Origin of the sequence: Tunturibacter gelidoferens (assembly GCF_040358255.1) — a bacterium.
Lineage (GTDB): Bacteria > Acidobacteriota > Terriglobia > Terriglobales > Acidobacteriaceae > Edaphobacter > Edaphobacter gelidiferens.
This window is the reverse complement of sequence record NZ_CP132938.1, coordinates 3,689,906-3,747,576: the sequence shown is the minus strand read 5'-3', so window position 1 is coordinate 3,747,576 and position 57,671 is coordinate 3,689,906. Positions and strand designations below refer to the sequence as shown.

General features: G+C 58.8%; 44 protein-coding genes (2 of these 44 running past the window's edge). 25 read left to right on the top strand and 19 right to left on the bottom strand.

Going from position 1 to position 57,671, the window contains the following annotated elements; translation table 11 throughout:
• Positions 1–383: the start of an amidohydrolase gene (locus tag RBB81_RS16370; RefSeq protein WP_353071393.1), read on the bottom strand. The gene continues 1,411 nt to the left of window position 1, outside the view; only the first 383 of its 1,794 coding nucleotides appear in the window; its start codon is at positions 381–383; its stop codon lies beyond the left edge, outside the window.
• Between the two features lie 423 nt (positions 384–806).
• Here RBB81_RS16370 and RBB81_RS16365 point away from each other — a divergent pair, with 423 nt between their 5' ends.
• Positions 807–1,016 carry a DUF1059 domain-containing protein gene (locus tag RBB81_RS16365; protein ID WP_179583834.1) on the top strand — a complete coding sequence of 70 codons (210 nt, stop codon included), beginning with the start codon at positions 807–809 and terminating at the stop codon, positions 1,014–1,016.
• Between the two features lie 465 nt (positions 1,017–1,481).
• Here the strand turns inward: RBB81_RS16365 and RBB81_RS16360 are convergent, their stop codons facing one another.
• From RBB81_RS16360 to RBB81_RS16350, 3 genes are read right to left on the bottom strand one after another with little or no spacing between them, the layout of a single operon-like run.
• Positions 1,482–2,645 (bottom strand): alpha/beta hydrolase, encoded by a 1,164-nt coding sequence (locus RBB81_RS16360; protein ID WP_353071392.1) that lies wholly within the window; start codon positions 2,643–2,645, stop codon positions 1,482–1,484.
• A 29-nt stretch (positions 2,646–2,674) separates the two neighbouring features.
• Positions 2,675–4,084, bottom strand: a complete 1,410-nt coding sequence (locus tag RBB81_RS16355) for a M20/M25/M40 family metallo-hydrolase (protein ID WP_353071391.1) — start codon at positions 4,082–4,084, stop codon at positions 2,675–2,677.
• On the bottom strand, positions 4,084–5,142 hold the full coding sequence (locus RBB81_RS16350) for a tRNA pseudouridine synthase A (protein WP_353071390.1): 1,059 nt from the start codon (positions 5,140–5,142) through the stop codon (positions 4,084–4,086). Before RBB81_RS16350 ends, RBB81_RS16355 begins: the two co-directional genes overlap by 1 nt.
• A gap of 427 nt (positions 5,143–5,569) precedes the next feature.
• Here RBB81_RS16350 and RBB81_RS16345 point away from each other — a divergent pair, with 427 nt between their 5' ends.
• Entirely contained in the window at positions 5,570–7,696 is a 2,127-nt protein-coding gene (locus RBB81_RS16345) for a TolC family protein (RefSeq protein ID WP_353071389.1), read from the top strand.
• A gap of 308 nt (positions 7,697–8,004) precedes the next feature.
• On the top strand, positions 8,005–10,194 hold the full coding sequence (locus tag RBB81_RS16340; protein WP_353071388.1) for a thioredoxin domain-containing protein: 2,190 nt from the start codon (positions 8,005–8,007) through the stop codon (positions 10,192–10,194).
• Positions 10,195–10,316: 122 nt separating this feature from the next.
• Here the strand turns inward: RBB81_RS16340 and RBB81_RS16335 are convergent, their stop codons facing one another.
• A complete protein-coding gene (locus RBB81_RS16335) occupies positions 10,317–11,249 on the bottom strand; it encodes a mechanosensitive ion channel family protein (RefSeq protein WP_179583828.1) in 933 nt (310 codons plus the stop codon).
• Positions 11,250–11,360: 111 nt separating this feature from the next.
• On the opposite strand from RBB81_RS16335, the gene RBB81_RS16330 reads away from it, so the two are divergent.
• Entirely contained in the window at positions 11,361–11,720 is a 360-nt protein-coding gene (locus RBB81_RS16330; protein ID WP_179583826.1) for a hypothetical protein, read from the top strand.
• Positions 11,721–11,893: 173 nt separating this feature from the next.
• Here the strand turns inward: RBB81_RS16330 and RBB81_RS16325 are convergent, their stop codons facing one another.
• Positions 11,894–13,582 carry a S8 family peptidase gene (locus tag RBB81_RS16325; protein ID WP_353071387.1) on the bottom strand — a complete coding sequence of 563 codons (1,689 nt, stop codon included), beginning with the start codon at positions 13,580–13,582 and terminating at the stop codon, positions 11,894–11,896.
• Between the two features lie 216 nt (positions 13,583–13,798).
• Here RBB81_RS16325 and RBB81_RS16320 point away from each other — a divergent pair, with 216 nt between their 5' ends.
• The 4 genes from RBB81_RS16320 (at position 13,799) to RBB81_RS16305 (ending at position 22,481) form a co-directional block, all read left to right on the top strand.
• Positions 13,799–16,105, top strand: coding sequence for a sodium-translocating pyrophosphatase (locus tag RBB81_RS16320; protein WP_353071386.1), 2,307 nt, complete (start codon positions 13,799–13,801; stop codon positions 16,103–16,105).
• A gap of 175 nt (positions 16,106–16,280) precedes the next feature.
• A complete protein-coding gene (locus tag RBB81_RS16315) occupies positions 16,281–18,467 on the top strand; it encodes an alpha-ketoacid dehydrogenase subunit alpha/beta (protein ID WP_353071385.1) in 2,187 nt (728 codons plus the stop codon).
• A 241-nt stretch (positions 18,468–18,708) separates the two neighbouring features.
• Positions 18,709–20,940 (top strand): DUF1800 domain-containing protein, encoded by a 2,232-nt coding sequence (locus RBB81_RS16310; RefSeq protein ID WP_353071384.1) that lies wholly within the window; start codon positions 18,709–18,711, stop codon positions 20,938–20,940.
• A 218-nt stretch (positions 20,941–21,158) separates the two neighbouring features.
• Positions 21,159–22,481, top strand: a complete 1,323-nt coding sequence (locus RBB81_RS16305; protein ID WP_353071383.1) for a DUF1501 domain-containing protein — start codon at positions 21,159–21,161, stop codon at positions 22,479–22,481.
• 293 nt (positions 22,482–22,774) lie between these two features.
• Here RBB81_RS16305 and RBB81_RS16300 read toward each other — a convergent pair whose 3' ends face one another.
• Entirely contained in the window at positions 22,775–23,173 is a 399-nt protein-coding gene (locus tag RBB81_RS16300) for a DoxX family protein (protein ID WP_179583818.1), read from the bottom strand.
• A 53-nt stretch (positions 23,174–23,226) separates the two neighbouring features.
• Entirely contained in the window at positions 23,227–24,159 is a 933-nt protein-coding gene (locus tag RBB81_RS16295; RefSeq protein ID WP_353071382.1) for an alpha/beta hydrolase, read from the bottom strand.
• Between the two features lie 96 nt (positions 24,160–24,255).
• On the opposite strand from RBB81_RS16295, the gene RBB81_RS16290 reads away from it, so the two are divergent.
• The 4 genes from RBB81_RS16290 to carB all read left to right on the top strand — a co-directional run bounded on the left by RBB81_RS16290 (position 24,256) and on the right by carB (position 29,938).
• A complete protein-coding gene (locus RBB81_RS16290; protein ID WP_353071381.1) occupies positions 24,256–24,567 on the top strand; it encodes a Rieske (2Fe-2S) protein in 312 nt (103 codons plus the stop codon).
• Between the two features lie 396 nt (positions 24,568–24,963).
• Complete coding sequence (gene carA / locus RBB81_RS16285; protein WP_183788129.1) at positions 24,964–26,106, top strand: glutamine-hydrolyzing carbamoyl-phosphate synthase small subunit; 1,143 nt, start codon at positions 24,964–24,966, stop codon at positions 26,104–26,106.
• Entirely contained in the window at positions 26,107–26,640 is a 534-nt protein-coding gene (locus tag RBB81_RS16280) for a hypothetical protein (protein ID WP_353071380.1), read from the top strand.
• Complete coding sequence (carB, locus tag RBB81_RS16275; RefSeq protein ID WP_353071379.1) at positions 26,624–29,938, top strand: carbamoyl-phosphate synthase large subunit; 3,315 nt, start codon at positions 26,624–26,626, stop codon at positions 29,936–29,938. The genes RBB81_RS16280 and carB overlap by 17 nt, the downstream gene beginning before the upstream one ends.
• 15 nt (positions 29,939–29,953) lie before the next feature.
• On the opposite strand, the gene RBB81_RS16270 is transcribed toward carB, so the two are convergent.
• Positions 29,954–30,439, bottom strand: coding sequence for a hypothetical protein (locus RBB81_RS16270; protein WP_179583784.1), 486 nt, complete (start codon positions 30,437–30,439; stop codon positions 29,954–29,956).
• A gap of 116 nt (positions 30,440–30,555) precedes the next feature.
• Here RBB81_RS16270 and RBB81_RS16265 point away from each other — a divergent pair, with 116 nt between their 5' ends.
• Positions 30,556–31,614, top strand: coding sequence for a dihydrodipicolinate synthase family protein (locus tag RBB81_RS16265; protein WP_353071378.1), 1,059 nt, complete (start codon positions 30,556–30,558; stop codon positions 31,612–31,614).
• A gap of 3 nt (positions 31,615–31,617) precedes the next feature.
• On the opposite strand, the gene RBB81_RS16260 is transcribed toward RBB81_RS16265, so the two are convergent.
• The 6 genes from RBB81_RS16260 to RBB81_RS16235 all read right to left on the bottom strand — a co-directional run bounded on the left by RBB81_RS16260 (position 31,618) and on the right by RBB81_RS16235 (position 37,072).
• Positions 31,618–32,628, bottom strand: a complete 1,011-nt coding sequence (locus tag RBB81_RS16260; RefSeq protein ID WP_257025632.1) for a tetratricopeptide repeat protein — start codon at positions 32,626–32,628, stop codon at positions 31,618–31,620.
• Between the two features lie 119 nt (positions 32,629–32,747).
• Complete coding sequence (locus tag RBB81_RS16255) at positions 32,748–33,506, bottom strand: OmpA family protein (RefSeq protein WP_183792082.1); 759 nt, start codon at positions 33,504–33,506, stop codon at positions 32,748–32,750.
• 86 nt (positions 33,507–33,592) lie between these two features.
• Positions 33,593–34,963 (bottom strand): DPP IV N-terminal domain-containing protein, encoded by a 1,371-nt coding sequence (locus RBB81_RS16250; protein ID WP_179583780.1) that lies wholly within the window; start codon positions 34,961–34,963, stop codon positions 33,593–33,595.
• Between the two features lie 96 nt (positions 34,964–35,059).
• Complete coding sequence (locus RBB81_RS16245; RefSeq protein ID WP_179583778.1) at positions 35,060–35,932, bottom strand: TonB family protein; 873 nt, start codon at positions 35,930–35,932, stop codon at positions 35,060–35,062.
• Positions 35,871–36,284: an ExbD/TolR family protein gene (locus tag RBB81_RS16240; protein WP_179583776.1), complete on the bottom strand. Its 414-nt coding sequence runs from the start codon at positions 36,282–36,284 to the stop codon at positions 35,871–35,873. The genes RBB81_RS16245 and RBB81_RS16240 overlap by 62 nt, the downstream gene beginning before the upstream one ends.
• A 2-nt stretch (positions 36,285–36,286) precedes the next feature.
• Positions 36,287–37,072, bottom strand: coding sequence for a MotA/TolQ/ExbB proton channel family protein (locus tag RBB81_RS16235; protein ID WP_183788134.1), 786 nt, complete (start codon positions 37,070–37,072; stop codon positions 36,287–36,289).
• A 166-nt stretch (positions 37,073–37,238) separates the two neighbouring features.
• Between RBB81_RS16235 and recN the strand changes: the two genes are divergently transcribed.
• From recN to RBB81_RS16195, 8 genes are all read left to right on the top strand, one after another.
• Positions 37,239–38,933 carry a DNA repair protein RecN gene (gene recN, locus RBB81_RS16230; RefSeq protein ID WP_353073945.1) on the top strand — a complete coding sequence of 565 codons (1,695 nt, stop codon included), beginning with the start codon at positions 37,239–37,241 and terminating at the stop codon, positions 38,931–38,933.
• A 379-nt stretch (positions 38,934–39,312) separates the two neighbouring features.
• Positions 39,313–40,326 carry a 4-hydroxy-3-methylbut-2-enyl diphosphate reductase gene (locus tag RBB81_RS16225; protein ID WP_179583774.1) on the top strand — a complete coding sequence of 338 codons (1,014 nt, stop codon included), beginning with the start codon at positions 39,313–39,315 and terminating at the stop codon, positions 40,324–40,326.
• A gap of 48 nt (positions 40,327–40,374) precedes the next feature.
• Positions 40,375–42,399, top strand: coding sequence for a squalene--hopene cyclase (shc, locus tag RBB81_RS16220; RefSeq protein ID WP_353071377.1), 2,025 nt, complete (start codon positions 40,375–40,377; stop codon positions 42,397–42,399).
• Positions 42,400–42,453: 54 nt separating this feature from the next.
• Positions 42,454–43,590 (top strand): adenosyl-hopene transferase HpnH, encoded by a 1,137-nt coding sequence (gene hpnH, locus RBB81_RS16215; protein WP_353071376.1) that lies wholly within the window; start codon positions 42,454–42,456, stop codon positions 43,588–43,590.
• A 2-nt stretch (positions 43,591–43,592) separates the two neighbouring features.
• Positions 43,593–44,042: a hypothetical protein gene (locus RBB81_RS16210; protein ID WP_353071375.1), complete on the top strand. Its 450-nt coding sequence runs from the start codon at positions 43,593–43,595 to the stop codon at positions 44,040–44,042.
• An 84-nt stretch (positions 44,043–44,126) separates the two neighbouring features.
• Positions 44,127–45,137, top strand: coding sequence for a hopanoid-associated sugar epimerase (gene hpnA, locus RBB81_RS16205; protein ID WP_353071374.1), 1,011 nt, complete (start codon positions 44,127–44,129; stop codon positions 45,135–45,137).
• Positions 45,134–45,883: a nucleoside phosphorylase gene (locus tag RBB81_RS16200; RefSeq protein WP_353071373.1), complete on the top strand. Its 750-nt coding sequence runs from the start codon at positions 45,134–45,136 to the stop codon at positions 45,881–45,883. Before hpnA ends, RBB81_RS16200 begins: the two co-directional genes overlap by 4 nt.
• A 14-nt stretch (positions 45,884–45,897) precedes the next feature.
• Positions 45,898–46,974, top strand: a complete 1,077-nt coding sequence (locus RBB81_RS16195) for a zinc-dependent dehydrogenase (RefSeq protein ID WP_353071372.1) — start codon at positions 45,898–45,900, stop codon at positions 46,972–46,974.
• Here RBB81_RS16195 and RBB81_RS16190 read toward each other — a convergent pair.
• Together RBB81_RS16190 and RBB81_RS16185 are read right to left on the bottom strand one after the other, a co-directional pair.
• Complete coding sequence (locus RBB81_RS16190) at positions 46,971–48,416, bottom strand: sigma-54-dependent transcriptional regulator (RefSeq protein WP_353071371.1); 1,446 nt, start codon at positions 48,414–48,416, stop codon at positions 46,971–46,973. The genes RBB81_RS16195 and RBB81_RS16190 overlap by 4 nt on opposite strands.
• Complete coding sequence (locus RBB81_RS16185) at positions 48,409–51,384, bottom strand: GAF domain-containing sensor histidine kinase (protein ID WP_353071370.1); 2,976 nt, start codon at positions 51,382–51,384, stop codon at positions 48,409–48,411. Before RBB81_RS16185 ends, RBB81_RS16190 begins: the two co-directional genes overlap by 8 nt.
• A gap of 331 nt (positions 51,385–51,715) precedes the next feature.
• Here RBB81_RS16185 and RBB81_RS16180 point away from each other — a divergent pair, with 331 nt between their 5' ends.
• Positions 51,716–52,648: an alpha/beta fold hydrolase gene (locus RBB81_RS16180; protein ID WP_353071369.1), complete on the top strand. Its 933-nt coding sequence runs from the start codon at positions 51,716–51,718 to the stop codon at positions 52,646–52,648.
• Positions 52,649–52,652: 4 nt separating this feature from the next.
• Here RBB81_RS16180 and RBB81_RS16175 read toward each other — a convergent pair whose 3' ends face one another.
• On the bottom strand, positions 52,653–53,336 hold the full coding sequence (locus RBB81_RS16175; RefSeq protein ID WP_353071368.1) for an alpha/beta hydrolase: 684 nt from the start codon (positions 53,334–53,336) through the stop codon (positions 52,653–52,655).
• A gap of 65 nt (positions 53,337–53,401) precedes the next feature.
• On the opposite strand from RBB81_RS16175, the gene RBB81_RS16170 reads away from it, so the two are divergent.
• Positions 53,402–54,436 carry a M20/M25/M40 family metallo-hydrolase gene (locus tag RBB81_RS16170; protein WP_353071367.1) on the top strand — a complete coding sequence of 345 codons (1,035 nt, stop codon included), beginning with the start codon at positions 53,402–53,404 and terminating at the stop codon, positions 54,434–54,436.
• Positions 54,437–54,455: 19 nt separating this feature from the next.
• Positions 54,456–55,157, top strand: coding sequence for an HNH endonuclease (locus tag RBB81_RS16165; protein WP_353071366.1), 702 nt, complete (start codon positions 54,456–54,458; stop codon positions 55,155–55,157).
• A gap of 23 nt (positions 55,158–55,180) precedes the next feature.
• On the opposite strand, the gene RBB81_RS16160 is transcribed toward RBB81_RS16165, so the two are convergent.
• On the bottom strand, positions 55,181–55,555 hold the full coding sequence (locus RBB81_RS16160; protein ID WP_353071365.1) for a hypothetical protein: 375 nt from the start codon (positions 55,553–55,555) through the stop codon (positions 55,181–55,183).
• A gap of 73 nt (positions 55,556–55,628) precedes the next feature.
• Between RBB81_RS16160 and dnaE the strand changes: the two genes are divergently transcribed.
• Positions 55,629–57,671: the 5' portion of a DNA polymerase III subunit alpha gene (gene dnaE / locus RBB81_RS16155; protein WP_353071364.1), read on the top strand. It continues 1,494 nt past the right edge of the window; the window shows 2,043 of its 3,537 coding nt (coding positions 1–2,043); it begins with the start codon at positions 55,629–55,631; the stop codon falls past the right edge of the window.

The following is a 57,671-nucleotide window of genomic DNA, read 5'->3' as shown; positions in this document are numbered from 1 at the left end:
GCGGCGTAGGTGCGGATGCGTTGCTGCATCTCGGCCAGGGATTTGACTCCGTCGAGGTTGATGGAGAGTTGCTGGCGGCCTGCAGGGCCCATATGGGTGTGGGCGTCGTTGAACCCGGGCATTGCGAAGGCGTGGTGGAGGTCGATGATGCGGGTCCGCGGGGCTTTGAGTTTGAGGATCTCGGCGTCGGTGCCGGCGGCCAGGATCTTTCCGTTGGCGATGGCCAAGGCCTGGACCCTTGCAGGGGTGGGGGAGGGGTCGTTGGGGCGGAGGTGGGTGCCGGTGAGGATGTTTCCGTGGAGATAGATGGTGTCAGGCGGGGTCTTCTGGGCCTGAGTGAGGGTGGTGAGCAGAAGAATCGCAGTGAGAGTGAAGGGTTTCACGAGTGGAGTGTATCGCGGAGCGCGATGGAGCGGCGGCGGAAAGTGTTGAAGGACGCAGGCGCTTTGATTCCAGCTGTCCTCCCCCCTCCCCCGGTAGGGTATCTTGCAGGGAAGTTGCTTTGATTCAGGGGTTTACAGACAGTAGGTGTCGCTAAAATATGGAAGATAAATAAGTTACGTACAAAATACTTGTTTTGTGCGGGTTGAGGGGGATACCTCGTCCAAAACTGCAAGTTTTGACCCCGCGGTCTCGGTGAGCGCTCCGGATTTGCTGGTTAGTTTAATTATAGCGGGCGGGGGATAACTAATACGCCACGTGAAAGTCCGCGGTTGGCGCGGGTTTGGTGCGATCAGGGGCTTGACAGATTCAACAACCCCTCAACTCCGAGAGTGCATCCGTAGAAGTGGGAATGGAGGTAACGCATGAAGACGATGACGTGCAAATCGCTAGGTGGACCCTGTGAACAGAAGCTGTCGGCCGGATCATGGGACGAAATGGTCCAGACCATGACGAAACATGTGATGGAAAAGCATCCTGAGACCGCAAAGGCAATGGAAAAGATGCATAACGAAGACCCAAAGAGATGGGGCAGAGAGACGAAGCCTAAGTGGGAGGCGACACCGGAGACATAGCGCTCAGAAAGTCGAGATGACGATTCACCTGGGCACGATGGTGCCGTTCGTCTGCCTGGGTCGAGTTCACGTTTGAGGGGAACCCGTGATGGGGGCCTGATGGGAGCTGCGGTTCGGGTTCTAAGCGCTTGAATTTTTGAGCTGGGGCTTCAGAGTTTCCGGTTTGGGTTGACGGTGGAGTTTCCGAGTGCTACGAGTTGCGACTCGCGCTAACCAGAAGGCCCACATCTCAGAATAAAGATGTGGGCCTTCGGATAGCTGCTCGTGAGTGGGACTTAGTAGTTTGGGTAGTAGCCGTACGGCGGGGGATAGGGGTAGCCGTAGGGTTAGCTTAATTTGGGCATAGGTCAACATAGATTTGTGTTGGGGTATTTATCGACTGAAGGTTCAGCGGGATTAGTCGTCTAGTCAGTGGGTTTTCCACAGGATCGAAGGTGGCGATTCTCGACGGATGATTCTTGCCTCTTATTTTGTGACGGGATATCCCTGCCACAGATACTCCAAGGCTTCGGGCAGGGTTTGTTGCTTCACGGCGTGGTCGACGTGGCCGGCGTCTTTGGCGAAGACAAATTGATAGTGATAGTCCTTGGCCGCGAGTACCTTGGCCATGCGCTCGTTTGCGAGAACCCAGTCGTGCATGTCGTCGCGCATGAAGTTGGGGTTGAAGAGGTCGCGGTCGCCTACCTCCATCCAGATTCTGATGGGTTTGGCTGGAGTGGCCGGGATGAGGTGTTCGTGGAACTCCCATGCTCCGTGAGGGGTTTCCGGGTTGTAGGGCCATTGCTGATTGATGTAGGTGCCGGAGTAGGTGAGGACGCGGTGGTAGAGCTCCGGGTGATACCAGGCCATGATGAGAGCGCATGAGCCTCCGGAGCTGCCGCCCATGGTGGCGCGTCCGTCAGGGTCTTTGGTGAGTTTGACGTGATATTGCTTCTCGACGAGAGGGAGGACTTCGGTTTCAACGAACTCGGCGTAGTGGCCAGACATGGTGTCGTATTCGAGGCCGCGTTCGCTGCCTTGGGCGTCGCCGCTGCCGTTGCCGATGGAGATGGCGATCATGATGGGAACACGGTGGTTTGCGATGAGGTAATCAAGAGCCCTGAAGAGGTCGTAGTCGGGGCCGTCGGCGCTGATGATAAACGGTGCGGCGGTGCCGGGTACGTACTGTTGCGGGACGTAGACGGCCACGTGTCGGGTGTAGGGCGCGGGGTGGCTGGTGGTGACGACGAGTTTTGCCGGGTCCTTGGGATCGGGGGTGCCGAAGGTGTCCTGCTCTCGTGCGATCCCTGGATAGAGTTTGCTGTCGGAGGAGTTCATGGCGAACTTGTAGATGTTTCCCAGGGGGACGGCCGAGTGGAGAGACATTTCGGGGGCGATGGGGTGGGTGGGGCCGAGTATAAAGTTGCCGTCCTGTTGCGGCGAGGGGATGGCGCCGTCGGGTAGCTCTTTTGCTGCGACGTAACCGGCGGTGTGGGGGTCGCGCGTGGGCGGGGTTGGGCGCGGTGCAGGAGTGGGTGTTGTCGGAGTCTGGGCGATGGCCGCGATGATGTTGAGTGTCAGGGAGAGTGCGAGTGCCGTTGTTGGAGCGACGATACGACGGCTGGAGTGGCTTTGAAGTAGAGTCTTCACGTTGATGCTCCTGAAGAGATATTGGTGAGTCAATGTGTGGGATTGGCGGTGGTTTGGAGGGTGTCGAGGAGGGTGAGGAGGATGCGGCGGAGGGCGGTTTCGCGGGCGGTGGGGTCGTACCACTCCTGCAGGGTGTGTATGCCGCCGCCGATGCCGCCGCTGCCGAGGGCGAGGGCGGGGATGTCGCGGGAGAGAGGGATGTTGGCGTCGGTGGAGCCGAGGCGGAGTTCGGTGCGGAGGGAGAGGTGGCGGTCGACGGCGCGGAGGGTGTGGAGGAGGGGGGAGTCGTCGGGGAGGGTGGCGGCGGGTCGGTTTCCAATGGTCTCGATGTGGAGTTTTAGTGGTGTGTAGATGGTGGATTGTGTGGTGACGATGTCGTCGAAGATCTGGTGGACGCGGGTGGCGGTGGAGATGAGTTGGGTGGAGTCGGTGGAGCGGAGGTCGAGGAGGGCGGAGGCGGATTCGGGGATGGAGTTGATGGAGGTGCCGCCGGAGATGTGACCGACGTTGAAGGTGGTGAGGGGGTCGGTGGGAAGCTCGAGGGTGGCGATCTCGGTGAGGGCTTTGCTTAGGAGGAGGATGGGGTTGGGGGTTCCGGCGTCGGCCCAGGAGTGGCCGCCGGGGCCGTTGATGGTGACGCGGAAGCGCAGGCTGCCGAGGGCTCGGTTGATGGCGGCAGCGGTGCCTCCGCCTTCGAGGATGAGGGCTGAGGCGATGCGGGTTCGGTAGGGGCCGCGCTCGAAGAGATGACGCATGCCGCGGAGGTCGCCTTCTCCTTCTTCGCCTACGTTGGCGGCGAAGAGGATGGGGATGGGTGGGGTGATGTTGGCGAAGCGCAGGGCAGCGGCGATGGCGAGGAGTGCGGTGAGGCCGGCGGCGTTGTCGCAGATGCCGGGTGCGTGGATGCGGGGGGAGTCTTTTTCTTCGGTGGGGTGGATGGGGGTGTCTGCGGGGAAGACGGTGTCGAGATGGGCGGAGAGGAGGATGCAGGGAGGGGCTTTTCTGAGTTGGCTGCTGTCTGGTGAGGCAATGGCAGGTTGAGCGAGATGCGGGGGGTCTCGACGGATACCGCAGGGTGAATCGGTCCGCTGCAACTGAGGACTTTGGCTGAAATCCACTGCGCGGCGGACGGTGAGACTGTCCGCCGCTTCGGTCGAGATGTTATTTGAGGGAGTGGAGGCTGGTTCGGGTTGGAGTTCGGCGAGGGCGTTGCCGGCGTCGTCGAGATGGATGTTGGTGAGGCCGAGTTCTTGAAAGCGATTGAGGAACCAGGCGGCGCGGGCTGATTCGCCGAAGGGTGGAGCGGGGATGCGGACGAGCTCGAGCTGCCACTGGCGGAGTTGAGGTTGGTGGAGGTGTAGCCAGTGAAAGGCGCGGTGGACTGCGGTGAGGGTGGCGAGGCGAGAGATGCGGCGCTGGGCGGAGGCGGTGGCGGGCATCAGTGCTTGACCTCGGCTTCTGCGTGGGTGATCTCGTCTTCTGCATATGAGACCTCGACGAGGAAGAGGCCGCGGGCGGGGGCAGTGGGGCCGGCGGCGGAGCGGTTGCGGGCGGCGAGGATTTTGGGGATGTCGTCGGGGTGGAGACGGTTGACGGCTATCTCTACGAAGGTGCCTACGAGGTTGCGGACCATGTGGTGGAGGAAGCCGGAGCCGGTAATGCGGTAGATGAGGAGGTCTTCGTGTTGATGCCAGGCGGAGTGGAAGATGGTGCGGGTGTTGTCGGTGGGGATTATTTTCTTTGGGGTGGCGGGGTCTTGGTCGGGTGCCGGATCGGTGGCTATGCCGGCAGAATGCGGTGGTCTCTCCACTGCGCTGCTCACGATGAGGCTGTGAGCTGCTTCGGTCGAGATGACGCTTTTTTGGGAGGTGACGCTGTTCTGATTGGTTGGAGTGACGATGTCTTCACTGGTCGAGATGTCGCTTCTGTTTGAAAGGTCCGGAGAGAGTGTTGAGGGGAATTCTGTGGAGTCGGGGGCGGTGGTTCGGGTGGTGAGGTCGGGATCGACGGCGGCGAAGGAGGTAAAGTCGTGGGGGCCGAGGATGTGGGCGGCGGCTTGCTGCAGGGGGGCGAGTTCGAGAGGGAGGCGGCAGGCCCAGACGTAGGGGGCGAGCATGGGGGAGCAGATTAGGTCTTTGTCGTCGCACCCGGGGAGGATTCGGTACTCGTAGGTTTTGCGGCGGGCGCTGTGGCGGGCGTGGAAGTCTTCGGGGACGGGTGTGACGGAGAGGACGCGGATGCTGGGTGGGAGGGCGCGGTTGAGGGCGCGATGGAGGTTTGCGGCGGGGATGGGGACCGAGAGCGAGAAGGTGGCGACCTGGGCGAGAGCGTGAACGCCGGTGTCGGTGCGGCCGGAGCCCTGGGGGAGGACGGTTTCACCTGTGACGCGATGGATGGCTTGGGCGAGCGCGCCCTGTACGGTGGGGAGAGAGGGTTGGATCTGCCAGCCGTTGTAGGGGGTTCCGTCGTAGGTCAGGATTGTCTTCCAGTGAGGCATGGGCTGCTTTGGACGGTATCACGGTTGCGTGGGAGAGGTTGGGAAAGTCTTGGGTAAGGGCAAGGGGTTGATATACTTACCGCATCGTATCCGGGAATGAACTTTTACTGAAGATGTTGGGAACGAAGCGAGCGATGAGTGCGTATCTGTGCTCAGCCTGGACGTTGCCTTTGAAGAAGGCGATGTTGGGGTTAGCAGGATTTTCCTAGTGTCATCGTGTGTCTGTGGCTGTCTTTTAAGAGTCGTTGGGAAGGTGCTGCGCGTCTGAGTAAGAATTGCAAAATCTGGTTGTGAGGCTGGCCCTCGCGTGGTCGTGCGGGGTTGGGAGAGCTTTGAGTCCGGCGTGTCCGGTGAAGGTGTCCATGCCGGTGTTGGGCGTTGCCGGTAAAGCGTCGAGAGGCTTCAGGAAAGAGTTGGAGAGCGAATCGTGAGATTAAAGGATATGCAGGGGGCGGCGAGCATTTCACTGCTGCTGATGAGTCTGTGCACACAGCCGGGATTGGCGCAGCAGCAGACGCAGTCGAGTCCGACCACACCAGCGGCGCCGCAGCAGGTGGTGAATGATACGACGGGAACACCTGGGTTGCCGCAGGCTCCGCAGCCGAAGGCGACCGAGCCGTTGTTTATGCGCCCTACCAGCCGGGACTACACGAAGCCGAAGAGCCATATCTGGAATCCTATTGCTCCATATACGGCGATCCAGGTTCCTACTTTCCAGATGGGGAACACGACGCTGGGCAGTTTGCTGAGGGACGGGAAGATCTATCTGAGCCTGGCGGATGCGGTGACGCTGACGCTGCAGAATAACTACGATATTGCGATCGCTCGGGTCAATCTGGATATTGCGGATACGGATCTGCTGCGGGCGAGGGCGGGATCTGCGCTTCGCGGCGTGTCGACCGGCCTGTTGACGAATACCATTGGCGGAACTACGACGACGATTACTACGGGCGGCGGACCAGGTGCGACCTCTCAGGGTGTGGGCGGCGGCGGTACGGGTGTGGGCGGAATCGTTGTGAGCACCAACGGCGGCGGACCGGTACCGGAGAATCTGGATCCGGTGCTGACGGGACAGCTGGAGTATGAGGCTTCGACGGCGCCGCAGTTGAATACGCTGTTCAGCGGCGGGTTGAATGTGTTGACTACGGATACGGCGACCTACAACTTCAATTATGCTCAGGGATTTCTGACCGGCACGCAGTTGACGGTGGGCTTCAACAATACTCGCGTGACGACGGACAATCCTTTTAGCAACTTCAGCCCTTCGTTGACGACGAGCTTTCGCGCTACGGCGACGCAGCATCTGTTGCAGGGGTTCGGCTGGGGCGTGAATGGACGTTTTATTCTGCAGGCCAAGAATGACCGACGGATCACAGACTCGGCATTTCGGCAGCAGGTGCTGTATACGATCAACCAGGTGGAGAACATCTACTGGGCACTGGTGAGTGCGTACGAAGACGAGCAGGCGAAGGAACGTCAGCTGACGCAGTCGTCGCAGCTGACCTCGGACAACCGGAAGCAGCTGGAGATTGGCACACTGGCGCCGCTCGATGTGGTGAACTCGGATAGCGCGGTGGCGAGTGACAAACAAGCGCTGGTGGCTTCGAAGACGAATCTCGAGTACCAGCAGTTGTTGATGAAGCAGGCGATTGTGCGAAACCTGAACGATCCGCAACTGTCGCAGGCGCCTGTGATTCCGACCGACCGGGTGGCCCTGGACAGATTGCCGGAAGAGGACGTGCAGGTTGAGGACCTGGTGAAGGTGGCGTACGCCAACAACCCGCAGATTGAGCAGGCGGTGTTGAACATGAAGAACAACGAGATCACGATCAAGGCGTTCAAGAACGGATTGCTGCCGACTGTGGATGCGTATGCCTTCTACGGTGGAAGTGCGCTGGGTGGTGCTCAGAATCCGAGTGCGATCGATTTCAATACTAATAAGCCTTATCCGCCGGGAACGTTTCCTTCGGTCGGGTACGGGACTGTCTTTCAGAACACGTTCAACAACAACGCTCCAGATAAAGGTGTTGGCGTGAACATGACGATTCCGATACGGAACCGAACGGCACAGGCTGACCAGGCGCGGTCGCAGATGGAGTATCGGCAGTCGCAGATGCGGTTGCAGCAGCTCTACACGTTGATTCGCATCCAGGTGACGAACCAGCAGTACGCGTTGACCAACGACCGGGCGCAGGTGCAGGCGGCTCAGGCGGCGAGAGACTTTGCTGCGCAGAGCCTGGACGCTGAGCAGAAGAAGTACAGGCTGGGAGCATCGACCACTGCGAATGTATTGCAGCAGGGGAGGAACCTGGCGACGGGGGAGAATAATCTGATCTCGGCGACGGCGGCGTATGCGAGAGACCGGGCGCAGCTGTTCCAGCTTCTGGCGAACACTCTGGACCGATATGGAATCAGTATTGAAGCTACAGCGCAGGCAGTTGGAGGAGGCGCGGGAATGCAGACGCCTGTGATTCCGGGGTTGACGGCTCCTAAAGCTCCTGAGGCGCCGAAGCCGATCGATGTGAACCCGGCTGCTCCGCCACCGCAACAGTAAATTGGCAGGTAGAAGAGAGGGCTCGGGCTGCGGCTCGGGCCCTTTGTTAAGTCTTGTTGAGATACAAAGGCAGAGACTAAATACGGATCTCTCCACTGCGCTGTTCACGGTGAGGCTGTGAACAGCTTCGGTTGAGATGACAAGTTTTGGGGTGGTGACGAGATTTTGTCGAAGGCCAGATTTTATTTTTTTATTGAACCGGATTGCAAAGGCGGTTGCAATGATGGCGGTAAGAGAAAACTAAAGAGTGGTGCGGTGAACGTGGCGTTAAAGGTCGGGAAGAGGCGTTTGAACTAGACTGGAAGTCTATGAGCAGCGATCCGGCGGCGAGTCAGGAAGTGGCGGGAAGTCACGGGCAGGCTAGTGAACATTTGAACTCTTTGGCGAAGGCGGCTTCGGCTTATCTGCGGTCTGCGATGCATCAGCCGGTGGAGTGGCAGGAGTGGGGCGAGGCGGCGTTTGAGAAGGCGAAGGTGGAGGATAAACCGATACTGCTGGATATCGGCGCGGTGTGGTGCCACTGGTGTCATGTGATGGATCGGGAGTCGTATGAGAGTGCGGCGACGGCGAAGATCATCAACGATCACTTTGTTGCGGTGAAGGTGGACCGGGATGAGCGGCCGGATGTGGATACGCGATACCAGGCGGCGGTGTCTGCGATCAGTGGGCAGGGTGGCTGGCCGCTGACTGCGTTTTTGACTCCGGAGGGAAAGCCTTACTTTGGGGGGACTTATTTTCCACCGGCGGATCAGCATGGACGGCCTGGATTTCAGCGGGTACTGCTGACGATGGCGGAGGCGTTTCAGAGTCGGCGCGATGAGGTGAATGAGTCGGCCGGAAGCGTGATGGCGGCGATTGAGCATAACGAATCGTTTATGGGGAGAGCAGGGAATCCCGGGCCGGAGCTGGTGGCGAAGCTGGTGTCGTCGGTGCTGAAGCAGTTTGATGCGAGGTCGGGTGGGTTTGGGTCGCAGCCGAAGTTTCCTCACTCGGGGGCGATCGATCTGCTGCTGGATGTGGCGTCGAGGGTGTCGGCTGGTGGGATGGAGGATGTGAGCGAGTCGGCGAAGACTGCGGCGATGGTGACGCTGCAGAAGATGTCGAAGGGCGGGATCTATGATCATCTGGCTGGGGGATTTCATCGCTACTCGGTGGATGAGCGATGGGTGGTGCCGCACTTCGAGAAGATGTCGTATGACAATAGCGAGCTGCTGAAGAACTATGTGCATGCGTTCCAGACGTTTGTGGAGCCTGAGGCGGCGCGGGTGGCTCGGGAGATGATTCGATGGATCGATGAGTGGTTGAGCGACCGGGAGCGCGGTGGGTTCTATGCTTCGCAGGATGCGGACTTTTCGCTGGAGGATGACGGCGACTACTTTACGTGGACGCGGGATGAGGCCACGGAGGTGCTGACGGCGGAAGAGCTTGCGGTGGCGAGTGCTTACTATGACATCGGCGAGATCGGCGATATGCACCACAACCCGGCGAAGAATGTTTTGCATGTGCGGGGGACGCTGGAGGGAGTGGCGAAGGCGAATGGGATCACCTTCGAAGTGGCGAAGGAGCGATTGGCTGCGGCGAAGGAGAAGTTGTATGCGGCTCGGTTGAAGCGGCCTACTCCTTATGTGGATAAGACGATCTATGTGGGTTGGAATGGGATGATGATCTCGGCCTACGTGGAGGCGGGTCGGGTGCTGGATATGCCGGAGGTGCGGGCGTTTGCTCTGAAGTCTCTGGACCGGGTGCTGGCGGAGGCCTGGGACGCTAAAGCTGGGCTGGCTCATGTCGTCGCGTATGGAGAGCAGGGTGGGAGTGGCGCGCGGGTGGCTGGGGTGCTCGAGGACTATGTATTTTTAGGGCATGCGGCGCTGGATGCGTGGGAGCTGACGGGGGAGATGCGGTACTACACGGCTGCCGAGGCGATTATGGAGAGTGCGCTGGTGAAGTTCTATGACCCGGTGGGGTGCGCGTTCTTCGATACCGAGAGTGTTGGCGAGGGCGAGACCAGGCTGGGAGCGCTGGTGACGCGGCGAAAGCCGCTGCAGGACTCGCCTACGCCTGCGGGGAACTCTGTTGGAGCTGCGTTGCTGCTGCGGTTGGAGGCGCTGAATGGGCGGGAGGACTATGCGGTAAAGGCTCTGGAGACGCTGGAGACCTTTGCGGGGGTAGTCGAGCACTTTGGGCTTTATGCGGCGAGCTATGGGCTGGCGTTGCAGAGGATGGTGTTGCGGGCGGTGGAAATTTGTGTGATTGGGGACGATGCCGCGGCGAGGAGGCTTGAGGCAGTGGCGCTGGCTCGGTATGCGGTGAATAAGAGCGTGATCCGGTTGCGGAGGGATCAGCTGGGGGCGCTGCCTCCGGCGCTGGCGGAGACGTTGCCGCATCTGCCGGGGCTTGGGGGGGAGGGGAGTTTTGCTGTGGTTTGTAGTGGCAAGGGATGTCTGCCGCCGGTGTCGGGTGTGGATGAGTTGATTGAGGCTATGAATAAGGCTTTGTGAGGTGGGCTCGTTTTCTGCTGGGCTTATGTTGTCCTGCCGGACGGGCCCGCTGCGCGCGGGGAGGTCACTTCGTGACTTGTATACCCTGGGTCCATTGGCCTCCCGTTGGTCGGTTGGGTTTGCTAGCTGCCTATGAGTGGCTGCTGGGCGGGTGGGGCGGTTGGGTTGGGGGCGCGGAGGATGAGCATGTTGGCGGGATCGTTGCCGAGGGGGATGCCGTCTTTTTCGAAGGCGAGGATGATGCGGCGACGCAGTTCGCGGAGGACGCGGTCACGCTGGTTGACCCGGACGCGGATCTGGATGGGGTAAGTGACGGCGCGACCGTCGATCTTGTCGACGCCGAGGACGACGGGGTCAGCGACTGTGATGTCCTTGAAGGCGGCGTCTTCGCGGATGTCACCGGCGATCTTTGTGAGCAGGGCGATGACTTTGTCGGGGTTGGCGCTGGCATCGACGCTGACGTTGAGGGCAGCGACGGCGTAGTCGCGGGAGAGGTTGGAGACGGTGGCGATCTGGCTGTTGGGGATGATGTAGAGGGTGCCGTCGCTGTCGCGCAGGCTGGTGCGGCGAAGGGAGAGGTCTTCGACGGTGCCTTTGAGACCGGCGAGGACGACGATCTCGCCGACGTTGTACTGGTCTTCGACGAGGATGAAGATGCCGTTGATCATGTCCTTGAAGATGGACTGTGCGCCGAGGCCGATGCCTACGCCGACGATTCCGGCGGAGGCGAGGATGGGCTGGTAGGGGATGTCGAAGATGTTGAGGATCTGCAGGAAGGCTATGAAGCCGAGCACACCGATGGAGGTGGCGCGAAGGATGGAGGCCATGGTGCGGAGCTGGGCGGCGCGGTGGAAGTTGCCAACCTGATGGTCGGCACGGGAGCGCATCTTTTTGACGAAGAAGAGAACGATGCGCTGGAGGATGAAGATGACCAGGAGGACGACGAAGATCTTGGGTAGTTTGTTCTGCAGGAATAGCAGGATGTCACTGTGCCATTTGTCTTCGATGGTCTGAAGGATGGGTTCGTCTTGCGGGGCCATGGCCAGAAGGAGCATGATTACAGCGTCTCGCTTTCGGGAAAGAGTGCTGTGAACAGAATGCGTCAGCTGTTTGTAAGATGCAATTCAGACTGGAAATAAGCGGCGGCGGGATGGACGGAGGATGCCATGAGAGTGCTGCGACTGGGAGTGATTGGGGCTGTGTTGATGGTGGGCGTATCTGGACGGGTGAGTGGGGGACAACTACAGCAGATTCAGCAGGGGCAGCATTTTCCCGGGCAGGTGCGTGAACCGGACGATGTAAACCCTAATATTGACCAGCATCGGCTGGAGCAGCAGGAGAGCATACGGAGCACCGAGCGACAGAAGCGGTTGGTGGCGGATACGGATAAGCTACTGGCCCTGGCTACGGATCTGAAGCAGCAGGTAGACAAGACGAACAAGAATATTCTGTCAGTGGATGTGATCAAGAAGGCAGATGAGATTGAGAAGCTGGCTCATAGCGTAAAGGAACGGATGAAGGGTTAGCCTTAGACAGTAGATGTGAAAACATTTATCGCGATGCCCACTATGCTTTATGGCTACCCCGTACGGCAGATTCCTCCCCCGTATGTTCTGGGTGCGGAATGACAGACGAAAAAGGAAGATCAAGCTCTAGACCAATGCGCATTCTGCTCTAGTCGCAATGACCGCTGCTGCGGCTACGGGGTGAGCTGGGAGATAGCTGCGGCTGCGTTGACTAGAGGGATGGAGACGCCGGGGAGGGTGACGGCTGAGTTGCGCATTGCGGCGACTACAGCTGCGGCGCTCCAGTCCGGGTGAGCGGCTCGGACAAGGGCGGCGACTCCGGCGGCGAGCGGGGCGGAGGCGCTGGTGCCCATGGCCTGAACGTAGGTGGTGTGGCCGAGGTTGAAGCATCCGTAGCTGTGGGCGGAGTCGGCGGGGAGGCCGTCGATAGTGTTGGGAAGACCGGAGCTGCAGGCGCCTTCGATCCATCCGCTGACGCCGGTGTCGGGGCCGTCGGGGTAGCTGCCGCCGGGGGCGGCGAGGGCGTTGAGCGGAGCTCCATAGTTGGTGTAGTAGGCGAGGGAGACGGGGCCGGGGGTGCAGGTGGCGCCTGGGGTGGTGTTCTGGGCGCAGGCGGGGTTGGTGGAGGCGGCGATGGCGAGGACGCTGCGGGACTGAGCGGGGAGCTCGACGTAACGGGGGTTGGAGAGGTCGATGCCGTCGTTGCCTGCAGAGGCGACGAGGACGATGTTGGCCTGGGCTGCGGCGTAGGTGATCTGGTTGAAGGCGGCGAGGAGGCCGGCTCCGTCTCCGGTGGTGAGGTCGGCGGTGGCGCCGACGGAGAGGGAGATGACGTCGGCGCGGTTGGTGACGGCGTCTTCGATACCTTTCATGACCCAGCTGAGAAGGCCGCTGGCCTCGCCGGCTTCGCACTGATCGGCGGGGTTGGTGTCTCCGGTGATGGAGGCGGGCATGCGCTGGAGGACTTTGATGTTGAGGATGGTCGCGGCGGGGGCAACGCCGATGATCTTGCCGGTTCCGGGACCGATGGCTCCGGCGGCGAGGGAGGCGGTCCAGGTGCCGTGGCCCTGCTGGTCCTGCGGGGTGCCGTCGTCGCAGGCGCTGGGATAGGCGGTCTGGTCGACTTCCGTGAGGTTGAGGGCGAGGTTGGGGGAGAGGTCGGGGTGGGTTTTATCGATGCCGCTGTCGATGATGGCGATGCGAATGCCCTTGCCCATGGTGGTGTCCCAGGGGCCGCGCGCGGGGCCGCCGGGGACGTTGTTTCCGTATCCCCCGACCTGCTGGACGGCCCATCCCTGTGGGGTGGAGGTGTAGTAGGTGTCGTAGGAAGGAGGCGGTGGAGGGGGTGGCGGCGGTGGGGTTGGGAGGGATGGGGGAGCGGTCGTGATGGGACCGTGGGTGGGGAGTCGGCCTATGGTGGTGGTTGGCGTGAGAGGTTGCGCTCCGTTGTTGACGCGCGAGGTGATGGCGAGAGGCCGGAGACGGAGACGCAATGCGGAGACGATTCGGTCGTGGAGGACGTAGCTTACGTTGGGTTGGGCGGAGAGGAGGCGGAGACTGGTTGCGTCGTCTTGTGATGCGGGGGATTGCACGGCTGCGATGCCGAGGTGCTCGTTGCGTTGCGTGAGGCGGGTGCCGGTGGCGAGGAGGTGGGCCTCAGCGTCGCCGGGGATGCTTGCGTTGCGGTAGACGACGAGGTAGCGATGGGGAGCGACGCTGGAGGTATCGATTTGCGCTACGGCGGCTGGGGGAAGGAGAGGGAGACAGAGCGCTGCGAGAAGCGAGATACTTCGGCAGAACAGACGGGTGCGGGCCGCTTGGAGATCTGGCTTTGGGGAAGCGAATTCGTTGAGCACGGACACGGGGCACCTCATTGTTGCGCTGAGGTATGAATCGGCACCGCGAGAATTTGCATTAGTGCCAGAACAGTTGTGTGCTATTACTTTGGTCTGTCGATCGAGCCAAATCTGACTGATCCTGCTCGATTAACGGACGCATTGACCCTGTTTGATCGCGCGTGCTCTAATTGCCGCCTTTGTGAAGCTGAGAGAAAGTTTGCGTTCTAAGGAGACCCTTGCATGGTTGGAGTAAGTTTTTTGGCGATGGCCGTTCAGCAGGTTCCCTTGACCCCTGCGGTTGTCGACGGTGGCGATGGACGGATTTATCTGTGGGTGGCTCTGGGGGTTGGTGTGCTGGCTCTGGTTGCGGCGCTGATGCTGGCGCGGGCGGTGATTGCATCCGATACGGGGACGCCGGAGATGCGGGCGATCTCGGATGCGATTCGGGAGGGTGCAGAGGCATTTTTGCGGCGGCAGTACAAGACGATTGGGGCGATTGCGCTGGTGCTGGCGGTGGTGGTGTTTGTGGGGTATCGGCTGTCGCCGAGGACTTCGCCGTATGCGCTGAAGACGGTGGTGAGCTTTCTGGTGGGCGCGGTGTGCTCTGGGCTGGCAGGATTCACGGGGATGTACTGCTCGATCCGGGCGAACATCCGGACGGCTTCGGCGGCGAGAACGAGTTTGAACAAGGCGTTACAGATGGCGCTGCGTGGAGGGGCGGTGACAGGGCTGGTGGTGGTTGCGCTGTCGCTGCTTGGTGTTGGGGTGCTGTTCCTGTTCTTTGGCGGCCTGGAGCATCCGCAGGCGGTTCCGTATCAGCTGGTGGGGTTTGGGTTCGGAGCGTCGCTGGTGGCGCTGTTCGCGCAGCTTGGCGGCGGGATCTATACGAAGGCTGCGGATGTGGGCGCGGACCTGGTGGGTAAGGTGGAGGCGGGGATTCCCGAGGATGATCCGCGAAACCCGGCTGTGATTGCGGACCTGGTGGGCGATAACGTGGGCGACTGCGCGGGTCGAGGTGCGGACTTGTTCGAGTCCACTGCGGCGGAGAATGTGGGCGCGATGATTCTTGGTGCGGCCCTTTATCCCGTGTTTGGAGTGAAGGGGATTTTGTTTCCGCTGATCGTGCATGCGATCAATTTAATTGCGAGCATCGTCGGCGTGTTTGTGGTGAAGACGCGTGAGGATGAGGATCCGATGCACGCGCTGAATAAGGGATTCTATGTGACCTCAGCGCTGGCGCTGGCCGGGTTTGCGGGTGCGGTTTATACGATGTTGAATGGGCCGCAGGTGCAGCCGCTTTGGTTGCTGGGGTGCGGTGTGATTGGGCTGGTGACGGCGTTTCTGTTTGTGTGGATTACGGAGTACTACACGGAGGCGATCTATCGCCCGGTGAAGTCGATTGTGGAGGCTTCGGTGACGGGGCCGGCGACGAACATCATCAGCGGGCTGGCGGTGGGGATGGAGACGCCGGCGATGCCTGTGGTGGTGATCTCGGCGGCGCTGCTGCTGAGCTACTACTTCGGCGTGCAGGGATTGGCGGGAGTGGCGGGGATCAGCGACTATGCCAAGGGGATCTACGGGACGGCGATTGCCACGATGGGGATGCTGAGCTGCGCGGCTTACATTCTTGCGATGGATACGTTTGGGCCGATTACGGATAATGCGGGCGGAATCATCGAGATGTCGAATCAGCCGCATGAGATTCGTGACCGGACGGACAAGCTGGACTCGGCGGGGAATACGACGAAGGCGCTGACGAAGGGATATGCGATCGGGTCGGCTTCGCTGGCAGCGTTTCTTCTGTTCTCGGCTTATCTGGAGGAGATTAAGACAATTGTAACCGATAAGGTTGCACTTGCCGGTGGGTACATGCCGGTGGGGTGGAGTTTTACGAATATCAATCTGGCGCAGGTGCCGGTGTTTGTGGGCGCACTGCTGGGTGCGATGTTGACTTACCTGTTTAGCTCACTGGCGATCAAGGCGGTGGGACGAACGGCGCAGATGGTGGTGAAGGATGTGCGGGATCAGTTCAAGGAGAATCCCGGGATTATGCTGGGGACCTCGAAGCCGAACTATGCGCGGTGCGTGAACATCGTGACTGGCGCGGCATTGAAGGAGATGGTGGTGCCTGGGTTGCTGGCGGTTGGTTTGCCGGTGGCGGTGGGTTTGATCTTCAGGCACTTGAGCTCGAGCTATCAGGCCAGTTCTGCGTTGTATGCGCCGGGGGCGATTCTGCCGGTGCCTGCGATTGGCGGAGTACCGGTGAATCTGGCTGGAGCTGAGGCTGTGGCTGGATTGCTGATGGTCGGAACGATCTCTGGCGTGCTGCTGGCGATGCTGATGAACAACGGCGGCGGTGCGTGGGATAACGCGAAGAAGTTTATCGAGACGGGACAGTATGGCGGCAAGAAGTCGGAGGCGCATAAGGCGGCGGTTGTGGGAGATACGGTGGGTGATCCTTTCAAGGACACGGCTGGGCCCAGCTTGCATGTGCTGATTAAGTTGCTGGCCACGATTACGCTGGTGCTTGCGCCGTTGTTTGTTTAGCGATGAGGATGCATGAAGATGGGTGGCCTTCGGGCTGCCCATTTTTGTGGATTGCCGGCTTGTCGCCGGGTAGCTGGAAAGCGCTGCGAAGGGGAGCCAAGAGCGACGGGTTCCCGGTACAATCTGTGACGGTAGTGATAATGAGCTGCGGCTTTTCGATGTAAAGGATGGGTGTATGGCAAGACAGTCTGGATCGGGTGTGCAGGAGAGCAAGAAGTCGGCGGGAAATGTGGCGGAGAGCTTGCTGACGCGCGAGCAGTTGGTGGAGTTTTATCGGTTGATGTATCTGTCGCGGCGTACCGATGATCGCGAGATTGTTTTGAAGCGACAGCAGAAGATTTTTTTTCAGATCTCCTGCGCGGGGCATGAGGCGTTGCTGGTTGCTGCAGGGATGGCGCTGAAGCCCGGGTATGACTGGTTCTTTCCCTACTATCGGGATCGGGCGATCTGCCTGGCGTTGGGCAATACGGTGGAGGAGCAGCTGCTGCAGGCGGTGGGTGCGGCGGACGATACGGCGAGCGGCGGAAGACAGATGCCTTCGCACTGGTCGAGCAGGAAGTTGAATATTGTTTCGCCGTCTTCGTCGACGGCTACGCAGTGCCTGCATGCGGTGGGTTGTGCGGAGGCGGGGAGATTCTTCACGAAGCATCCTGAGGCCGCGAAGAAGCATGACGGGGACTATCGCGAATTCAAGGATGTGACGTTTCATGGCGATGAAGTGGTTTATGTCTCGATCGGCGAGGGGTCGACGAGCCAGGGAGAGTTCTGGGAGTCGTTGAATACGGCTTCGAATGGGAAGCTGCCCGTGTTGTATGTGGTCGAGGACAATGGGTATGCGATCTCGACGCCGGTGGAGGTGAACACGCCGGGGGGAAACATCTCGAAGCTGGTGGCGAACTTTCCTAACTTCCACTTTGCTGAGATTGATGGGACCGATCCGATTGCGAGCTATAAGGCGATGGTGGAGGCGGTGGCTTATTGCCGCTCGGGTAAGGGGCCGGCGCTGGTGCATGGGCATGTGATTCGGCCTTACTCGCACTCGCTGAGTGACGACGAGAGGCTTTACCGGTCGGTGGAGGAGTTGGACGCGGATGCTGCGCGGGACCCGATCTCGCGGATGCAGATGTGGCTGCTGCGCGAGGGGATCCTGGATGCGGACGGGATCAACAAGCTGGAGCGGCAGGTGGATGAAGAGGTGCAGCGGGCTGCGGATCGTGCGGTGATGGCGACGCTGCCGACGGTGGCTTCGATTATGAAGCATGTTTACTCGGAGGATCTGAGTTCGCAGGACAACCGGTTTGCGACGGAGACGAAGCCTACTGCGGATGCGACCGAGCGGACGATGGCGGATCTGATTAATTGCTGCCTGAAGGATGAGATGCGGCGGGATGAGCGGGTGGTGGTGTTCGGTGAAGATGTGGCCGATGCTACGCGCGATGGGGCGCTGAGGGCGGGGAAGATCAAGGGCAAGGGTGGTGTGTTCAAGCTGACGGCGGGGCTGCAGACGGAGTTTGGCAGTGACCGTTGCTGGAACTCGCCGCTGGCTGAGGCGAATATTACAGGCCGTGCGATTGGGATGGCGGTGCGCGGGATGAAGCCGGTGGTGGAGATTCAGTTCTTCGACTACATCTGGCCAGCGATGCACCAGATGCGGAATGAACTTTCACTGATGAGGTGGAGGTCGAATGGCGACTTCAGCTGCCCGCTGGTGATGAGGGTGCCGATTGGCGGGTATCTGACGGGTGGGTCGATCTATCACTCGCAGTCGGGTGAGAGCATCTTTACGCATACGCCGGGTGTGCGTGTGGTGATGCCGTCGAATGCGCTGGATGCGCTGGGCTTGCTGCGCACGGCGATTCGTTGCGATGATCCGGTGTTGTTCCTGGAGCACAAGCGGCTGTATCGCGAGACGTTTGGGCGGGCGGCTTATCCTGGGCCGGACTACTGCATTCCGTTTGGGAAGGCGAAGATTGTGCGGCCGGGGAAGGATCTGACGGTGCTGACGTATGGCGCGGTGGTGCCTCGTGCGCTGCAGGCGGCGCAGAAGCTGCATCGCGATAGTGGTGTGGATGTGGAGCTGATCGATCTGCGGAGTTTGACTCCTTACGACTGGGAGGCGATTGCGGAGAGCGTGAGGAAGACCAGCCGCGTGATTGTGGCGCATGAGGATATGTTGAGCTGGGGGTACGGGGCGGAGATCGCGGCGCGGATTGGGGATGAGCTGTTTCATGATCTCGATGCCCCGGTGAGACGTGTTGCGGCGATGGATACGTTTGTGGCGTATCAGCCGCTGCTGGAGGATGCGATTTTGCCGCAGCCGGAGGATTTGTATCGCGCGATGGCGGAGTTGGCGGCGTTCTAAACGCGGCCGAAAAAGGACGTCCTGCCGGACGGACCCGCTACGCGCGGGGCGGTCACTTCGTGACGTGTCTACCGGTCGTGGCTGGAGGTGGTGCGTGGGTCTTCCCGTTGGTCAGAAGTAAGGCTTGGATGGGTGTGCGCGGATTTCGCAACTGATGCGCTGGTTTGGTGTCTCCTATTGCAGGTGTAAATCTGCGGTTGGTTGCGCTGTTGGTTTTTTCGGCGCTTAGTGAGGAGTGGCGATGCGATCTGGACAGAGAGCCGGAGTTCTTATCGGTGGGGTTAGGGTTTTAGTTTCGGGTGTTTTGTGTGTGTTGATGGTGGAGCAGCCGATGGTGGCGGCGGCTTTGACGAAGAAAGCGGTGGCGCCATCGGTGCAGCAGATTCAGAGTGAGCAGCGGGTGCTGCATGCGCTGAACCGGTTTACTTTTGGGCCGCGGCCGGGGGATGTGGCTGCGGTGCGGGCGATTGGGGTGAAGGCGTGGTTCGAGCGGCAGCTGAATCCGCAGAGCATCGATGATTCGGCGCTGGAGGAGCGTTTGGCTGCGTTTCCTGCAATGAGGATGGAGCAGGCGGAGTTGATGCAGCGGTATCCGAGTCCTGCTCTGCTGCGGCAGATGATTGCGAAGAATGAGCCGCTTCCGGGTGATCCCGTGGAGCGTGCTATCTATGCGGATCAAATTGCGTTTTATAAGGCGGCGAAGGCTAAGAAAGAGGCGGAGCAGGCTGCTGCCGCTAAGAACGGTGGGGGCGAGGATGGGATGGCCACGGCAAGTGATGGCTCGATGGCGAAGAGTGCGGAGGAGATGAAGAGCAGTGCGGCGCTGCCAGGGGATGGGGTTGATCCGGCGACACCGGCGATGGCTACGCATGAGGAGCAGTTTTACTCGGGGTTGGATGCGGTGCGGGTGATCAATCTGCCTCCGGACCAGAGGATGCAGCGAATTCTGTCGATGCCGCCGGAGGAGTTGGTGCGCTTTCGCAAAAGCCTGAGCAGGAGTGAGCTGCTTGCGGCGGCGGATGATCTGTCTCCGATGCAGCGGGAGACGCTGGCTGCGCTGCAGGGTTCGCCGAGGATGATTGGAGCGGAGCTGTTGGAGTCGCGGATGCTGCGCGATGTCTACAGCGAGCGGCAGCTGGAGGCGGTGATGACCGACTTCTGGCTGAACCACTTCAATGTGTATATCAAGAAGAATCAGAATGAGCCGTTTCTGCTGCCGGCTTACGAGCGGGATACGATTCGGCCGCATGCGCTGGGGAAGTTCGAAGACCTACTGGTGGCGACGGCGAAGAGCCCGGCGATGCTGATGTATCTGGATAACTGGCAGAGCATCGGGCCGGATTCTGTGGCGGCGAGGAATGGCGGGAGGTTTGCGAAGTTTGCGCAAAATCCGCAGGTGAAGCAGGCGCTGAAGGATCGCGGGTTGAATGAGAACTATGCGCGGGAGTTGATGGAGCTGCACACGTTGGGAGTGCAGTGCGAGGTGAGCGCGGATCGTCCGGTGAGCATGCTGGACAAGGCGTGCGGGCGCGGGTATACGCAGCAGGACGTGACGCAGGTGGCGGAGGTGCTGACGGGATGGACGATCGATCAGCCAGCGCGGAGTGGTGCGTATCGGTTTGAGGAGCGGCGGCATGAGCCGGGTACGAAGACTGTTCTGGGGAAGAAGATCGGGGAGCATGGCGAGGCCGAGGGGCTGGAGGTGCTGCGTATGCTGGCGACCAGTCCGGCGACGGCACAGTTTATCTCGATGAAGCTGGCGGTGCGGTTTGTGAGCGACACGCCTCCGCCGGCGCTGGTGGACAGGATGGCGAACGCTTTTGTCTCGAGCGGGGGAGATATCAAAACGGTGCTGCGGACGATGTTCGATTCGCCTGAGTTCTGGTCGCCGGAGGTTTACCGGGCGAAGGTGAAGACGCCGGAGGAGTTTGTGGTGTCTGCCGTGCGGGCGAGCGGGGCCGAGGTGACGACGGCGATTCCGTTGTTCCAGGCGCTGGAGAAGCTGGGGATGCCGATGTATGGGATGCAGACTCCGAATGGTTATAGTTGGATGGCAGAGCCGTGGGTGAACTCGGGTGATCTGGTGAACCGACTGAATTTTGCAGTGTCGTTGAGTAATGACCGCATCGGGGGAGTGCAGACGGATTGGACGCGGTTGCTGGGAGAGCCTGGAGCGGCGCAGAGTTCGGGAGCGGGCGATTCGGCTGCAGAAAAAGAGAGGAAGCTGGAGGCGGTGCTTCTTGGTCAGGCGGTGAGCGACCGTACCCGCGAGACGGTGCTGGCGCAGTTTCAGGATCAGACGACCCAGCAGCAGGCAGAGAAGAGCTTTGGGATACGGGCGAACGAACAGGAACCGATGGCGCAGGTGTTGAATATCTCTTCGCCGAAGCAACGGGTGAGGCCGCCACTGGACCGCGAGGCAGCTGGGATGGCGGGACTGCTGCTTGGATCGCCGGAGTTTCAGCGGCGGTAGGCTGATTGCTCACGAAACGGCGGTCTCTTTGAGTGAAAACGAGATTGTGCAACTTCCTGACGGCAATCGCGTTTGTAAATGCAGAGATGTGGAGAGCGCAGTTGATCTGCGAAAGCAAGGACAAAGCAGATTCCTTCCCCTTCGGCTTCGCTCAGGATGCGGAATGACAAACAAAAGTACAGACAAAAGAAGACAACGGCTTTAGATAGGGGTCTAAGATGGCGAACATGAAGAATATGGCGGATCAGAGCGATTGGGGTTGCGATCTTCATGGGCGGGATCGAGCGCGGCGTGGGGTGACTCGGCGCGGGTTTATGAAGGGTGGGGCGCTGGCGCTGATCGGGACTTCGACGATTCCGGAGTTCCTGTCGCGAAGCGTTTTGGCCGAGGTGACGACGGCGGCGGCAAATAAGAAGAAGCTGGTGGTTCTGTTTCAACGGGGCGCGGCGGATGGGTTGAACGTCGTGGTTCCCTACAAGGAGAAGAACTATTATGCGATGCGGCCTTCGATTGCGATTCAGGAGAAGGACGTTCTGGATCTGAATGGATTTTTTGGGCTGCATCCGGCGATGTCGGCGTTCAAACCGCTTTATGAGCAGGGGCATCTTGCGATTGTTCACGCGGCGGGTTCGCCCGATACAACGCGGTCACACTTTGACGCGCAAGATTATATGGAGAGCGGGACGCCGGGGGTGAAGGTTACGTCGGATGGATGGTTGAATCGCGCGTTGCAGGCAGAGATCCTGACGGGAAAGACTTCGGCGTTTCGTGCGGTGGCGCTGGGAACGCAGGTGCCGCGGACGTTGCAGGGTAAGGTGCCGGCTATCGCGGTGAGTAATCTGGCGGATTTTTCCGTGGCTGGGAAGGGACCGCAGACTTCGCAGATCAGCAACGCGTTTCAGGCGATGTACGACGAGAGCTCGGATGCGGTGCTGCATGGGACGGGGCAGGAGACGTTCGAGGCGGTGAAGATGTTGAAGTCGGCGGACCCGGCGAAGTATCAGCCGGCGGCGGGGGTGGTGTATCCGAACACGCCGTTCGCCAACAGCATGAAGCAGGTGGCGCAACTAATGAAAGCGAACCTGGGGGTGGAGGCGGCGTTCTCCGATGTTGGCGGATGGGACACGCATCAGAATCAGGGAAGTGTGAATGGACAGCTGGCGAATCGGCTGAAGGAGTTTTCGGACACGATTGCGGCGTTCTGGAAGGACATGGGAGACGATGCGGAGAATGTGACGCTGGTGACGATGTCGGAGTTTGGACGGACAGCTCGGCAGAATGGGACGGGTGGTACCGACCATGGGCATGCGAATGTGATGTTTGTGCTGGGCGGCAGGGTGAGGGGCGGCAAGGTGTACGGCAAGTGGCCAGGGCTGGCGAATGAGCAGTTGAACGAGGGTCGGGATCTGACGGTCACGACAGACTTCCGACGTGTGCTGGGCGAGGCAGCAAATAAGACTTTAGGGGTGAGGAATCTTGAGCTGGTGTTTCCGGGAGCGCGTGTGAATCCGAGTGAGTTTTTGAACTTCTCTCAGGCGTAACGTGGCTCTGGGTTGTGTATGTATCAAGTGTGTCACTCTTCTGTTTATGGAATGTAAAAATCAACAAAATACAAAATAGTGGAAAAAGGACGGCAACTTTTCTTTAGATCCTGCGTCTTATTGGATGTAACACACGACAGTCGGGCTTGCAGTTCCCACAGTTCCGGCTTCCCATATCCGCAACAAAAGAACTCCCCACCACAATGTAAGGCTCCCAGAATACCGGGAGCCTTCTCTCCATTTGGGCAACTGTTTCTGACCTCATGAAGGCGTTTCAGTTGTAAGTGTTTCCGCTAGGCGAGGCCGATCTTGCGGTCGAGGGCCATGGCTCCCGCTCCGTAGAAGAGCAGCATGATGGCCAGGACGGCCAGGGCGAGGATGTAGTTGTAGAAGTCGAAGCCCTGATGGATGCCGACGGTGACGAAGGCTACCAGCATGTTGATTGCGACCAGAGCTGCGGTGAGGCGGGTGAGAAGACCCAGGATGAGGAGAATGCCGCCGATGAACTCGGTGTAGGCCGAGACGTATCCGAGCCAGTAAGGCAGGCCGAGGGTGGTGACGTAGTGGGCGTAGTGGTGCAGGGCGCTGAGAGGCAGGACCTTGTGGTAGCCGTAGACCGCCATGGAGACGCCGAGAATGAGGCGCATGAGGAGCGCGCCGGTGGGTTGCAGGCTGTTAAGCCATTTCGTCATAGAGATCCCTTCTGAAAAGGTTATCGCGGAGGCGATGAGGAAGTGAGGGGATCTTATTGGGTGGGTGCCGGGGAAGGTACGAGTTGTTGGGTTGGGGCGGGCGGGAGGTATTGGTCGAGAAAGCGGGCGAGGCTCTGGCTGTAGAGTGCGTCGGCGGGTGACGGGAGTTCTACGGTGAGTTTGGGATCGGCGGCGGTGCGAAAGCTTTGGTCGGGTGAGGCGGCGCGGGTGAGGAGAAGCTTGGGAGTTCTGAGGGCGGAGAGCGGTGCGGCGAGGGGGAAGTGCTCGTGAAAGATGAGGCGGACTGGAAGGAGGCGGGCGCGGGGGTCGTATTGGGCTAGTTCGAGGAGGTCGGCGCGTGGAGAGTCAAGGATGAGGGCGGGAATGGTGTTGTGAGATGCGGCGAGCTGGGTGGCGAGGGAGGCTCCTACGCCGGTTCCGTAGGGAATGATCTGTTGCGGTGGGAGGGCGCGGGAGGTGGTGAGGTATTGCCAGGCGGAGTCGACGTCGTGGGTCATGTTTTGCTGGCTGGGGCGGGTTGCGGCGCTTTGGCCGTAGCCGCGGTAGTCGAAGGCGAAGACGTTGAGGCCGAGGTTGTGGAGGCTGGCGAGGGTGGGGATGGAGTCGGCCAGGGAGCCGTCGGCGCCGGGCAGGAAGAGGATGGTGGCGTGGGCATAGCGGGCTCCGGGTGAGGAGGGGATCCACCAGCCGGTGAGCTGTGGGGTGGCGGATTCGTCGGGGCCGAAGTGGATGAGCTCGTAAGGGATGCCTGCTATAGAGGTTGGCGCTGCGAAGGTGCGGATTGGGTGGAGGACGAGCTGCCACTGGCCCTGGTAGAAGAGCAGGCAGAGGGTGAGATAGCCGCAGAAGAGGGCTGCAACGATGGTGACGGCGATGGCCTTGACGAGCCAGAGAGGGCTTACGACTTCAGGCTGGGCGTTGGTTGGCTGGGTGCGCTTGCTAGACTTCGGAGTGGGGCGGGGCATGAGTCGGGCTTCTGTATCGACTTTAGCATTCGAGGTGGGGTGATGAGTTGTTTGGGAAGCCCGAGCCTCTAAGATGGAGATGGCGGAGGATTTCGAGTGGCGCAGTGGGTGAGGTTGTGCGGGGTGGCGGAGGCTCCTCCGGCGGGACGGGTGATGGAGGCCGAGGTAGAGGGTGTCGCGGTTTGCCTGGCGAATGTGAATGGGGAGCTGTCGGCACTGGATAACGTGTGTCCGCATCGGCAGGGGCCGCTGGGGCAGGGCTGGATAGAGGGTGAGGCCGTGGTTTGTCCGTGGCACTCGTGGGCTTTCAATGTGAAGACGGGGCTGGCGGAGTATCCGGCGCATGAGCGGGTGGAGGTGTTTCCGCTGCGGGTGGAGGGTGAGGACGTTCTGGTGGATATCGAATAGCGGACCGATTGGGGAATCAAGGTCGGAACATCGCTTCGATTGAGGAAAAATATGTCCCTTACCTACTGGAGGACGGGTTACGCTGCCACTTAGCTACAAACCATTCGAAAGAGTGGCTAATCGAAAGGGAGTTCTGTCATGAAGCTGCGTTCGTTGTTTCTTGCTGTGGTTGCCTTCGTTGTTCTTGCCGGTGCTGTAATACCTGCTAACGCGTCTACCTATCATCATCATCGTCACCATCATCATCACCACCACAGCTAGAGTTTGAACAGATTGTGAAAGGGCTCGGCGATTGTGCCGAGCCCTTTTTGCGTGCGAAGGGATTTGCCTGCGATCGGCGTTTTGCAGCGGTAATGCTGATAGAATCTATTAAATCCACTCCAGGCAGGAGAGGCAATGCAGGCAATACTGGCGCTAGAAGATGGGCGCGTTTTTCGGGGTAAGAGTTTTGGCGCGCGGGCGGAATGCTCGGGCGAGGTGGTCTTCAATACATCACTGACCGGCTATCAAGAGATCTTTACCGATCCCTCTTATGCGGGTCAGATCGTGGTTCTTACAAATCCACATATTGGGAACTATGGGACGACGCCGAGCGACGCGGAGTCGAAGAAGCCGTTCATTGAAGGATTGGTGACGCGCGAGTTTTCGCCGATGAGTTCGAACTGGCGTTCGACGCAGGTGGCGGATGAGTACCTCGAGCGCTATGGCGTGCCGGTGATTGCGGAGATCGATACGCGTGCGGTGGTGCGTCATCTGCGGGCCAATGGCGTGATGCGCGGGGTGATTGCTTCGGGGGAGAATCTGGACGTGGATGCGCTGGTCGCGAAGGCACGGGCGATCAAGAAGATGGAAGGAACCGATCTCGCAAGCGTCGTGAGCACGAAGGTGGCTTATGAGTGGGATGCGAATGAGCCGAAGAATCAGACGGGCGATTCGTTGCTGACGGCCGCACTCGGTGAAGACGCGAAGCAGATGCACGTGGTCGCGTATGACTTCGGGATCAAGGAGAATATCCTGCGGATGCTGACGCGGGAGAACTGCCGCGTGACCGTGGTTCCGGCGAAGACTTCGGCTGCGGATGTGCTGGCGATGGAGCCGGATGGGGTGTTCTTCTCGAATGGGCCGGGCGATCCTGAGCCGCTGGAGTATGCGGTTGAGAATGTGAAGCAGTTGCAGGGGAAGGCGCCGATCTTCGGGATCTGTCTTGGCCACCAGATCTTTGGGCTGGCGCTGGGCGGTACGACCTACAAGCTGAAGTTCGGGCACCACGGCGGAAACCACCCGATCATGAATCATCAGACGGGGAAGGTTGAGATTACTGCGCAGAATCATAACTTCGCTGTCGATCCGAAGTCTCTGGATGAGAAGACAGTGGAGAAGACGCATACGAATCTGAACGATCAGACACTGGCTGGTTTGAAGCATAAAACGGACCCGATGTTCAGTGTGCAGTACCATCCGGAGGCTAGTCCGGGGCCGCACGACTCGCATTATCTCTTCAAGGATTTCCGGAAGATGATGGAAGAGTGGAAGAAGTAGATGATTTTGCGAGGTGGCACTTTTCTCATGGTGCTGCTTCTGTTTTCTTCTTCTGTTTTTGGAGTCAAGAGAAAGACAAAAGCTGTGTACTGCACACACGCGATGAACGGCGCGTGGAGCTTGCAACGGTTTCAGCCACTGATCAATCCACGGGCTGGAACAGTGTTTGCGGAGCTTTCCTTTGCGGGAACCGTGCTCGAAGCGGCTCGATTGCGGCAGTTTTATCCGGATCATGAAGTTGTTTTTGATTACAAGTTCGACAGCGCTGGAAGGCTGACCGCGTTGCTTGGAAGTGTGGAGATGTGGGGTCAGTGGCTGGGTGAAGCTAATCTTTACCCAGAGGCCGATGGAACGGTTGGAAGTTTTCACGTGAAGTACTACAAGCCGGATTCGCGGGATTTGATCAGCCATCCGGATGATGCCGAGGAGTATGCGGCAGAGTTGAGTCATGTACCGATTTACAGAACTATCGAATCGTTGCCTTGTGGCGGTTCGTTGCAAGAAGCGGAGAAGATGAATGCCACGCAGGAATGACATTGCGAAGATTTTGGTGATCGGCTCGGGGCCGATTGTGATTGGTCAATCGGCGGAGTTCGATTACTCGGGGACTCAGGCTTGTAAGGCGCTGAAGGCCGAGGGCTATGAGGTCGTGCTGGTGAACTCGAATCCGGCGTCGATCATGACCGATCCTGAGGTTGCGGATAGAACCTATATTGAACCGCTGAATGCCGCTTATCTCGAGGAGATTCTCCGCGTTGAGAAGGAGATGCTTGATTCGGATGGGTTGTGCGGCAAGGGGAAGTTTGCGGTACTGCCAACGGTAGGTGGGCAGACGGCGCTGAATCTTGCGGTCGATCTTGCGGACTCGGGCGTGCTGGATAAGTTGGGGATTGAGCTGATCGGCGCGAAGCTGGAGGCGATCAAGAAGGCTGAGGATCGGCTGCTGTTCAAGGATGCGATGACGAAGATCGGGCTGGATATGCCGCGGTCTGCGCTGATCAACAATATTCGCGATGGGTTGGAGTTTGCGACGAAGATTGGATTTCCGGTAGTGATTCGGCCTTCGTTTACGCTGGGCGGTTCGGGTGGAGGAATTGCTTACAACCGCGAGGAGTTGATGGAGATTCTTTCGCGTGGGCTTGATCTCTCGCCGGTGCATGAGTGTCTGCTGGAAGAGAGCGTGCTGGGTTGGAAGGAGTATGAGCTGGAGGTGGTGCGGGACCTGAAGGATAACGTCATCATCATCTGCTCGATTGAGAACTTCGATCCGATGGGCGTGCATACTGGTGATTCGATTACGGTGGCGCCGGCGCAGACGTTGACCGATCGCGAGTACCAGGCGATGCGGGATGCGGCGATTCGTGTGATTCGTGAGATTGGTGTGGAGACGGGCGGCAGCAATGTGCAGTTCGCAGTGAATCCGCTGAACGGGCGCATGACGGTGATTGAGATGAATCCTCGTGTGTCGCGTTCGTCGGCGCTGGCGAGTAAGGCGACGGGTTTTCCGATTGCGAAGATTGCGGCGCGGTTGGCGGTCGGGTACACGCTCGATGAGATTCAGAACGATATTACGAAGGCGACGCCTGCCTGTTTCGAGCCGACGATTGACTATGTCGTGGTGAAGATTCCGAAGTGGCAGTTCGAGAAGTTTCCTGGCGCGGATGAGGTTCTGGGACCGCAGATGAAGTCGGTCGGCGAGGTGATGGCTATCGGCAGAACCTTCAAGGAAGCTATGATGAAGGCGGTGCGGTCGCTGGAGACGGGTAAGAAGGCGACGGCAGATGAGATTGAGCCGCGGCGGTTGACGCAGCGATTGGTGACGCCGCATCCGGAACGACTGAACTACATCCGGTACGCGTTTGAGCGGGGGATGACGGTGCGTGAGGTTGCACGCATGACCTCGATGGACCCGTGGTTTCTGTATCAGATGAAGCAGATTACGGATGAGATCAAGGCTGTTGGCGGAGTGCCGATGGCGGAGGTGACGGCGGAGCAACTGCGCGCGGCTAAGCGGATGGGGATCTCGGATGAGAGGCTGGCTGCGAGTTGGGGTTTGACTGGCGCTGAAGGGACGGCGGCTGTGCGGGCGTTGCGGAAGAAGCTGAACGTGGTGCCGGTGTACAAGATGGTGGATACGTGCGCGGGTGAGTTTGAGAGCTACACGCCTTATCTGTACAGCTGCTATGACGAGGAAGATGAAGCGGCGCCGACGAAGAAGAAGAAAATTCTGATTCTGGGGAGTGGGCCGAATCGTATCGGGCAGGGAATTGAGTTCGATTACTGCTGCTGCCATGCGGCGTTTGCGCTGCGTGAGGATGGTTACGAGACCATCATGGTGAACTGCAATCCGGAGACGGTGTCGACCGACTATGACACGAGCGACCGGCTGTACTTCGAGCCGCTGACTTTGGAGGATGTGCTTGGGGTGTATGAGCACGAGGCTTCTTCGGGTGCGGAGATCGGGATGATCGTGCAGTTTGGCGGTCAGACGCCGCTGAATCTTTCGCTGCCGCTGAAGAAGGCTGGTGTTCCTATTATTGGGACGTCGCCGGAGTCGATTGATCTAGCGGAAGACCGAAAACGGTTTGGAAAACTGATTGAAGAGTTGAAGATTCCACAGCCTGAGGGCGCGATGGCGACGAGCGTGGAAGAGGCTGTGGCTGGCGCGAATCGTGTGGGTTATCCGGTGCTGGTGCGGCCTTCGTATGTTCTGGGTGGACGCGCGATGGTGATCGCGTACGACGATGAGGCAGTTGTGCGGTATATGTCGACGGCGATCGAGTACTCGCAGGAGCGGCCGGTGTTGATCGACCACTTCCTGGAAGACGCAGTCGAGTGCGATGTGGATGCGCTGTGCGATGGCGACGATGTGGTGATCGCAGGAATCATGCAGCACATTGAAGAGGCGGGGATTCACTCGGGCGACTCGTCCTGCGTGCTGCCTGCGGTTGATCTGAGCGATGACGTGCTGCGGATGATTCGCGAGTACACGCGCAAGCTGGCGATGGCGTTGAGCGTGCGCGGGCTGGTGAATATTCAGTTTGCGATTCAGCGCGGGATTGTCTACGTGATTGAGGTGAACCCTCGGGCTTCGCGGACGGTGCCTTATGTTTCGAAGGCGACCGGGATTCCGCTGGCAAAGATTGCTTCGCGGATTATGGTGGGTCGGAAGCTGAAGGAGTTGCTGCCGGAGCAGACTGCCAGTGGCAAGGATCTGGAGACGGGCTCGCATTACTTTGTGAAGTCGCCGGTGTTTCCGTGGGGCAAGTTCCCGGGCGTGGATACGGTGCTTGGACCGGAGATGAAGTCTACGGGCGAGGTGATGGGGGTTGCGGATAACTTTGGCGAGGCGTTTGCGAAGGCGCAGATCGCCGCGGGGCAGGTGCTTCCGTTGCAGGGGACGGTGTTTCTGAGCGTCAATGATCACGATAAGGAAGGCGCAGTGTTGCTGGCGCGGGATTTTGTGGAGATGGGATTTCACCTGGTAGCTACGCATGGCACGGCTCTTGTGCTGGAACAGGCTGGGCTGCAGCCGGAGCGCGTCTACAAGGTGAAGGAGGGTCGGCCGAATGTGGTTGACCTGATCAAGGGAGATCGGATTCAGCTGATCGTGAACACGCCGCATGGGCAGGATACGTTCTTTGATGAGAAGGCGATTCGGCGCGCGGCGGTGATGGCGAGGATCCCGACGATTACGACGCTGGCAGCGGCACGGGCAGCGGCCGAGGGGATCTCCGCGTTGCAGGACGGTACCTTGAGTGTTGTGGCGTTGCAGACGCTTCACGCGAACAGGATTGCGGGCGAGGTCAAAGCGGTTGCGGTGGTCGACTAGAAGATATCAGGTGGGTTAGTAGGGCTCGCGGGCGATCTTTGCGCCGATGGCGTAGCTGATCATTGACAGGGGGAGCCAGGTGCCGATGAGGAGGCCGTCCCCACCCATGAGCCCGCTGCCATGGCGGAAGGTGAAGAAGGTGCGCCAGAGCTTTTCCACTGCTCCGCAGCCTTCGCAGAGGCCTTTGCCTGTGGGCAGGTCGAGCACCCAGACACATACGATGGAGAAGATGACCAGACCTGAGATCCAGGTGTAGGGCGCGATGTCGTTTTGCAGGAGGCGAGTGACGATCGCTCCGCCGAAGAGGGGGATCAGGGCGGCCAGAATGGTGGCGAGCACTTTGGGAGTCGCTGAGTCTGGGTCTGGGTGGTTGAGCGAGATGACTACGATGACGATGGCGAGCATGAGGACGGCGATGAGGGTGTGGGTGAGAAACCAGGAGGCTTCGCGGCCAAGGTCGCCGAGAGATTTGCCCTGCGAGATGTCTCGTCCGTTGGTCATAGGTATCAGGGTTAGATTACTTCAATGGGGTTTCGTCGAGACGGCCTGTGGTTACGTCTTTCGGGGTATGGGGCACGGCTTCGCATGGTTTGGGCATTCGCTCTTAGAATAGAGAGATGCTTCTTGATGGACTTCAACTGCCGCTGACTACACCGTTCTATCCCGACGGACGCCTTAATCTCCATAAGCTGGAACACAATGTCGCTCGCTACTCGAAGACGCCGGCCGCCGGACTTGTCGCGCTGTGTGATGTAGGTGAGCCGACTCTGCTGTCGGAAGAAGAGACGCGACATGTGTTGCGGAGTGTTGTTGCGTCGGCTGCGGTGGAGAAGGTGCTGATTGCAGGTGTGTCGCGCGATAGCGTGGCGGGGACGCTGGATTTGGCGGAGTCCGCTGCTGAGTTTGGATATGATGCTGTGCTTATGAAGTGTCCTTCGATGCTTCGGGGTACTGGAGAACGGACGAAAGAGCTGATGGCTTATTTCCAGGCGGTGGGCGACCGGTCGGCGCTGCCGGTGGTGTTGTACAGCTCGTCTGCGGAGGGTGGCGCTGTGCTGCCCGCGGAGGTTGTCATCGAGCTCGCGGGACATTCGAAGGTTCTCGGGATGGTGGATGGTTCGGGCGACCGCGAGCGGATGAAGGCGATCATGACGGGCACTGCTAGCTATAAACGCGATGTCACGGTGACTGCAGTGTTCGCGGCCGTGACTGGGAGGATGCAGAGTCGGAGTGAAGGCGCCGAGGCGAAAGATTTGATTCTGGCGACTGCATTGACGGAAGGGGGAGCTGCGGTGGCTACACCTTCGAAGACTATGGCGAAGACGCGAACGAAGGTGGTGGGATTTCAAGTATTGGCTGGAAGGACTGATGGAATGTTTGAAGGCCTGAAGAGTGGCGCAGTGGGAGCGATGCCGGCGTTTGCGGCGGCGGCTCCGCAGGCCTGCTATGAGGTGCTGGCAGCCTGGAAAGATGGGGATGAAGGGTTGGCGCAGGAGAAGCAGATGAGGTTGCAGGATGTGGCGGCAAGGATAGAGAACCAGATGGGGGTTGGAGGCATCAAGTTTGGGTGTGATTTGAATGGGTACTTCGGAGGGAGGGCGCGTCTGCCTTGGCTGCCGCTTAGCGGGGAAGAACGGGCCGAGATTGAGGCTCTGATGCAGGGGATACGTAACTGAGGGTTAGTGCTTGGGTGTGACGGGGATGCCCATGCCGCTGAGTTTGCTGCGAGCCTGCATCGACTCCGGCGCATTGGGGAAGCGTTGGATGAGGGCGCGGAGCTCGCGGGTGCCGGCTTCGTTCTCCTTGAGGTTGAAGAGGGCGATGCCTTTGTGAAGGTGGGAGGCGGGGACCTTATTACTGTCAGGATACTGCTCGAGGACGGCATCGTAGGACTTGATGGCTGCGGGGTAGCGGCCGTCGCGGAAGTCGATCTCCGCCTGGTAGTAAAAGGAGTTTCCTGAGAGGGGATTGTCGGGGTAGTACTTGACGACGTCGCCGAACTCAGAGGATGCGAGGGGGTACTTGGCGGCCATGTAGTCGCCGAGGGCGGTCTTGTAGAGCTCGTCGGCGGGAGGGACGGCGGGACCGGGAGTGTCGGCTGCCTGGGGGATGTTTGCCGAGGGTTTGCCTTTTCTCACGATGGGGGCCGGGCCCGTTGGAGGCGCGGTTGTGATCGGTGCGGAGTTCGAGGGTTGGGGGGCCGCTGAGCCTGTCGGCTGCGGCATTCCGGCGCTCATGGACTGCTGCTGGCTCTGGACATCCTGCATGAGCTTCTGGAGGGTTGCGATGCGTGCCTTGATCTCGTCGACGGAGTCGTTGAGGGATTGAATCTGGCCGGAGACCTGGTCGACCTTTCCGCCTTGCGCCTCCTGCTGGGTCTGTAGCTGCTTGCGCATTGCGTCGACGTTTGCACCCATCTTGTTGATGGAGTCGGCGCTTTGTTGGATGAGGTCTTTCATGACGCCCATGCGCTCATCGTTGGACTGCTGAAGCCGGGCTACCGCGTCCTGCAGCTCCTGAATCTGGGTCTGCAGCTGCACCATGTCTTTGCTTACGGCGAAGGCTGGGGCGGAGGAGAATAGGATGACCGCGAGGAGAGCGGCTAATGGAATCGTCGGGATGGCAAATTTACGGTGAACGGGTTGAATTGGTTTGATCATGTCAGAGGCACTCGGCTTTCTGTCTTCCATCGACCCTCAGCGTGGTGGGCTGCGCGAGGAACTAAAAAGAGTTGGGGTCAGGTTAGCAGAAACCCCTGTCCTTGAATCAGGACAGGGGAAGGGATGGTTTTTGATTGGTTGCGTTGAGGCTAGCGGTCGAGGGAGAACTGGGCGCGGCGGTTTTGCTGCCAGCAGCTCTCGTTCTCTTCAGTGCAGAACTGCTTCTCTTTTCCGTAGCTGATGACGCGGAGACGGCTGGCCGGCACGCCAGCGGAGACCAGAGCGGTGCGAGCTGCGTTGGCGCGGTTCTCGCCGAGGGCGAGGTTGTACTCTGCGGAGCCGCGGTCGTCGCAGTAACCGCCGATAACTACCCGGATGGCGGGGTGAGCGGTGAGGTACGCTGCTGCTTTGGATGCAGCTGACGTCGCGTCGGGACGAAGATCGAAGCTATCGTAGTCGAAGAAGACGTCCTGAACGTTCTGGTGAAAGGCGGCTTCGGTGCCCATGTCCGTGTCTGCCGGAGGAGGCGCAGTGGGGGCGGCAGGTACGCGGACGGTTACGCGCACGCTGGCTTCGGTGGTGCCGCCGTCACCCTTGGCAGTGAGATGAAAGTTGGTGGAGGTGGACGGAGCGACGGTCTGGGTGCCGTTGGTGCTCACGTCGCCGATGCCGTCGATGGTGACAGAGGCTGCGTTCTGTGTGCGCCAGTTGAGGACGACGGATTGGCCGACATCGATGGAGAGCGGATCTGCGGTGATGGTGGCAGTGGGGGCGGCCGCTGGAGGAGCAGGCGCCGGGCCGAGCGCATTCGGGTCAATGCCGCTGGCCTTCTTGTGGCAGCCGGTGACGGCGCCGATGGAAATGAGGGTTACTGCAATCACCAAGGTCTTGCGAATTCCTATTTGCATCGCGTTCATTTGATATCTCCTGCCAACGTTAGTGGATCAAAGATCAAGTTGCCTGCGAAGCGCTTCCGCAGAGACGATAAGAATGTTTACTTCCAGCTCCAGTTGGGCATGTCTGCGCCAGCGCCGGTGAGTTCATGTTTTTGCGTGCCGTCGGCCAGCATGGTCATGATCTTCATGTGGGTGGCTTTGCCATCGGGTGAGTTGGCGTAGACGATGTGACGCCCGTCTGGAGACCAGGAGGGGAAGTCGCAACGACCGCCGTCGTGGGTGAGTTGAATCCAGCGTTTAGTGGCGATCTCCATGACGTAGATATCCTGTCCACCGGGAGCGCCTGGGCCGTACTTGCGATCCCAGGCGAAGGTGAGGAACTGTCCGTTGGGAGACCATGAGGGGGACGTTGCGTATCCACCGTCGGTCATGCGCTGGATATTGGAGCCGTCAACGTCCATGACGTAGAGTTGGGGCAGATTGGTGCGTCCGCTGATCCAGGCGATCTGCGAGCCGGTGCGGGGGTTGAAGACGGGTGAGACGTCGGGGCCGCGGAAGCTGGTGACGCGGCGGGAGGTGCCTCCGTTGGTGTCGGAGATCCAGATCTCAGGGTCGCCGCTGCGGGAGGAGGAGTAGGCGATGTCCTTGCCGTTGGGCGACCATGCCGGCGAGAGATTGGTCCCGCCGGTTGCGGAGAAGTTCACCATGCGGTTGAGGACGAGAGAGAACATGCGGATTTGAAAGCCATCGCGGCCTAGTGAGGAGAAGGCCAGGCGGGAGTTGTCGGGCGAGATGCGAGGAGATAGGGAGACCGTGCCGAGGTGTGTGAGAGGGTGCTGGTTGGCTCCGTCGTAGTCCATCTGCCAGATCTCTTTGTCGGCGCCTGTGAGCTTGACGTAGTAGATCTTGGATTCTGCGATACCCTGACTTCCTCCGCTGAGACGGAAGATGATCTCGTCGGCGAAGCGATGGGCGATCTGGCGGGCTGAGTCGTCGGTGGCGTCCTCGTTGTACTGCTTGGCGAGGACCTGTGGGTACTGGAGATTCTTTGCGTCGAAGAGGAAGCCGTTGCAGGTGATTCTGTTGCCCTGAACGCTGAAGTTGCCGAAGGCCACCATGGCCGCGGACGTCGGTGCATCGGCCCACTGCTGAATCCTGATCTCGGCGGGTGCGCCTGGAGTGGATTCCGGGAGGAGACTCTTCGAGACGATGTCGAAGATGCCAGCGTTCGCCAGGTCCGCGTAGAGGGTCGCGTCGAAGGTGTGTTTGAAGGCGGAGGTTTGCGGATCTGCGGAGGCGGGTTTGAAGTCGGCGACTGCGATGCGGATGTTGGAGACTCCGCTGGAGGTTTCAGTCTTGAAGCCTTCCTGCGCTTGTAGGGCGAAGGCGCATGCAAGAAGAAAGAGCAGAGCTACTATATTGTGCCAATAAGAGTGCCGACTGACTGGCGTTCGTTTCGGTCTATGCATTATGTCTTATGTTAGACGCAAAGTTGTCTTGATGGGGTGCTTGGCGCAGGTTGCTCAGCGGAATCAAGGGAAGCACTCCAACAGGCGCAACTTTTTTCACTGGGGATGAAGGTGGAAGGTGTATTCGACGGTGATGTGATCGCCTTGCGGCAGAGGACCGAAGCCGTCGACTCGCTGCACGGCGCGCATGGCGGAGAGGTCTAGCGAGGGTGAGCCGCTGGGGGATTCGACGCGGGGGTTGGAGGGAACTCCTTCGCGATTGATATCGAAGATGATGGTGGTGCTTTTCCCAATGGAGGTACGCGGATCAGCCTCGGCGGTGTACCAGTTTTGCGCGACCTTGCTGTTGACGATGTTGACGTAGTAGGCGAAGCGCTGGCCGAAGGTACGGTCTTCGACGGAGACACTTGCGGTCCCGTTTTTTACCTCCAGCGTCGATTGCGCGATGCGGACGCCTGCGGTTTCGCCTGTGACTGCTTTGGTTGGCGGAGGGGTGACGGGCTGGATGTGTTTTGGTGGCGCTGGCGTGGGCTTTTCAGCTTCTTTGATTGGTTTGGTGATCTTTTCAGGGATCACTACTTCGTTGGGTGTAGGCGGCGGTTCGGTTCTTTCCTTGGTGATGACGGGCGCGGGGCTTGGCGCTTCCGATGTGAGGACGCCGGTGTCGAGGGTGCGTTGTGTGGGTGGAAGCGGGAGCGAGGAGACCATGGTGGCCTGAATGGCTCCTGCGTTGGAGGCGTTCTCGCCCCAGTCGTGGCCTCGTGTGTGGAAGAGAAAGGCCCAGCCCAGGATGGCCGCAGCGATGAGGCCGTGCAGCACGATGGAGCCGACGAAGTTCGCGCCGAGCTTATCGGGATTGCCATCGCTGTCGCGACCGATTGTGAGAGACGTATTTATGTCACCCTCCTCACTTCTGGATTGGTTGGGTGACGATGCTGATGTTGGTGATGCCGGCCTGCTTGACCGCATCCATAACCGAAGCGAATGCGCCGAAGGGCACGCGCTCGTCGGCTCGCAGGTAGATGATGCGCTTGGAGGGCTCGGCTTTGCCGGTGGATCTCAGCAGCGTGGGGAGCTGGTTGACGTTGACGGGCTTGTCCTGGAGGAAGACGTTCTGCTCGCGGTCAATGGTGACGACCATGCGTTCTTCGGTGAGCTGGTTGACGGAGCGCGTCTTGGGGATGGCAACCTCGACACCGGACTGGAGAACCGGGGCGGTGAGCATGAAGATAAGCAGAAGGACAAGAACGACGTCGACCAGCGGAGTGATGTTGATCTCGGCGAGCGCGGTCTGGGTGCGTCCCTTTGCAGAGAAGGCCATGGCTAGAAGGTTCTCCTGCGAACTTCTTCGGCTTGCGGCTGCGGCGGGCTGGGAGGACTGATCATGGCTGCGTTTTCGATGGCGTTGAGTAGCTCGCGTCCGAAGTCGTCCATCCGCGCGCCGAACTCGCGGAGACGGGCGGTGAGTTGGTTGTAGCCGACGACGGCGGGAATGGCGACGACGAGGCCGGCGGCGGTGGTGATGAGGGCCTCCGAGATGCCGGGGGCGACGGCGCGGAGGGTCGCGGCGCCAGCGGTGCCGAGGCCGTGGAAGGCGTCGATGATGCCCATGACGGTGCCGAAGAGGCCGATGAAGGGAGCGATGGCGGCGATGGTGGCAAGCCAGGTCATGCGGCTTTCCATCGCGGTGAGGGCTTCGCTTGAGGCAGTTTGAGCGGCGCGTTCGAGGGCGACTGGATTGCGGGGGAGGCCGCGTCCGCCGTTCTGACGCTGATACTCGTCGTGGATCTCCGTGAAGACGGCGACGAGTGGGCTGGGCCTGAACTGGTCGGCTACGGCGGCGATTTCGCTGAGGCGAGTCGATTTGCGAAAGGCCCGGACAAAGCGCTGGCTTTGAGTGTGGGCTCTGCTGAAGCTCGACCACTTGGAGAACATGATGGCCCACGAGAAGATGCTGGCGAGAAGCAGGATGACCAGGACGGCAAAGGCAACGGGGCCGCTGTTATGGATCATCTCTACCAGGGCGCTGGTGTTGGAGGCCGCGGGGGGCGCGGCGGCAGAGGGGTCTTCCTGAAAAAAGTAGAGAGCTAAGGAAAGGGTCCAGACCATAGTTGTTGTGTACCAGAACTTAGTGTAAATCGTGGTTGGGGCAATGTGGCTGGCAATCGGGGCGGGGCATCTGCTGTGGTGCGAGTGTGTGCCCTGTTTTCTGGCGGAAATGGTGGGTGGGAGCGAGGTTTGCTATTCTCGCGATACGTGTTTGCCTGAGGGCCTTATGCTGCTGGAGTTGCGCGCGGAAAACTATGCTGTGATCGACCGTGCGGTCGCTACGTTCGGGCTTGGTCTTAACCTGCTGACTGGCGAGACGGGCGCGGGGAAGTCGATCTTGATCGACGCCCTGGCGCTGCTGCTGGGAGGAAAGGCATCGGCGGACTTTGTTCGTCATGGGGAAGAGAAGGCGGTGGTTAGCTGCGTCTTCGAGCTGACGCAGGGGGCGGCTGCGATTCTGGAGGCGAATGGGATCGACAGTGAGTCGGATCATCTTTTGCTGCGACGGGAGATCCTGGTGAATGGCAAGGGGCGGGTGTTTGTTAATAATCAGCCAGCGACTGTGGGGGTGTTGCGACAGCTTGCGCCCGAGCTTGCGCTGGTCCACTCGCAAGGGGAGACGATGGGCTCGTTTGACCAGGCGCAGCAGCGGATTCTGCTGGATCGCTTTGGTGGAGTGAATATCGATAGTGTGGCGGAGGCGTTTGCTGCGTGGCGTGCGACTACGGACAAACTGGACGAGCTGCAGTCTGCCGAGCAGGACCGTTTGCGGATGGCGGATCTGTGGCGCTTTCAGAGCAAGGAGATCGACCAGGCTGGGTTGACTGCGGAAGATGAAGACACGCAGCTTGAGGCAGAGAAACGCGTGTTGGGGAATGCGGAGAAGCTTTATACGGCTGCCATGAGCGCGCATGAGTTGCTTTATGAATCGGAGAGCTCTGCGGAGGGCGCACTGGGTGCGGCGTTGAAGCATGTGGAGGAGCTGGCTCGGTACGATGCACGGTTTCAGGAGCCTGCGCAACAGTTAGCGGCTGCGAAGGCGATCGTTGAAGACGTCGATGCCGAGGTGCGGGATTTTGCTGACAATGTTCACGCTGCGCCGGGGCGGCTGGAAGAGATTGAAGATCGGCTGGCTGCGCTCGATCGGTTGAAGCGGAAGTATGGGCAGAGTTTGAAAGAGGTCATCGACTTTGGTGCGAAGGCGGCGCGGCAGCTGGCTGAGGTTGAGAATCGCGATGCGCTGCTGATTGAACTGAAGGCGAAGCAGGAGCGGGATGCGGAGGCTTACAAAGTTGTCGCGACGAAGCTCACCGGTGGACGTGCGGAGGCTGCGAAGCGGCTGGAGAAGCTGGCCGAGGCGCAGATCAATGACCTGGCAATGAGCACTCGGTTTCATGTTCGGGTTACGGCGGAGAAGTCTTCGGAGAACTGGACCGCGCATGGATGGGATCAGGTGGAGTGTCTGATTGCGACCAACGCCGGAGAGCCGATGAAGCCGTTGCATGAGATCGCTTCGGGTGGTGAGATGTCGCGGGTGATGCTGGCGTTGAAGGTGACGGTGGAGGAAGCAGCGTCGGGAGGGGCGGGGAGGAAGAAGAAGTCGGCTCTTCCGCGGACGCTGGTTTTTGATGAGATCGATATTGGCATCGGCGGACGAGCGGCGGAGGCGGTTGGGCGGAAGCTGAAGACCTTGTCGAAGGGCCAGCAGGTGCTGTGTATTACCCATCTGCCGCAGATTGCGGCGTTTGGGGATCAGCACTTCCTGATTGAAAAGACGGAGAAACGCGGCCGCACGCAGACAGAGGTTCGTCGGATGGAGAATTCGGAGCGAACCCACGAGATTGCACGCATGTTGAGTGGGGCGAAGCTGACGGAAACCAGTCTCAAACACGCAGAACACCTATTGGAAAGCAGTCGATGATGGTTTGCCGCACATCTTGTGAGACCGCATACGCATCCGAGTGAGGAGATGCTATCCAGGAGGATGAGATGTCGGACGATTCCAAGAAATGCGCTATGAAAGGTTGTCTATGCACCCCACCTGCAGGACAGAAGTACTGTTCAGCATACTGTGAAACAGCAAAGGGTGAGACGAAGCTGCAGTGCGATTGCGGTCACCCGGCCTGTGCTGGCCAGAAGCTCTAGGTTTCGGACCCATAGGACGACGCCAAGACGATGCCGGAGACCTCGAGAAGGTTCTATTATTTGTGCGACTTTCGTTGCTTTCTCGACTTGTGATGCTGCACCTACAATGGTTCAATTCTGTGCTTAGATGGGGTTGAACGCGGTATACTAGGGACGTGACTACAACCACCCTTGATCACGCCGTTGTAACCGATAGCGGCAACAAAACGAAAACTAAGCGGGTTCTCCTCCTCAAGCCTCGCGGCTTCTGTGCCGGCGTCGTGCGCGCGATCGATATCGTGCAGATTGCGCTGGAGACCTTTGGCGCTCCGATCTATGTTCGCAAAGAGATTGTTCATAACAGCTATGTTGTGACCGACCTGGCGAAGAAGGGCGCGATCTTCGTCAACGAACTTGATGAGGTTCCGGAGGGAGCGCGGGTGATTTACTCGGCTCATGGAGTTTCGCCGGCGGTCCGTGACCGGGCGAAGGAACGCGGCCTGAAGGTGGTGGATGCTACCTGCCCGCTGGTGACGAAGGTTCACGTTGAGGCGATTAAATTTGCGAAGCAGGGGTACTCGCTGGTGCTGATTGGTCACCGTGACCATGACGAGATAGAGGGTACACAGGGTGAGGCTCCGGATGTGACTCAGGTTGTCTCGACGGTGCAGGAGGTTGCGGACCTTGTTGTGCCAGATCCGAATCGCGTGGCTTATCTGACGCAAACGACCTTATCGCTCGATGAGGCCCGGGATATGATTCAGGCGCTCAAGAATAAGTTTCCCAACATCGTTGGGCCGCACTCGCAGGACATCTGCTATGCGACGGAGAACCGGCAGGTTGCGGTGAAGAATGTTGCTCACGGAGCGGACCTGGTTCTGGTTGTTGGGTCGACCAACAGCTCCAACTCCAATCGCCTGGTCGAGGTTTCCAAGAATCTGGATACGAATTCATACCTCATCGACACGGCAGATGCTATTCGTCCGGAGTGGCTTGATGGGGTTGACACGGTTGCTGTGACGGCTGGTGCTTCGGCTCCAGAGGTTCTGGTAAAGGACGTTGTCGAGTATCTGCAGACGATGGGGTATGGTTCGGTCGATGAAGTTGAAGTGATGCCGGAGAACGTTCGCTTTGGCTTGCCGCCGGAGATCGTTCAGGCGATTGCATCTGCTCCACCAGTAAACCGGTAACGAATTTCGTATCGGTAACTAGTTTTGTAGACAGAGAGTTTGTTTTTCATGGGGATATCTGCAAGTAATCCGAAGGGCGCCGATCAGCTGGCCCAGCCACGCTTTGGCCGGATGGATGTTGGCCTGGAGCGCATTGCCGAAGGTGTGACGCGCGCCAAAAAGTGGCTGTTCGAACAGCAACATCCCGATGGTTACTGGTGCGGCGAACTCGAAGCAGACAGCATGCTGGAGTCTGACTACATCTTCATGCATACGCTGCTGGGAACCGGCGAACCGGGCCGGATGGAACGCGCGATCAATGAGATTCTTCGTCATCAGAATGACGACGGGGGCTGGGGACTGTTCCCAGGTGGGCCGTCGAACATCAGTTATGGGGTCAAAGCCTATCTTGCTTTGAAGCTGATGGGATGGTCGAAGGATCATCCGGTGCTGGTGAAGGCCCGTGAGTGGGTGCTAGCGCACGGCGGCGTCGTCGAGTGCAACACGTTTACGAAGATCTATCTGTGCGCGCTGGGGCAGTACGATTACGACGCAGTACCGGCAATTCCACCGGAGATTGTTCTTTTTCCAAACTGGTGCTACTTCAACATCTATGAGATCTCTTCGTGGTCGCGCGGCATTCTTGTTCCGCTGTCGATCATTTATGCGAAGAAGCCGTTCAAGAAACTGGCTCCGGAGCAGGGGATTGAGGAGCTTTTCGTGGGTGGGCGCGAGAATGCCAATCTGCATCTTCGCTGGGATAAGAAAAAGCCATTTGGCTGGCGCAACGTCTTCCTTGCTCTCGACCGGATTGCGCACCTGGCGGAACGGGTTCATATTCGTCCGTTGCGCAAGATTGCGCTGAAGCGGGCGGAAGAGTGGATGCTGGAGCGTTTCGAGAAGTCCGATGGATTGGGTGCGATCTATCCGGCCATGTTGAACTCGATCGTGGCTCTGCGGTGCCTGGGACGGTCGGTGGATGATCCTCAGTTGATTCGTGCGCTTGATGAGTTTGAGAAGCTTGGTATCGATTGTCCTGATGGAACGGACGACTATTCGACGCCTACATTTCGCATGCAGCCCTGCTTTCCGCCGGTTTGGGATACGGCCCAGGCGATGTATGCCCTTGGGGAGGCAGGCGTTCGCAGAGATGATCCGCGTATGTTGAAGGCTGCGGATTGGATTCTGTCCAAAGAAGTACGCCAGAAGGGCGACTGGGCGGAGAAGGTCAAGAATGTTGAGCCGGGCGGCTGGTACTTCGAGTTCAACAATGAGTTTTATCCGGATGTGGATGATACTGGACAGGTTCTGCTTGCGCTCAATTGCGTAGATAATCCGCGTGAACGGAATCAGTATGATGCTTGCCAGCGCGCCCTGAATTGGATTTGGGCGATGCAGTGCAAGAACGGTGGCTGGGCGAGTTTTGATCGCGACAACACCAAGATGATCTTTCAGTACATCCCGTTTGCGGACCATAACGCGATGCTCGATCCGCCGACGGTCGATATCACGGGCCGCATGTTGGAGATGCTGGCGCTGTATGGCGTTACGAGAAGCGATCCACGTGTGGAGAAGGCGATCCAGTTCATCTTGAAGGAGCAAGAGCCGGACGGGAGCTGGTTCGGGCGCTGGGGCGTCAACTATCTCTACGGAACGTTCCTGGTGCTGCGCGGGCTTGAGGCGATGGGCTTCTGGAATCATGAGCCAGCCGTGCAACAGGCAGCCGAGTGGATTCGCATGGTGCAGAACGCTGACGGAGGGTGGGGCGAGACCTGCGGAACCTACGACGATCCGAATCAGCGTGGCATTGGACCGAGTACGCCCTCTCAGACGGCGTGGGCTGTGCTTGGATTGCTGGCTGCGGGGGATACACGCTCTGATTCCGTGGCGAAAGGTATTCGCTGGCTGGTGGATCGTCAGCATGAAGATGGAAGCTGGGATGAGCTGGTTCCCGGACGCAATGGCGAGAGCTACTACACGGGTACCGGTTTCCCACGTGTGTTCTATCTCGGATACCACCTTTACAAACAGTACTTCCCGCTGCTGGCATTGACGACCTACGAACGTGCGATGAAGAGCGGTACGGCTCACTAACCCAGTAAGCCGCTTGGCAAGAATTTATCTGGAAGTTATCTGGAGGAGACATCGATGGCAGTGCCAGTCTCGCAAGCCTGGACGGTTGCAACTTACGTTTTGAAGCAGAAGATGATGGGCCGGAAGAAGTATCCGCTCGTGCTGATGCTGGAACCGTTGTTTCGCTGCAATCTGGCCTGCGCCGGATGCGGAAAGATTCAGTATCCCGCACACATTCTGAAGGCAGAGCTCTCGCCAGAGGAATGCTTCAAGGCGGTTGAGGAGTGCGGGACGCCGATGGTCGCGATTCCGGGTGGGGAACCGCTGCTGCACCCTCAGATGCCGGAGATCGTTGCGGGCCTGGTCGCGCGGAAGAAGTACGTTTATATGTGCACCAATGCTCTGCTGTTGAAGGAAAAATTGCACCTGTTCAAACCGAGCAAGTATCTTTCGTTCTCGGTTCACGTGGATGGTCAGCGCGAGCATCACGACTTTTCTGTCTGCCGCGAGGGTGGATACGACATTGCGATGGAGGGTGTGCGGGTTGCGGTTGAGGCCGGCTTCCGCGTGACGACGAACACTACTTTGTTTGATGGAGCCGATCCCAACAGCGTTCGCGCGCACTTCGATGAGTTGATGGTGGCCGGGGTGGAGAGCATGATGGTCTCGCCGGGATATACCTACGACAAAGCTCCTGATCAGAAACACTTTCTTGGACGCGCGCGCTCGAAGAAGTTGTTTCGGTCGATCCTCTCGAATCGTAAAAAGACATGGCGCTTCAATGCTTCGCCCATCTTCATGGAATTCCTGATGGGCAAGAAGGATCTGACCTGCACGCCGTGGGGGATGCCGACGTTCAGTATCTTCGGCTGGCAGAAGCCTTGCTACCTGCTGCAGGATGGCTATGCGGATAGCTTCAAGGAGTTGATGGAGACGGTGGAGTGGTCGAACTACGGGACCGAGAGCGGGAATCCGCAGTGCGCGAACTGCATGGTGCACTCTGGCTATGAGGCCAGCGGTGTGAATTACACCTTCAGCTCGTTGAAGGGGCTGCTGCAGACTGCGAAGGGAATCTTCTTCAGCAAGTATGAAGACGAAGGTGCGATGAAGCTGTTGAATGAGTGGAAGCCTGCGAGCTATGGACCGCTGGTACAGATCGGTGCGCCTGTAACCAATAGCGCGTCTGAACTTCAAGAGGTTTCAGGAGACTAACGATGGCGACCGAGACACAGGAGTCCGCAAAGCTGGCGCAGTTGGCGCATGAGAATCCAGACGAGATTGAAGTAGCGGCGGGACGTGAGAGGGAACAGCTTGAGGGCTGGATTCCGGCGCTGGCGAGTGACGCGGAGATTCGTGAGGCGCTGGAGAAGGCATTCGACTATCGCGGCGATATTACGATCACGCAGAAGGATGGCTCGCAGGTGGTTGGGTATCTGTTCGATCGACAGCGGGGAGCTTCTCTGGAAGACTCGTTTGTTCGTGTGATTCCATCCAACGACGCAAAGGCGAAGGTGAGCATTGCTTACTCTGAGATCGCTGCGCTTGCGTTCAGCGGCCGCGATACGGCGGCGGGCAAGACCTTCGAAGCCTGGGTGAAGAAGTACTGGGAGAAGAAGGCAGCCGGCGAACAGAACATCCAGATCGAGCCGGAGAAGCTGGACTAAGACCGCTGTCGGGCGTAGAGTTTGCCGGGTAGCAGGTTGGTGTTTTTCCAGGGTTATCTGCCAGTTTGGCTGGAAAGAGTGAGAGTGCGCGTATTTATTACGGGAGCGACGGGCTTCGTCGGAGGCCATGTGGCGAGGAGTTATGCGGCAGAGGGCGCCAGCCTTCGGCTGCTGACTCGACAGACGAGCAGGCTGGACTCCCTTGCTGGCATTGATGCAGAGATGGTGACCGGGGATCTCCGGGAGCCGGAGAAGCTGCGCTCGGCATTAGTGGGCTGCGATGCTCTGGTTCATGTCGCTGCGGATTATCGTCTGTGGGTGCGTGATCCGGACCAGATGTATGCAGCCAATGTGACTGGTACGCGGGAGTTGCTAAAGCTTGCTTGCGAGACTGGGGTGCAACGTGTGGTCTATACCTCGAGCGTGGCGACGATGGGGTTCAAGAAAGATGGGACGATCGTAGACGAGGGGTCTCCGGTCTCGTTGTCGGAGATGATTGGGCATTACAAGCGGTCTAAGTTTCTTGGAGAGTTCGAGGCCATCAAAGCGGCGAAGGCTGGCCAGCATGTGATGATCCTGAATCCTACAACGCCGATTGGTCCTGGCGATTCGAAGCCTACGCCAACGGGAAGGATCATCGTTGATTTCCTGAATCGAAATTTTCCTGCGTATGTGGATACCGGATTGAACCTGGTGGATGTGGCCGAGGTGGCGCGGATGCATGTCGTCGCGCTCGAGCGTGGAACTCCGGGAGAGCGATACATTCTTGGCGGGGAGAATCTTACGCTAAAGCAGATTCTGGATCGTATGTCGGCGATCACTGGACTGCCTTCTCCGACTGTGAAGGTGCCGCATGCAGTGGCGATGGCCTTTGCGTTCTTCGATGAAAACTTTACCGGCAAGTTGAGGGGCAAGGAGCCGCGTGCGACCGTAGAAGCCGTCCGGATGGGGCAGAAGATGATGTTTGCTTCTTCGGCCAAGGCGGAGCGGGAGCTGGGATTTCAAGTGCTGCCTGTTTATAGTGCGCTGCGAGCGGCGATCGAGTGGTTCGTTGCACATGGTTATGCGCCGCCACTGGATGGGCTGGTGGCATGAAGGGAAACATTGCGATTATTGCTGCTCTGGAAGGCGAGCTGAAGCCGCTGATTCGTGGCCGAGGCGCAGAAAGTTGGAAGCGCAGACAGTCGGGTAAAGGGTGTTCGGTGTGGGAGTACCGCCACGCGGATGGGTGTTGGATTGCCGCTTGTGCGGGCATGGGTGAAGTGAGGGCTGCTGTGGCCTTTGTTGAGGTTGAGAAGGTTGCTGCGGTTGACGCTGTTTGCTCGGTGGGATGGGCGGGTGCTCTGGATGGAGCTATTGCGGCAGAGTCTGTTTCCGGTGTCTCTTTGGTCGTCGATACGAAGACGGGAGAACGGTTTCGTCCGGCGGACTTTCAGCCGGCATGGCCGGTACTGGCGACTACGACGTGGGTAGCTGATGAACGAGAGAAGAAGCGGTTAGCAGCGAGTTACGGGGCGGGGCTTGTGGATATGGAGGCGGCGACGATTGCCCGGATGGCGTTGAAGAAGGGTATCCCGTTCTACTGCTTCAAGGCCGTCTCGGATGATGCAGATGCGCAGTTGCCTGACTTGAATCCGTTTGTTGCAGAAAATGGGAGGTTGAAGATGTTGCCGTTTCTCGCGCATGTTGCGGTGCGGCCGGGCTCGTGGTCGGGTTTGATGAAGTTGGGAAGACATAGTTCTGCTGCTGCTAAGAATTTGGCAGAGGGGATCTATGGATGGTTGGATGAGAGCGGTTCGGTGCGCAGATCGAGCGACGATTACACTGAGAAACATGGATAGGTAAGGATCGGTTGATGTCACAAATGGTTTCGGAGACGATGCGTGCTGCGGTCTATCGCGGTGTAGATGATGTTCGGGTTGAGACGATCGCGGTGCCGGAGATTGGTGACGGTGAGGTGTTGGTAAAGATCCACACCTGCGGGATCTGCGGGACGGATTTGAAGAAGATCCATAGTGGTTCGCATGATGCGCCGCGCGTCTTTGGACATGAGATGGCGGGAACGATTGTGCAAGTGGGCGCTGGGGTCGAGGGCTTCGCTTTAGGCGACCGGGTTATGGCTTATCATCACATTCCTTGTGGCGAGTGCTATTACTGCCGGAAACAGACGTTCGCGCAGTGTGAGGTTTATAAGAAGGTCGGGTGTACGGCGGGTTTTGCGCCCTCCGGCGGCGGCTTTGCGGAGTACATTCGCGTGATGGACTGGATTGTGCGGCGTGGGTTGGTGAAGATTCCGGACGATGTTCCGTTTGAGCAGACGGCGTTTCTGGAGCCCGTGAACACGTGCTACAAGGCCGTTCAGTTGCTCGATTTGAAGGCGGATGAGACGGTGTTGGTGATTGGACAGGGACCGATTGGGATTTTGCTGGCTGCGCTGGCACGACGGACGGGTGCCAGTGTGTTGACCAGCGATCTCTATAAGGAGCGCCATGCGGTTGCTGCAAAGTTCGGGCTTGATCGTCCTATTGACGCTCGCAATGATGTGGTTGCGGCTGCAAAGGCGGCTACCGAAGGGCGCGGTGCGGATGTGGCATTGTTGGCGGTTGGAAGCGATGCGCTGATCAAGGTTGCCATGGAGGCGATTCGGCCGGGCGGGCGAGTAATGCTGTTCGCCTCGACGCAGCATGGAGAGGCGCCGTTCGATCCTGCGGCTGTATGTATGGACGAGAAGACGTTGATGGGGTCTTATAGTGCGTCGGTGGCGATACAGGATGAGGTGACGCGGTTGGTGTTCGACGGCTACCGCAATGGGTTCGACCTGACCAACCTGATCTCACACCGGTTTTCGCTGGAGGATGCGGTCGCGGCCATCGATCTGGCCTCGCATCCCCAGGCTGACTCGATGAAGATTGTGATTCAGCCCGGAAGCTAGTCGCGGGTGCGCTTCTTGACCTCTACGCTGAGACGCTTGATCTTTTGGTTGAGAGTGGAGAGCGGAATCTTGAAGTATTCGGCGGCTTCGGTCTGGTTCCAGTGGCAGCGCTCGAGGCGGTCGGAGATGATGCGGCGCTCGATCTCCTCCATCAGGTCGAAGAGGCTGGCGTTGGGCTGGTGATCGAGCAGGCTGGCCGAGTAGGTGCTGCCGGTGAGTTGAGTTGGCAGCAGGTCGGGATTGATGCTGCGCGAGGTGGAGAGGACGACGCCGCGTTCCATCGCATTTTCCAGTTCGCGAACGTTGCCGGGCCACTCGTAGTCCATGATGATTCGCATCGCCTCGGGTGATAGAGAGCGAGTCTCAGTGCCATTCTCTTCTGCGTAAAACTTGAGAAAATGCGCAGCGAGGAGGGGAATATCTTCGCGGCGGGAACGGAGTGGTGGGAGTTCGAGACTGATGACGTTGAGACGGTAGAAGAGGTCTTCGCGGAAGCGGCCTGCGCGGACTGCATCCTGTAAGTTGACGTTGGTGGCGGCGATGATTCGGACGTCAACCTGAATCTCCTGCACACCGCCGAGATGCATGAAGCGGCGGTCTTGAAGGACGCGTAGGATCTTGGCCTGCATGTCCATGCCCATGGTGCCAATCTCGTCGAGGAAGAGGGTGCCACCGTTGGCGACTTCGAAGAGGCCCTTTTTCGCTGTGACTGCGGAGGTGAAGGCGCCTTTGACGTGCCCGAAGAGAGTGGATTCGAGCAGCTCGGATGGTACGGCGCCGGTGTTGACGGGCACGAAGGGGCGATCCCTGCGTGGGGAGTTGGCATGGATGGCTTTTGCGATGAGTTCTTTACCTGTGCCGCTTTCGCCCTGGATGAGAACGGTTGAGCGGCTAGGTGCGACCTGCGCGATGAGGTCGAAGAGGCGAAGCATCGGCTCGCTCTTGCCGACGATATTTTCAAAGTTGTAGCGCTGCTTGAGGGTGCGCTTAAGTTGAACGACCTCTTCTTCGGCGCGATGGCGGGCGACGGCGGCGCGAATATCGGCGAGCAGCTTCTCGTTGTCCCACGGCTTCTGGACGAAGTTTTCTGCGCCGGCGCGGATGGCGTCAACCACGTTGCCGACCGTTCCATACGCTGTGATCATGATTACGGGAAGATTGGGCTGCATCTCGACGATGCGGGGGAGTAGATCCAATCCGCTTTCGCCTGGCAGGGCGAGGTCAAGGAGGAGCAGGTCGTACTCGTTGCGTGAGAGAAGTTCGAGGCCGGAGGGGCCATCGCTGGCGGCACTGACGGTGAAGCCTTCGAGGGTCAGCAGGGTATCGAGCGATTCGCGGATGGCTGCTTCGTCATCGATGATGAGGATGCGGGGATCGCCGACGATTCGGGCGGTTCGTTGCAGATGGAGAGTTTCGGCGGCGAGCTCGGAGGTTTCAGACATGCATCGCCTTCCTGTCAACAATTGCAGACTCGCTCTTCGATCCATCCGCTATCACGGCGGGGCGGGCGGCTGAGGTGGGGAACTCCAACTGGAAGGCGGTGCCAACGCCGATTTCGCTCTCAACGTGGATCTTGCCGGCGTGCTCCTGCATGATGCCGTAGCTGACAGCGAGGCCGAGGCCGGTGCCCTTATGCTCGCCCTCCTGGGGTTTGGTTTTGGTGGTGAAGAAGGGATCGTAGATGCGGTGGAGGTGCTCCTTTTCGATGCCGTTGCCGGAGTCCTGAATGCGGACGACGACGCGGCCGGCGCCATTGAAGGTTGCGATCTTGAGCGTTGCATTGGTGGTTCCGAACATCGCGTCCTTTGCGTTCAACATGAGGTTCAGAATGACCTGTTGGAGCTTGCCCTGGTTGCCGTGAATGCGGGCAAGGTGCGGGTCGAAGTTGGTCTCGACCCGGATCTGCGCGGTTTTGAACTGATGCTCGAGCAAGGTGACGGTGTCGCGGAGAAGCTCGTTGAGGTTGAGGGGAGTGAACTCGGCGCCGCTGGTCCGGGAGAAGTTGAGCAGGCCGTTGACGATCTCTGAAGCGCGGAAGGTCTGCTGGGTGATCTTCTCGAGAACAGGCGCGAGGCGTTCGTCGTCGCGCATGTGCTTGGTGAGCATCTGGGTGTAGCTGGAGATGACTGCAAGAGGCGTGTTGACCTCGTGGGCGACACCGGCGGCGAGCAGACCGATGGAGGAGAGTTTTTCGGCCTGGGTGAGTTGCGCCTCGAGTTGGATGCGGTCGGTGATGTCATCCACAAGGATGATGCGACCCACGGCGACGAAGTTACGGGTGACGAGTGGGGCGATAGCGATGTTGGCGATGCGGACCTTTCCGTCGGGCAGTACGAGGCGGAACTTGTAGAGTGTGTGGGTGCCATGTTCCTCGCGCACGCTGTTGAAGCGGGCTACGAAGTCCGGCGGGAGCACGGCCGAGAGCGGTTGACGCAGGACCTCGGTGCGGGACTTCGAGTACATGCCCTCCATCTGGGTGTTCCAGCTTTCGATACGGTCGTCTAGGTCGACGGCGAATACGCCGATGTTGATGGACTCGACGATATTTTCGTGGAACTCCTTGAGACTTTCGAACTCGGTAATCTTTTGCTCGAGGCGGCGGTAGAGCTGCGCATTTTGAATCGCGATACCGATGTACCCGGCGAGGGATTCGAGCAACTCCATGTCTTCGCTGGAGAGGAAGTCTCCATCGTCGGTTCGGCCGAGACCGATGACCGCGACGGTACGGGTTCCGCCACCCTCGCGATTAGCGACGCGGCAGGGGAGGTAGTAGTTGAGATCGAGGCGTCCGGCGCTCTGACGCTGGGCTTCGGGGAGGCGGAGGACCTGTTGGGGATTCTCGAGGAAGATATGGTTGTTTGCACCGGGACGGTCGAAGTCCAGGAAGCGAACGTCCAGGCTGCGGAGTTCGGCGGAGTGGAGGTTGGTGAGACCGTGGGAGGCTGCTAGATCAAAGTGACGCGGGGTAGAGCTGCCTTCACTCTCCGAGGCGAGAAAGACCGCGACGCGAGTGACGAGGAGAGTCTGGGGAAGACGTTCGACGATGGAGTCCAGCAGGGCACGAAGATCGGTTTGGGCGTTGATGCCGCGGCCAAATTCAACGAGGGTCTCGCGGTAGTCGAAGCGCTTCTGATCGAAGACGCGGTCGACTCGTGCTTGAATCATGCGCTTGAGCGGATCGAAGACGATTCCGGCGATGATGATGGCGGCGAGCAGTCCCCAGACGCCGAGGCTGGAGAGCCGTGTGTGAACGATCTCGCCGGTGAGCGCGATGATGCCGAAGTAGACGCCGACGAGAGAGGCGGTGGCCAGGGTGTAGGTGACGCCGCGTTTGAAGATGAGATCGACGTCCATGAGCCGATAGCGGACGATGGCCCAGCTGAAGGTGAGAGGAAGGACGACGAGAGAGAGACCAGCGATCTTGGCGATCTGGCTGTTGACCGACCAGTCGGCCAGGTAGGGAATGACGTAGAGGAGAGTGAACGGCGTGACCGCGATGAGGGTACCGCGGGTGAGCCATTTGAGTTGCTGGCGCTCCAGAGCAGACTCGGCCCAGCGATAACGGAGGCGGAAGACGATGGCGGCGATTACATAGTAGAGGGCCAGGTAGCCGAGGGCGATCTGATCGAGCCGGTGGAGTAGGACCTCAGTCGCAGACCAGGAGCGGATAGCTGTGTACTGCAGACCGATGAGAAAGACCCCCGGGAGGTAGAGCAGCACACAGGCAATGCGGCGACCCAAACGTTTGCGTTGGTCGGAGGCGAAGTTGTCGGAGAAGCTGACTGCGAAGTGCAGAAAGAGCGCTGGTTGAAGCGCCTGCGCCGCCATGTTGCCCCAGTAGATATACCAGTCGAAGGTGCCCGGCTCGCCGGTAGATCGGAAGCTGTAGAGGACGAACGAGGCAAGACAGAAGACGTAAAAGTGGACAGACTTTGGAGCGGTCCAGCGCCGGAACAGGACGTAGATGCCGATGCAGAGATAGACCAGAGCGATGAAGCGTAGCCCCTGATTGATGGTGCGGTCTTTGGGTTCGAGGATGACCTGAATGTCGAGCTTAGTCGCTCCATGCAGATCAATAGACTGGGGAACCGGGCGGAGGATGGAGTAGGTGGCGTGGGCCCAGATGCCGCTGCGAAACATCTCCCGGGTGAGAGAGGCGACACGGGGGGTCGGCTGGTCGTCAACGCTGACCAGAATGTCGCCAGTGCGTATGCCGGCCCGGTGACCCGGGGAGACTGCTGGAACACGCTCGGCCCGGAGGCCAGTGGCAGCTTCGACCCACCAGATGCCATCAGTTGGGACGTCGAATCCACTCTCCCGATCGAAGTTCATGGCTGCAAGGACGCAGGCGGCGACGGTCGCTACGGCGAGCACGATTGCCAGAATGCGAGTTTGGGAGGCGTTTTTCATGAAAATCCGACAATCTGGAACATCATCAGCACATCAAGGACCAAACGATTTAGGCCTTTATGCACCACGGCGAAGGCATTTGCGGTCTCAGAGCCTACAAAAAATCATAACCTATTCCGTAATAGTCAAAGATATTTGAAAGCTTACGCTCGCGATCGGGAAATTGTTCACATCCTGCGCATCTATGTGATTGACCGGCTATTTTTCCAAAATGAACATGGGCAAGAGGAAATGGATTTAGGGAGAAAAATCCCTGAGCAAGAATTAATACTCCTGTAATATTGTGAGATTGCGCTAGGATGAATTTTCTGGTGATCGAGGCCGTCGGACAGTGACACGAAGAGATCCTAACCAAATTGCCGACGGGTTTGTCGTGGTGGACGGGGTGAAGGTCCACTACCAACGTGCGGGTTCGGGACGGCCACTCCTGCTGCTTCACGGCCTCGTGGGATCGGCCAGGAATTGGCGGCGAAACATCAGCTTTCTTGCGCAGAATTCCGAAGTATATGCGATCGACCTGTTCAATATGGGGGAGTCGGAGAGGGTTCCCGGACTCGATGCTGGGCTTGAAGCTACGGCAGACCGGTTAGCCGCATATATGGACGCGCTTGGTTTGGAACAGGCGGATATCGCAGCACATTCGCACGGTGGAGCAGTGGCGATGATGTTTGCCGCCCGGCACTCGGATCGAGTGCGCAGGCTGATCCTGTTCGCACCAGCAAATCCGTTCTGCGACCTGGGACACCAGTTGATCCGGTTCTATCAGACAAGATTCGGGATTTGGGTCGCTCGGCAGATCCCTTCGTTGCCGAGGATGTTGAAGGCGACCGCGCTCAGCCGCATGTATGGGGATCCCTCTCGGGTTTCGGCCGGCGCTCTTGAGGGGTATATCGAAGGTCTGCATGTTCCGGGAACGATGGATCACGTGCTGCAGATTGTGCAGCGTTGGTTCGTTGACATGGGGTTGCTGCGATCTGTCCTTGAGCGGTTGGTGGCGAAGCCTATGCTGCTGATATGGGGAGATCGGGACAGAGCGGTTGGATTGAATTCTGCGCGAGAGTTGCAGCGGATTCTTCCGCAATCGAGTCTGATGGTGCTTCCGGGCGTAGGCCACATCCCGTTTGAAGAGATGCCTGAGATCTGCAACAAGGCGATGCGAGATTGGCTGCTAAAGCCGCTGCCCTCCGAAGCGCGCGTCACTGTGAGCCGGCATGCGGAGCCTGCCACGTTTGCCAATCACGTGGCGAAACGAGGCGCGGCTTAGCTCGCTAACTCAAGCTAAACACGCTCTGCAACCAGAGACGAATCTCGGCCTGCATCAGATCGAGCTTTGGGTTGGGGGACTCGGTTCCCTGAAAGAAGTGGTCAGCGTCTGCGATCCAAACCAGACGCTTTGGTTCGGGCGCTCTGGCAAAGACGCCTTCCAGAGTGTCGCGTGGACCGTATCGGTCGTGGTCGCCGCTGATGAAGAGCTTAGGCTGGGTGCATTTAGGCAGAAACTTGTAGGTGTAGTCGCGACCCTCTGCGTGGACTGGAACGCCGAGGCCGACTAGACCCTTCACCCGGGGATCTCCACAGCATGCGCGCAGACCGACGTTGGAGCCGAAGGAGAAGCCGGCAAATAGGATTGGTCGGTCGAGGTTGTGTTGCATCCAGTCGAGAGCTGCGAGAACGTCGTCCTGTTCTCCGAGCCCGTCATCGTGAGCGCCTTCGCTTAGACCTACACCGCGGAAGTTGAAGCGAAGGACGGGAAGACCGAAGGATGAGAAGGCCTTCATGGCGTGATAGACCACTTTGTTATGCATGGTTCCGCCGCCCGAGGGGTGGGGATGGCAGACGAGCGCAGCGTATGGGGCGTCGTCGCGGCCGGTGTTGAGAAGTGCTTCGAGGCGACCGGCGGGGCCGCGAAGATCGTCGATCGAACGGATCTGGGAGGTAGTGGTTTGCGTCATCTTCTTCAGTTTATCGGGTGTGTTCGTTATCCGTTCTTTATGGGAGATACCGTATGCTGGAGGGCATGGCGATTGACCCTATCGAACTGACGAAACAGCTTGTAAATATTGAGTCCACTACGTATCACGAGGGTCTTGCCGGTGATTTTCTCTATGAGTATCTCGGGGCACAACGTTACGAGGTGGAGCGGACGGCGGTCGAGCAACCGGACCGCGCCAGCACGCCGGGAGCGGGCAGCGGCGAGCGTTTCAATGTGTACGCCGCAATGCCCGGGGTTACTCCGGATGTGGTGCTCTCGACCCATATGGATACTGTCCCTCCCTTCTTTGGGTGCATAGAAGACGATGAGTTTTTATATGGCCGCGGGAGTTGCGATGCGAAGGGAATCATTGCGGCGCAGGTAGCTGCAGCGGACCGGCTTCGTGACGGGGGTGTGAAGGTTGGATTGCTGTTTGTGGTGGGTGAGGAACGAGATTCGGCGGGTGCGGCCAAGGCTAACCTGTCTCCGAAGGGATCGCGGTTTCTGATCAACGGGGAACCGACTGACAATCGGCTGGCGCTAGCATCGAAGGGCGCGTTGCGGGTTGAACTCAGGGCGAAGGGGCGCATGGCGCACTCTGCTTATCCTGAACTGGGTGAGTCGGCTATCGATAAGTTAATAGAAGCGCTGCATGATGTTTTAGCGCTGCCTTTACCGATCGAGCCGGAGATCGGCCCTTCCACGTTGAACATTGGATTGATCGATGGTGGGCGTGCTCCGAACGTGATCGCGGACACAGCAGAGGCGCATATTCTGGTTCGTCTGGTGGGGCCGTCGGACGAAGTGAGGAGATCGATCGTTGCAACAGTGGGTGGCAGGGCGGATGTTGAGTTCAGCCTTGATCTGCCGTTTGTAAGGATGAGGAAGGTTGGGAATCTGCCGACAATGATTGCGAAGTTTACGACGGATATTCCTAAGCTGACGGCCTGGGGTGAGCCGTTTCTGCTGGGGCCTGGGTCGATTCACGTGGCGCATACTCCTCAGGAGAGGATTGCAAAGAAAGAACTGTTGGACGCTGTTGATTTATATTTCAATCTTGCGACTTTACTAACTGCATGAGAGACGTAGGAGAGAATGCTTGAGATTTGACCAGGCGCAGGTCAAGACAGTGCTTCATGCAGGTGAAATCATCCCATCTGGCGGTTTCCGCGCCCAATTAAAAATCTTACTTATTGCTGAGGAAGGCATCAGAATCAAGTCTCTGCAAAATAAGTCTGGAAACTACTTCACATTCAGTTATCTCAGTGATATCTCTGACGGCTTCGACAAGATTGACCCACGAGCGATCCAACGAACAATGCAGCCTGTTCTCATCGCCGCGAAAAGAAGACAGCATCTTTCGACGGAAAACTACGCATACGGAATCGTACGAATCCTGCATGAGTGGCTCGGTCATTTATCGGGATCTTCTGGACAGATGTTCACCTCGAGCGGAGAAGAGGCACTCGATAGTTCATCCGATCAGGCGACAACGGATCATTGGGAGGGATCGAAAACAAAAGTTTTTGTTGATCGTTTTGAACGAGACTCGCAAGCACGCGAAGCATGTCTAGCTAAGCACGGTCGAATATGTGTTGTTTGTAGCTTCGACTTCCGGATCAGATATTCAGAGATTGGGACGGGCTTCATTCATGTTCACCATCTTCGAATGTTGTCAGAAGGCGGCAGGAGGGTTGACCCTATTCTCGACCTGGTTCCCGTATGTCCTAATTGTCACGCGATGCTTCACAGAAAGAACCCGCCTTATACACCAGGCGAGCTGAGAGATCTAATTCGCTGAACTGATTCAACCATTTGAGATTTTTAGCCAGAGACTACCCGGAAGGGTAGATTGCCCTGGTTGTCTTCGGCGAACACGGCTGTCTCGTCTGGATTGGCGGAGTTGTAGCGGATATTTACGAAGGGATTGCCGACGGACTTCGACTCTGCCTCGTGGTGAGTGAGAGCTACGCTGCGAAGATAGCCGCCGTAGTATTCCCCGTTGATCTTGAAGTGGAAACCAGCTTCGATTTGGTAGGGGGCTCCAGGAGAGGCCGCGTCTTCGTCGGCGGAGAGGACTTGCCAGTGGTTGATCTCGGCCAGGGCGAGCGGCCATTGGGCGGCGAGGCGAAGTTTCTTCTCGCGATTTTTGCGGCGGAGTCTGCGACTGATTGCGTCGATGAAAAAGATGCCAGCCATACTTGGGTAACGATTCTAATACGACAATTTGGGACGCGTTTTCCTACGGCGTCGCGGGTTCTAAACTAGAGAGATGGCAGCAGAGTTTACCCACCTTCATCTTCATACTGACTACTCCCTTCTTGATGGCGCGTGCGACGTCGATAAGCTTGCCGGGCACCTGAGCAAGATTGGTCAGACTGCGGCCGCTATGACCGATCATGGAAATATCTATGGGGCGGTGCACTTCTTCGATGCGATGCAGAAGAAGGGAATCAAGCCAATTCTTGGTTGCGAGCTTTATATCTGTAAGAACGACGATCATCGCGCTGCGCCTGAAGGAGATAAGTATAACCACCTGCTGGTGCTGGTTGAAAATCAGGAAGGCTATCGCAATCTGGTTCGACTGACGAGCGAGGCGGCCCTGCATGGGTTCTATCGAAAGCCTCGCGTGTCAAAGGATTTTCTTGCGAAGCACTCGGAGGGGTTGATCGGATTCTCGGGTTGTCTCGCGGGTGAGGTGAATCAGTTTCTGATGGAGGACAAGTACGACGAGGCTAAGCGTACCGCTGGTTTTTACCAGGATCTCTTTGGGAAGGGCAACTACTTTCTCGAGATTCAGGACCACGGACTCGCACCGGATAAGGGCGTATGCGATGCATTGTTCAAGATGGAGCGCGAGCTTGATATCCCTCTGATCGCGACCAATGACAGTCACTATGTTGCCGCTGATGATTCGCGGGCTCACGAGATTTTGTTGTGCGTGCAGACGGCGGGCAGCATGAACGACCCAAAGCGATTCAAGTTCGATACGCAGGAGTTTTATATCAAGAGCGCGGAGGAGATGCTTCGCACCTTCTCTCAGAATCCCGAGGTGTGCACTCGAACGATGCAGTTTGTCGAGCGCTGCAACGTGAAGATGATGAAGGTCGACAACCCGTTTCCGGACTTCATTGTGCCGGAGGGAGAGACGCTTGACACCTACTTTGAGCAGATATGCCGCAAGGGCCTGGAGATGCGACTGGAGACCGCGGTTGCTCATCTGCGTTCTCGCGGGTTGTTGAAGAAAACGATTCCTGAATATCATGAGCGTCTGGATCGCGAGCTAAACATCATCAAACAGATGAAGTTTCCTGGCTATTTCATGATTGTCTGGGACTTTATCCGATACGCGCGTGAGCAGAAAATTCCGGTGGGGCCTGGGCGTGGATCGGCTGCCGGTTCTCTGGTGGCTTACGTGATGCAGATCACCGATATTGATCCGCTGCAGAATGAACTGCTGTTTGAACGGTTTTTGAATCCGGAGCGCGTGTCGATGCCCGATATCGATATCGACTTCTGTATGAACCGGCGCGGCGAGGTGATCGAGTACGTCAATCGTAAGTACGGTCGGGATCAGGTCGCGCAGATTATTACGTTCAACACCATGGCAGCGAAGGCTGCGATCAAAGACGTTGGCCGGGCGCTCGATATGCCGTATGGCGAGGTCGACCGGATTGCGAAGATGATTCCTTCTACGATTGGGATCACGATCGATCAGGCACTGAAGGATTCGCCGACCTTGGCTGGGGCGTATGAGGGCGATCCAAAGATCAAGGAGTTGATCGATGCTGCGCTGCGGCTGGAGGGACTGGTTCGCGGTGCGGGCGTACACGCAGCAGGCGTTGTGATTGCGCCGAAGCCGCTGACAGAGCTGGTTCCGGTGACCCGTGCGAAGAACGACGATATCGTCACAGCTTATGACATGAAGGCCGTCGAGAAGATGGGACTTCTCAAGATGGACTTTCTTGGCCTGACGACGCTGACTGTTATTGATGACGCACTGAAGCTGATTAAGTCGACGACGGGGACGGATGTCGATATGTCGACGATTCCGCTCGATGATGCGACTACGTATGAGCAGGTCTATCACAAGGCGTTGACCTCCGGGGTGTTTCAGTTTGAGTCGGGCGGGATGCGTGATGTGTTGCGGCGTTATAAGCCGAATACTGTTGAGGATCTGACGGCGTTGAACGCGTTGTATCGTCCGGGGCCGATTCAGGGTGGAATGATTGATGATTTCATCGAGCGCAAGTGGGGACGGCGCGCGGTGAGCTATGAGCTGCCTGAGCTTGAGATGATTCTGCGCGAGACGCTG

Bases quoted from the DNA above. Each gene is read 5' to 3' on its own strand.
- RBB81_RS16335 (WP_179583828.1), bottom strand. From the start codon at position 11,249: ATGCTCCTTCTGGCCATGGCCCCGCAAGACGAACCCATCCTTCAGACC.
- RBB81_RS16280 (WP_353071380.1), top strand. From the start codon at position 26,107: ATGATTTTGCGAGGTGGCACTTTTCTCATGGTGCTGCTTCTGTTTTCT.
- recN (WP_353073945.1), top strand. From the start codon at position 37,239: ATGCTGCTGGAGTTGCGCGCGGAAAACTATGCTGTGATCGACCGTGCG.
- RBB81_RS16210 (WP_353071375.1), top strand. From the start codon at position 43,593: ATGGCGACCGAGACACAGGAGTCCGCAAAGCTGGCGCAGTTGGCGCAT.
- RBB81_RS16305 (WP_353071383.1), top strand. From the start codon at position 21,159: ATGGCGAACATGAAGAATATGGCGGATCAGAGCGATTGGGGTTGCGAT.
- RBB81_RS16170 (WP_353071367.1), top strand. From the start codon at position 53,402: ATGGCGATTGACCCTATCGAACTGACGAAACAGCTTGTAAATATTGAG.
- carB (WP_353071379.1), top strand. From the start codon at position 26,624: ATGCCACGCAGGAATGACATTGCGAAGATTTTGGTGATCGGCTCGGGG.
- RBB81_RS16340 (WP_353071388.1), top strand. From the start codon at position 8,005: ATGAGCAGCGATCCGGCGGCGAGTCAGGAAGTGGCGGGAAGTCACGGG.
- RBB81_RS16300 (WP_179583818.1), bottom strand. From the start codon at position 23,173: ATGACGAAATGGCTTAACAGCCTGCAACCCACCGGCGCGCTCCTCATG.
- RBB81_RS16250 (WP_179583780.1), bottom strand. From the start codon at position 34,963: ATGCATAGACCGAAACGAACGCCAGTCAGTCGGCACTCTTATTGGCAC.
- RBB81_RS16260 (WP_257025632.1), bottom strand. From the start codon at position 32,628: ATGGAAGACAGAAAGCCGAGTGCCTCTGACATGATCAAACCAATTCAA.
- RBB81_RS16235 (WP_183788134.1), bottom strand. From the start codon at position 37,072: ATGGTCTGGACCCTTTCCTTAGCTCTCTACTTTTTTCAGGAAGACCCC.
- RBB81_RS16330 (WP_179583826.1), top strand. From the start codon at position 11,361: ATGAGAGTGCTGCGACTGGGAGTGATTGGGGCTGTGTTGATGGTGGGC.
- shc (WP_353071377.1), top strand. From the start codon at position 40,375: ATGGGGATATCTGCAAGTAATCCGAAGGGCGCCGATCAGCTGGCCCAG.
- RBB81_RS16315 (WP_353071385.1), top strand. From the start codon at position 16,281: ATGGCAAGACAGTCTGGATCGGGTGTGCAGGAGAGCAAGAAGTCGGCG.
- RBB81_RS16295 (WP_353071382.1), bottom strand. From the start codon at position 24,159: ATGCCCCGCCCCACTCCGAAGTCTAGCAAGCGCACCCAGCCAACCAAC.
- RBB81_RS16320 (WP_353071386.1), top strand. From the start codon at position 13,799: ATGGTTGGAGTAAGTTTTTTGGCGATGGCCGTTCAGCAGGTTCCCTTG.
- RBB81_RS16185 (WP_353071370.1), bottom strand. From the start codon at position 51,384: ATGAAAAACGCCTCCCAAACTCGCATTCTGGCAATCGTGCTCGCCGTA.
- RBB81_RS16265 (WP_353071378.1), top strand. From the start codon at position 30,556: ATGCTTCTTGATGGACTTCAACTGCCGCTGACTACACCGTTCTATCCC.
- RBB81_RS16270 (WP_179583784.1), bottom strand. From the start codon at position 30,439: ATGACCAACGGACGAGACATCTCGCAGGGCAAATCTCTCGGCGACCTT.
- RBB81_RS16310 (WP_353071384.1), top strand. From the start codon at position 18,709: ATGCGATCTGGACAGAGAGCCGGAGTTCTTATCGGTGGGGTTAGGGTT.
- RBB81_RS16190 (WP_353071371.1), bottom strand. From the start codon at position 48,416: ATGTCTGAAACCTCCGAGCTCGCCGCCGAAACTCTCCATCTGCAACGA.
- RBB81_RS16365 (WP_179583834.1), top strand. From the start codon at position 807: ATGAAGACGATGACGTGCAAATCGCTAGGTGGACCCTGTGAACAGAAG.
- RBB81_RS16245 (WP_179583778.1), bottom strand. From the start codon at position 35,932: ATGCGGTCAAGCAGGCCGGCATCACCAACATCAGCATCGTCACCCAAC.
- RBB81_RS16355 (WP_353071391.1), bottom strand. From the start codon at position 4,084: ATGCCCGCCACCGCCTCCGCCCAGCGCCGCATCTCTCGCCTCGCCACC.
- carA (WP_183788129.1), top strand. From the start codon at position 24,964: ATGCAGGCAATACTGGCGCTAGAAGATGGGCGCGTTTTTCGGGGTAAG.
- hpnH (WP_353071376.1), top strand. From the start codon at position 42,454: ATGGCAGTGCCAGTCTCGCAAGCCTGGACGGTTGCAACTTACGTTTTG.
- RBB81_RS16200 (WP_353071373.1), top strand. From the start codon at position 45,134: ATGAAGGGAAACATTGCGATTATTGCTGCTCTGGAAGGCGAGCTGAAG.
- RBB81_RS16240 (WP_179583776.1), bottom strand. From the start codon at position 36,284: ATGGCCTTCTCTGCAAAGGGACGCACCCAGACCGCGCTCGCCGAGATC.
- RBB81_RS16160 (WP_353071365.1), bottom strand. From the start codon at position 55,555: ATGGCTGGCATCTTTTTCATCGACGCAATCAGTCGCAGACTCCGCCGC.
- RBB81_RS16195 (WP_353071372.1), top strand. From the start codon at position 45,898: ATGTCACAAATGGTTTCGGAGACGATGCGTGCTGCGGTCTATCGCGGT.
- RBB81_RS16350 (WP_353071390.1), bottom strand. From the start codon at position 5,142: ATGCCTCACTGGAAGACAATCCTGACCTACGACGGAACCCCCTACAAC.
- RBB81_RS16175 (WP_353071368.1), bottom strand. From the start codon at position 53,336: ATGACGCAAACCACTACCTCCCAGATCCGTTCGATCGACGATCTTCGC.
- RBB81_RS16255 (WP_183792082.1), bottom strand. From the start codon at position 33,506: ATGCAAATAGGAATTCGCAAGACCTTGGTGATTGCAGTAACCCTCATT.